The sequence below is a fragment of the Rhodococcus sp. KB6 genome, from assembly GCF_001445685.1.
In the GTDB taxonomy this organism is placed as follows: domain Bacteria; phylum Actinomycetota; class Actinomycetes; order Mycobacteriales; family Mycobacteriaceae; genus Rhodococcus_F; species Rhodococcus_F qingshengii.
Window position 1 is genome coordinate 56,836 of record NZ_LNAK01000023.1, and the last position, 56,775, is coordinate 113,610.

56 protein-coding genes (2 of these 56 cut by a window edge) are annotated in these 56,775 nt (G+C 63.5%); 31 read left to right on the forward strand and 25 right to left on the reverse strand.

Features of this window, described 5'->3' with window-relative positions; genetic code table 11:
• The 10 genes from dapE to ASU23_RS04730 all read left to right on the forward strand — a co-directional run.
• On the forward strand, positions 1-636 hold the 3' portion of the coding sequence (dapE, locus tag ASU23_RS04690; RefSeq protein WP_172827020.1) for a succinyl-diaminopimelate desuccinylase. Its footprint begins 435 nt before the window's first position; only the last 636 of its 1,071 coding nucleotides appear in the window; the start codon falls outside the window, past its left edge; its stop codon occupies positions 634-636.
• Between the two features lie 16 nt (positions 637-652).
• Positions 653-1,456, forward strand: a complete 804-nt coding sequence (locus ASU23_RS04695) for a TIGR00730 family Rossman fold protein (protein WP_003945176.1) — start codon at positions 653-655, stop codon at positions 1,454-1,456.
• Entirely contained in the window at positions 1,450-2,007 is a 558-nt protein-coding gene (locus tag ASU23_RS04700) for a TIGR00730 family Rossman fold protein (RefSeq protein WP_003945191.1), read from the forward strand. The genes ASU23_RS04695 and ASU23_RS04700 overlap by 7 nt, the downstream gene beginning before the upstream one ends.
• Before the next feature lie 112 nt (positions 2,008-2,119).
• The gene (locus ASU23_RS04705; RefSeq protein ID WP_058037423.1) at positions 2,120-3,892 is read left to right on the forward strand and encodes a long-chain-acyl-CoA synthetase; all 1,773 of its coding nucleotides are present in this window, start codon (positions 2,120-2,122) and stop codon (positions 3,890-3,892) included.
• A 30-nt stretch (positions 3,893-3,922) separates the two neighbouring features.
• A complete protein-coding gene (gene folP / locus ASU23_RS04710) occupies positions 3,923-4,822 on the forward strand; it encodes a dihydropteroate synthase (protein WP_058037424.1) in 900 nt (299 codons plus the stop codon).
• Positions 4,819-5,760, forward strand: a complete 942-nt coding sequence (locus ASU23_RS04715; RefSeq protein WP_019749363.1) for a glucosyl-3-phosphoglycerate synthase — start codon at positions 4,819-4,821, stop codon at positions 5,758-5,760. The genes folP and ASU23_RS04715 overlap by 4 nt, the downstream gene beginning before the upstream one ends.
• 32 nt (positions 5,761-5,792) lie before the next feature.
• On the forward strand, positions 5,793-6,170 hold the full coding sequence (locus ASU23_RS04720; protein WP_003945181.1) for a DivIVA domain-containing protein: 378 nt from the start codon (positions 5,793-5,795) through the stop codon (positions 6,168-6,170).
• Positions 6,170-6,739: a DNA-3-methyladenine glycosylase I gene (locus ASU23_RS04725; RefSeq protein WP_030536943.1), complete on the forward strand. Its 570-nt coding sequence runs from the start codon at positions 6,170-6,172 to the stop codon at positions 6,737-6,739. Before ASU23_RS04720 ends, ASU23_RS04725 begins: the two co-directional genes overlap by 1 nt.
• A 151-nt stretch (positions 6,740-6,890) precedes the next feature.
• Entirely contained in the window at positions 6,891-7,058 is a 168-nt protein-coding gene (locus ASU23_RS33210; protein WP_003945169.1) for a DUF3117 domain-containing protein, read from the forward strand.
• Positions 7,059-7,175: 117 nt separating this feature from the next.
• Entirely contained in the window at positions 7,176-8,015 is an 840-nt protein-coding gene (locus ASU23_RS04730) for a putative RNA methyltransferase (protein WP_058037449.1), read from the forward strand.
• Between the two features lie 6 nt (positions 8,016-8,021).
• Here ASU23_RS04730 and glgA read toward each other — a convergent pair whose 3' ends face one another.
• Positions 8,022-9,194 carry a glycogen synthase gene (gene glgA, locus ASU23_RS04735; RefSeq protein WP_058037425.1) on the reverse strand — a complete coding sequence of 391 codons (1,173 nt, stop codon included), beginning with the start codon at positions 9,192-9,194 and terminating at the stop codon, positions 8,022-8,024.
• Between the two features lie 132 nt (positions 9,195-9,326).
• On the opposite strand from glgA, the gene glgC reads away from it, so the two are divergent.
• Positions 9,327-10,541: a glucose-1-phosphate adenylyltransferase gene (gene glgC / locus ASU23_RS04740; RefSeq protein WP_003945185.1), complete on the forward strand. Its 1,215-nt coding sequence runs from the start codon at positions 9,327-9,329 to the stop codon at positions 10,539-10,541.
• Here glgC and ASU23_RS04745 read toward each other — a convergent pair.
• A complete protein-coding gene (locus tag ASU23_RS04745) occupies positions 10,538-11,173 on the reverse strand; it encodes an O-methyltransferase (protein WP_007736091.1) in 636 nt (211 codons plus the stop codon). The two genes, glgC and ASU23_RS04745, sit on opposite strands and share 4 nt — an antisense overlap.
• Positions 11,174-11,503: 330 nt before the next feature.
• Here ASU23_RS04745 and sigE point away from each other — a divergent pair, with 330 nt between their 5' ends.
• From sigE to tatB, 4 genes are all read left to right on the forward strand, one after another.
• The gene (sigE, locus tag ASU23_RS04750; RefSeq protein WP_029255812.1) at positions 11,504-12,100 is read left to right on the forward strand and encodes an RNA polymerase sigma factor SigE; all 597 of its coding nucleotides are present in this window, start codon (positions 11,504-11,506) and stop codon (positions 12,098-12,100) included.
• 52 nt (positions 12,101-12,152) lie between these two features.
• Entirely contained in the window at positions 12,153-12,512 is a 360-nt protein-coding gene (locus ASU23_RS04755) for a hypothetical protein (protein ID WP_003945180.1), read from the forward strand.
• Between the two features lie 75 nt (positions 12,513-12,587).
• Positions 12,588-14,066 (forward strand): S1C family serine protease, encoded by a 1,479-nt coding sequence (locus ASU23_RS04760; RefSeq protein WP_058037426.1) that lies wholly within the window; start codon positions 12,588-12,590, stop codon positions 14,064-14,066.
• 74 nt (positions 14,067-14,140) lie between these two features.
• Positions 14,141-14,533, forward strand: a complete 393-nt coding sequence (gene tatB, locus ASU23_RS04765) for a Sec-independent protein translocase protein TatB (RefSeq protein ID WP_003945177.1) — start codon at positions 14,141-14,143, stop codon at positions 14,531-14,533.
• Positions 14,534-14,597: 64 nt separating this feature from the next.
• Here tatB and ASU23_RS04770 read toward each other — a convergent pair whose 3' ends face one another.
• The 5 genes from ASU23_RS04770 to ASU23_RS04790 form a co-directional block, all read right to left on the reverse strand.
• Entirely contained in the window at positions 14,598-15,734 is a 1,137-nt protein-coding gene (locus tag ASU23_RS04770; RefSeq protein ID WP_003945178.1) for an Mrp/NBP35 family ATP-binding protein, read from the reverse strand.
• A gap of 24 nt (positions 15,735-15,758) precedes the next feature.
• Complete coding sequence (locus ASU23_RS04775; RefSeq protein WP_003945171.1) at positions 15,759-16,622, reverse strand: lytic transglycosylase domain-containing protein; 864 nt, start codon at positions 16,620-16,622, stop codon at positions 15,759-15,761.
• Between the two features lie 145 nt (positions 16,623-16,767).
• On the reverse strand, positions 16,768-18,231 hold the full coding sequence (locus tag ASU23_RS04780) for a lytic transglycosylase domain-containing protein (protein ID WP_225320098.1): 1,464 nt from the start codon (positions 18,229-18,231) through the stop codon (positions 16,768-16,770).
• Positions 18,232-18,306: 75 nt separating this feature from the next.
• Positions 18,307-18,849 (reverse strand): DUF1003 domain-containing protein, encoded by a 543-nt coding sequence (locus ASU23_RS04785; protein WP_003945067.1) that lies wholly within the window; start codon positions 18,847-18,849, stop codon positions 18,307-18,309.
• Entirely contained in the window at positions 18,846-20,132 is a 1,287-nt protein-coding gene (locus tag ASU23_RS04790; protein ID WP_003945077.1) for a CBS domain-containing protein, read from the reverse strand. Before ASU23_RS04790 ends, ASU23_RS04785 begins: the two co-directional genes overlap by 4 nt.
• Before the next feature lie 72 nt (positions 20,133-20,204).
• Between ASU23_RS04790 and ASU23_RS04795 the strand changes: the two genes are divergently transcribed.
• The 6 genes from ASU23_RS04795 to ASU23_RS04820 all read left to right on the forward strand — a co-directional run bounded on the left by ASU23_RS04795 (position 20,205) and on the right by ASU23_RS04820 (position 26,326).
• Positions 20,205-21,167, forward strand: a complete 963-nt coding sequence (locus tag ASU23_RS04795) for a CoA ester lyase (protein WP_058037428.1) — start codon at positions 20,205-20,207, stop codon at positions 21,165-21,167.
• Between the two features lie 107 nt (positions 21,168-21,274).
• Positions 21,275-21,769, forward strand: coding sequence for a general stress protein (locus ASU23_RS04800; RefSeq protein WP_003945065.1), 495 nt, complete (start codon positions 21,275-21,277; stop codon positions 21,767-21,769).
• Positions 21,770-22,020: 251 nt separating this feature from the next.
• Positions 22,021-23,358 (forward strand): ABC transporter substrate-binding protein, encoded by a 1,338-nt coding sequence (locus ASU23_RS04805; protein ID WP_037131899.1) that lies wholly within the window; start codon positions 22,021-22,023, stop codon positions 23,356-23,358.
• Complete coding sequence (locus tag ASU23_RS04810; protein ID WP_058037429.1) at positions 23,355-24,320, forward strand: carbohydrate ABC transporter permease; 966 nt, start codon at positions 23,355-23,357, stop codon at positions 24,318-24,320. The genes ASU23_RS04805 and ASU23_RS04810 overlap by 4 nt, the downstream gene beginning before the upstream one ends.
• 1 nt (position 24,321) lies before the next feature.
• Positions 24,322-25,152 (forward strand): carbohydrate ABC transporter permease, encoded by an 831-nt coding sequence (locus ASU23_RS04815; RefSeq protein ID WP_003945075.1) that lies wholly within the window; start codon positions 24,322-24,324, stop codon positions 25,150-25,152.
• A gap of 4 nt (positions 25,153-25,156) precedes the next feature.
• The gene (locus tag ASU23_RS04820; protein ID WP_058037430.1) at positions 25,157-26,326 is read left to right on the forward strand and encodes an ABC transporter ATP-binding protein; all 1,170 of its coding nucleotides are present in this window, start codon (positions 25,157-25,159) and stop codon (positions 26,324-26,326) included.
• Between the two features lie 3 nt (positions 26,327-26,329).
• Here ASU23_RS04820 and ASU23_RS04825 read toward each other — a convergent pair whose 3' ends face one another.
• Positions 26,330-26,566: a hypothetical protein gene (locus ASU23_RS04825; protein ID WP_207624637.1), complete on the reverse strand. Its 237-nt coding sequence runs from the start codon at positions 26,564-26,566 to the stop codon at positions 26,330-26,332.
• Positions 26,567-26,692: 126 nt separating this feature from the next.
• Between ASU23_RS04825 and ASU23_RS04830 the strand changes: the two genes are divergently transcribed.
• Complete coding sequence (locus ASU23_RS04830) at positions 26,693-27,958, forward strand: sensor histidine kinase (protein WP_058037450.1); 1,266 nt, start codon at positions 26,693-26,695, stop codon at positions 27,956-27,958.
• Between the two features lie 10 nt (positions 27,959-27,968).
• Entirely contained in the window at positions 27,969-29,075 is a 1,107-nt protein-coding gene (locus ASU23_RS04835) for a winged helix DNA-binding domain-containing protein (RefSeq protein WP_054782366.1), read from the forward strand.
• On the opposite strand, the gene ASU23_RS04840 is transcribed toward ASU23_RS04835, so the two are convergent.
• Entirely contained in the window at positions 29,068-29,931 is an 864-nt protein-coding gene (locus ASU23_RS04840) for a hypothetical protein (RefSeq protein WP_003945080.1), read from the reverse strand. The two genes, ASU23_RS04835 and ASU23_RS04840, sit on opposite strands and share 8 nt — an antisense overlap.
• Positions 29,921-30,619 (reverse strand): metallophosphoesterase, encoded by a 699-nt coding sequence (locus tag ASU23_RS04845; RefSeq protein WP_042923373.1) that lies wholly within the window; start codon positions 30,617-30,619, stop codon positions 29,921-29,923. Before ASU23_RS04845 ends, ASU23_RS04840 begins: the two co-directional genes overlap by 11 nt.
• A 71-nt stretch (positions 30,620-30,690) precedes the next feature.
• On the opposite strand from ASU23_RS04845, the gene ASU23_RS04850 reads away from it, so the two are divergent.
• Positions 30,691-31,275, forward strand: a complete 585-nt coding sequence (locus ASU23_RS04850; protein WP_007736116.1) for a suppressor of fused domain protein — start codon at positions 30,691-30,693, stop codon at positions 31,273-31,275.
• Positions 31,276-31,300: 25 nt separating this feature from the next.
• Here the strand turns inward: ASU23_RS04850 and ASU23_RS04855 are convergent, their stop codons facing one another.
• Both ASU23_RS04855 and ASU23_RS04860 read right to left on the reverse strand, forming a co-directional pair.
• Entirely contained in the window at positions 31,301-31,747 is a 447-nt protein-coding gene (locus ASU23_RS04855) for an SRPBCC family protein (protein WP_007736117.1), read from the reverse strand.
• 134 nt (positions 31,748-31,881) lie between these two features.
• A complete protein-coding gene (locus ASU23_RS04860; RefSeq protein ID WP_007736118.1) occupies positions 31,882-32,952 on the reverse strand; it encodes a magnesium and cobalt transport protein CorA in 1,071 nt (356 codons plus the stop codon).
• Positions 32,953-33,121: 169 nt separating this feature from the next.
• Between ASU23_RS04860 and ASU23_RS04865 the strand changes: the two genes are divergently transcribed.
• From ASU23_RS04865 to ASU23_RS04880, 4 genes are all read left to right on the forward strand, one after another.
• Positions 33,122-33,976: a PHP domain-containing protein gene (locus tag ASU23_RS04865; protein WP_007736119.1), complete on the forward strand. Its 855-nt coding sequence runs from the start codon at positions 33,122-33,124 to the stop codon at positions 33,974-33,976.
• A complete protein-coding gene (locus tag ASU23_RS04870; protein ID WP_003945093.1) occupies positions 33,976-34,587 on the forward strand; it encodes a MarC family protein in 612 nt (203 codons plus the stop codon). The genes ASU23_RS04865 and ASU23_RS04870 overlap by 1 nt, the downstream gene beginning before the upstream one ends.
• Positions 34,588-34,590: 3 nt before the next feature.
• Positions 34,591-34,983, forward strand: coding sequence for a hypothetical protein (locus tag ASU23_RS04875; protein WP_054781921.1), 393 nt, complete (start codon positions 34,591-34,593; stop codon positions 34,981-34,983).
• Between the two features lie 392 nt (positions 34,984-35,375).
• Positions 35,376-36,569: an NADP-dependent malic enzyme gene (locus ASU23_RS04880; protein ID WP_003945072.1), complete on the forward strand. Its 1,194-nt coding sequence runs from the start codon at positions 35,376-35,378 to the stop codon at positions 36,567-36,569.
• 73 nt (positions 36,570-36,642) lie between these two features.
• On the opposite strand, the gene ASU23_RS04885 is transcribed toward ASU23_RS04880, so the two are convergent.
• Genes ASU23_RS04885 through ASU23_RS04900 form a run of 4 tightly spaced genes read right to left on the reverse strand, consistent with a single transcriptional unit; the run spans position 36,643 to position 40,105 of the window.
• Positions 36,643-37,332: an ABC transporter permease gene (locus ASU23_RS04885; protein ID WP_003945081.1), complete on the reverse strand. Its 690-nt coding sequence runs from the start codon at positions 37,330-37,332 to the stop codon at positions 36,643-36,645.
• Positions 37,329-38,012, reverse strand: coding sequence for an ABC transporter permease (locus ASU23_RS04890; protein WP_007736121.1), 684 nt, complete (start codon positions 38,010-38,012; stop codon positions 37,329-37,331). Before ASU23_RS04890 ends, ASU23_RS04885 begins: the two co-directional genes overlap by 4 nt.
• Positions 38,013-38,016: 4 nt before the next feature.
• A complete protein-coding gene (locus ASU23_RS04895) occupies positions 38,017-39,162 on the reverse strand; it encodes an ABC transporter ATP-binding protein (RefSeq protein ID WP_058037431.1) in 1,146 nt (381 codons plus the stop codon).
• 4 nt (positions 39,163-39,166) lie between these two features.
• On the reverse strand, positions 39,167-40,105 hold the full coding sequence (locus ASU23_RS04900) for an ABC transporter substrate-binding protein (protein ID WP_054826380.1): 939 nt from the start codon (positions 40,103-40,105) through the stop codon (positions 39,167-39,169).
• Between the two features lie 203 nt (positions 40,106-40,308).
• On the opposite strand from ASU23_RS04900, the gene ASU23_RS04905 reads away from it, so the two are divergent.
• A complete protein-coding gene (locus tag ASU23_RS04905; RefSeq protein WP_030536932.1) occupies positions 40,309-41,193 on the forward strand; it encodes an ABC transporter substrate-binding protein in 885 nt (294 codons plus the stop codon).
• A gap of 80 nt (positions 41,194-41,273) precedes the next feature.
• Here the strand turns inward: ASU23_RS04905 and ASU23_RS04910 are convergent, their stop codons facing one another.
• The 3 genes from ASU23_RS04910 to ASU23_RS04920 form a co-directional block, all read right to left on the reverse strand.
• On the reverse strand, positions 41,274-42,215 hold the full coding sequence (locus ASU23_RS04910) for an alpha/beta hydrolase fold domain-containing protein (protein WP_058037432.1): 942 nt from the start codon (positions 42,213-42,215) through the stop codon (positions 41,274-41,276).
• A 63-nt stretch (positions 42,216-42,278) separates the two neighbouring features.
• Positions 42,279-43,109, reverse strand: a complete 831-nt coding sequence (locus ASU23_RS04915; RefSeq protein WP_007736128.1) for an SDR family oxidoreductase — start codon at positions 43,107-43,109, stop codon at positions 42,279-42,281.
• The gene (locus ASU23_RS04920; protein ID WP_003945071.1) at positions 43,106-44,680 is read right to left on the reverse strand and encodes an NAD(P)/FAD-dependent oxidoreductase; all 1,575 of its coding nucleotides are present in this window, start codon (positions 44,678-44,680) and stop codon (positions 43,106-43,108) included. The genes ASU23_RS04915 and ASU23_RS04920 overlap by 4 nt, the downstream gene beginning before the upstream one ends.
• Positions 44,681-44,751: 71 nt before the next feature.
• Here ASU23_RS04920 and ASU23_RS04925 point away from each other — a divergent pair, with 71 nt between their 5' ends.
• The gene (locus ASU23_RS04925) at positions 44,752-45,381 is read left to right on the forward strand and encodes a TetR/AcrR family transcriptional regulator (protein WP_007736130.1); all 630 of its coding nucleotides are present in this window, start codon (positions 44,752-44,754) and stop codon (positions 45,379-45,381) included.
• A gap of 72 nt (positions 45,382-45,453) precedes the next feature.
• On the opposite strand, the gene ASU23_RS04930 is transcribed toward ASU23_RS04925, so the two are convergent.
• The 5 genes from ASU23_RS04930 to ASU23_RS04950 all read right to left on the reverse strand — a co-directional run bounded on the left by ASU23_RS04930 (position 45,454) and on the right by ASU23_RS04950 (position 55,826).
• Positions 45,454-49,215 carry a multifunctional oxoglutarate decarboxylase/oxoglutarate dehydrogenase thiamine pyrophosphate-binding subunit/dihydrolipoyllysine-residue succinyltransferase subunit gene (locus ASU23_RS04930; RefSeq protein WP_058037433.1) on the reverse strand — a complete coding sequence of 1,254 codons (3,762 nt, stop codon included), beginning with the start codon at positions 49,213-49,215 and terminating at the stop codon, positions 45,454-45,456.
• A gap of 175 nt (positions 49,216-49,390) precedes the next feature.
• Entirely contained in the window at positions 49,391-53,200 is a 3,810-nt protein-coding gene (locus tag ASU23_RS04935; protein ID WP_058037434.1) for an ABC transporter ATP-binding protein, read from the reverse strand.
• Between the two features lie 36 nt (positions 53,201-53,236).
• On the reverse strand, positions 53,237-54,010 hold the full coding sequence (locus tag ASU23_RS04940; RefSeq protein ID WP_058037435.1) for an ABC transporter permease: 774 nt from the start codon (positions 54,008-54,010) through the stop codon (positions 53,237-53,239).
• Positions 54,007-55,008, reverse strand: a complete 1,002-nt coding sequence (locus ASU23_RS04945) for an ABC transporter ATP-binding protein (protein WP_058037436.1) — start codon at positions 55,006-55,008, stop codon at positions 54,007-54,009. Before ASU23_RS04945 ends, ASU23_RS04940 begins: the two co-directional genes overlap by 4 nt.
• Before the next feature lie 68 nt (positions 55,009-55,076).
• Positions 55,077-55,826 (reverse strand): hypothetical protein, encoded by a 750-nt coding sequence (locus ASU23_RS04950; RefSeq protein WP_058037451.1) that lies wholly within the window; start codon positions 55,824-55,826, stop codon positions 55,077-55,079.
• A gap of 154 nt (positions 55,827-55,980) precedes the next feature.
• Between ASU23_RS04950 and ASU23_RS04955 the strand changes: the two genes are divergently transcribed.
• Positions 55,981-56,391 (forward strand): VOC family protein, encoded by a 411-nt coding sequence (locus ASU23_RS04955; RefSeq protein WP_003945129.1) that lies wholly within the window; start codon positions 55,981-55,983, stop codon positions 56,389-56,391.
• An 11-nt stretch (positions 56,392-56,402) separates the two neighbouring features.
• On the opposite strand, the gene ASU23_RS04960 is transcribed toward ASU23_RS04955, so the two are convergent.
• Positions 56,403-56,775: the 3' end of a glutathione S-transferase family protein gene (locus ASU23_RS04960; RefSeq protein WP_042450363.1), read on the reverse strand. The gene runs 662 nt beyond the window's last position; the window shows 373 of its 1,035 coding nt (coding positions 663-1,035); the start codon falls outside the window, past its right edge; it ends in the stop codon at positions 56,403-56,405.

Genomic DNA, 56,775 nt, shown 5'->3' on the forward strand with positions numbered 1-56,775 from the left:
TGGCTCGCGGCGGACGTCGCAATTCTCGGTGAGCCGACGGCCGGTTTCATCGAGGCCGGGTGTCAGGGCACGATGCGGGTGCGGTTGACGGCTTCGGGAACTCGCGCCCATTCGGCCAGGTCTTGGCTGGGGGACAATGCCATTCACAAGTTCGGCGGAGCGTTGGAGCGGTTGTCGGCGTACCAGCCGCGCTCGGTCGACATCGACGGTTGCGGCTACCGCGAGGGCTTGTCGGCGGTGCAGATCTCCGGCGGTGTCGCCGGAAACGTCGTCCCGGACGAAGCCGAGATGGACGTCAATTTCCGATTCGCGCCCGATCGCAGCGAGGTACAAGCCGAGGCGCACGTGCGCGAAGTGTTCGACGGTCTGGGCCTCGGATTCGAGGTCACCGACTCCTCGCCCGGCGCGCTGCCCGGCTTGGCGAACCCGTCCGCTGCCGCCCTGATCGAGGCGGCCGGTGGTCAGTTCCGTGCGAAGTACGGGTGGACCGACGTGTCCAGGTTCTCGGCGCTCGGCATTCCTGCCGTGAACTACGGACCGGGTGATCCGAACCTCGCGCACAAGCGCGACGAGCACGTTCCGGTGCAGCAGATCACCGACGTCGCGGCCGTGCTGAGGAAGTATCTGTCGGCCTGACCGTTAGCCTTGCCGCATGGCACCAGAGAAGAATTCGGCTTCGAAGAAGCAGAGCTCGTCGATCAAGCACCGCGGGCCGGTTCAGCTTCGACGCAAGCGCAAGGACGAGAAGACCACGACGGATCAGCGCTTGCTCGACAAGCGCGGACCCACGGATTGGGTACACACCGATCCGTGGCGTGTGCTGCGTATCCAGAGCGAATTCATCGAAGGTTTCGGCGCACTCGCCGAGGTCCCGCGTGCGGTGACGGTGTTCGGTTCGGCCCGCACCACGGTCGATCATCCCGAGTACCAATCCGGGCGCGAGCTGGGAACGGCGTTGGCCGAGGCCGGGTACGCCGTCATCACCGGTGGTGGGCCAGGAGTGATGGAAGCTGCCAACCGCGGTTGCAGTGAGGCCGGCGGGTACTCGATCGGCCTCGGCATCGAGTTGCCGTTCGAGCAGGGACTCAACGAGTGGGTGGATCTCGGAATCAACTTCCGGTACTTCTTCGCACGCAAGACGATGTTCGTGAAGTACTCCCAGGCATTCATCTGCCTGCCGGGTGGCTTCGGAACACTCGACGAGCTGTTCGAGGCACTCACCCTGGTGCAGACCCACAAGGTCACGCGCTTCCCGATCGTCCTGTTCGGCACCGAGTACTGGTCCGGACTCGTCGACTGGATTCGCGGCACCCTCGAGCGAGACGGCAAGATTTCCGAAGGTGACGTGAATCTGCTGCACGTCACCGACAGCGTGGAAGAAGCAGTACGAATCGTCCTCAACGCAGACAAGGGCGTCGACGAGGCCGCAGATCTGGGGAAAGAAGAAGAATGGTGACCGATTCCGACAAGAAGTACTCGATCTGCGTCTACTGCGCGTCGGGGCCGGTGGACGAATCGTTCCTGGCGTTGGCGGCAGAGGTGGGAACCGCGATCGGTCGACGCGGATGGCAGTTGGTCTCGGGCGGTGGCAACGTCTCGATGATGGGCGCTGTCGCCGAGTCCGCTCGCGCGGCGGGCGCTTGGACCGTCGGCGTCATTCCGAAGGCCCTGGTGCACAAGGAAGTTGCCGACGTCGATGCCGACGAGCTGATCGTCACGGACACCATGCGCGAACGCAAGAAGCTGATGGAAGATCACGCCGACGCGTTCATCACGCTGCCGGGCGGAATCGGGACGCTGGAAGAGTTGTTCGAGACGTGGACAGCCGGCTACCTGGGAATGCACGAGAAACCTGTCGTCATGCTCGATCCCGTCGGCCACTTCACCGGCCTGCTCGAGTGGTTGAACAAGCTCGACGGGACCGGCTTCGTCGGGCGTCAGGCGCTGGACACTCTGCTGGTGAGGACGGACGTCGAGGCCGCGCTCGACGCGTGCGTCAAATCCTGATCAGACGCGTGCGTGAAACCCTGACCTGGGGCATGGCGGGCTTTATTACCGTGAAGTAAGGTGGCCGCAGACTGGGCGGCCGAATGGGCGCCGGATACGTGTTAGGGGAGCCATGAGTTCGGAAGCCCGTTCGACCGTCGGCCTGCTGGATCTGGCGGCAAAACTGCCGTCGATGATCACCGAGGTGCCGATCCTGGCGCGGGGGGCCGCCGGCCTCACCCGCAAGCCTTCGGCCAAGGAATCGATCGGGTTGATCTTCCAGAAGGCTGCACACGCTCACCCGTCGCGCCCGTTCATCCGGTTCGAAGGCCACGCGACCAGTTACGCGGAAGCCAACGAACTGGTGAACCGCTACGCGGACGTTCTCCGCGGCCGAGGAGTCGACCGCGGAGACGTCGTCGGAGTGCTGGCAAAGAACACTCCCGAAGCGCTGCTGATCGCCTTGGCCGCGGTAAAACTCGGCGCGGCAGCGGGCATGCTGAACTACAACCAGCGCGACGACGTTCTGGCACACAGCCTTACTCTCCTCGATGCGCGGGTCCTGGTGGTCGCCGACGAGTGCGAAGAAGCCCTCGAATCGTTGCCCGCCGGATTTAGCGGACCGAACCAACTTCTCGTCAGCGAACTCGCGGATCTGGCGAAGACGGCTGATCCGTCCAACCCCGCGGTCACCGCCGAGGTGCTGGCAAAGGAGAAGGCGTTCTACATCTTCACCTCGGGCACCACCGGAATGCCCAAGGCCAGCTTGATGACTCACTTCCGTTGGTTGAAGTCGATGTCGGGGCTCGGGTTGATGGGCGTGCGCTTGCGCGGCTCGGACACCCTGTACTGCTGCCTGCCGCTCTACCACAACAACGCGTTGACGGTCTCGCTGTCCTCGGTGCTCGCGTCCGGTGCGACAATCGCGATCGGACGTCAGTTCTCGGCCTCGCGGTTCTGGGACGACATCGCACTCAACAAGGCGACCGCGTTCACCTACATCGGCGAACTGTGCCGCTATCTGCTCAACCAGCCGGTCAAGCCGACCGACAGCGACAATGCTGTTCGGCTGATGGTGGGTAACGGTCTGCGCCCTGAGATCTGGGCCGAATTCACCCAGCGGTTCGGCATACCCCGCGTCGCCGAGTTCTACGGTGCGAGCGAATGCAACATCGCGTTCGTCAACGCACTCAACGTCGACAAGACGGCAGGCATCTGCCCGTTGCCGCACGCCGTCGTGGAGTTCGACGAGGACACCGGAAAAGCGTTGCGTGGAGCCGACGGTCGACTCCGCAAGGTTTCCACGGGTCAGGTCGGACTCCTGCTGTCGAAGGTCACCGACCGGGCGCCTTTCGACGGTTACACCGACGAAGCGGCGAGCAACAGCAAACTGGTACGCGGCGGATTCAAGGACGACGACACCTGGTTCGACACCGGAGACCTGGTGCGCAAGCAGGGATGGGGCCACGTCGCCTTCGTCGACCGTCTCGGCGACACCTTCCGTTGGAAGGGAGAGAACGTCGCCACCACGGAGGTCGAGGGCGCGCTGAGTTCGCACCCGGCCGTCGAGGAAGCAGTTGTCTACGGCGTCGAGATTCCGGGCACCGACGGGCGCGCGGGCATGGCGGCGGTGAAGTTACGTGACAGTCAGAGTTTCGAGGGCAGCGAAGTCGCGGCTCATCTCTACGGCAAGCTTCCCAACTACGCGGTCCCGCTGTTCATCCGCATCGTCGACTCACTCGAACACACCAGCACTTTCAAGTCGCGCAAGGTGGAATTGCGCAACGAGGGCTACGACGTCGGCGCCGACACTCTGCACGTTCTCGAAGGCCGTGAGGGTGGTTACGTGGACTCGTACGACGAATACGTCGGAAAGGTCGCGGCGGGCTCGGTACCCAAGGGCTAGACCGAGTTCCGTCATGCCAGTATGAGTGGCATGTCTTCACTCCCCGGTTCTACCGCGCAGCCAGGTCCGGCGCCCACCCTGTGTGGGCGTCCGGTCGCGGTCGACCGTGCACTGGTGATGGCCATCGTCAACCGCACTCCCGATTCCTTCTACGACCAGGGCGCGACGTTCTCGGATTCGGCAGCGATGGCTGCCGTCGATCGGGCTGTCGGAGAAGGCGCCGATCTGGTGGACATCGGGGGAGTGAAAGCTGGGCCCGGTGACCTCGTCGACGCCGACGAAGAGGTCAGGCGAGTCGTTCCGTTCGTCGCCGCGATCAGAGCCAAGTACCCCGAGCTGATCATCAGCGTCGACACCTGGCGGAGCGGCGTCGCGCGGTTGGCACGCGCCGAAGGCGCCGACCTGATCAACGACACGTGGGCGGGTGCGGATCCCGACCTCGTCCTGGTTGCTGCCGAGACTGGTGCCGGGATCGTCTGCTCGCACACGGGTGGCGCGGTTCCGCGCACCCGCCCGCATCGTGTCCGCTACGACGACGTCGTCGCAGATGTGGTCACCGAGGTCGTGTCGGCGGCAGAGCGCGCCCTGGCACTCGGGGTTCCGCGTGACGCGATCCTGATCGATCCCACCCACGATTTCGGTAAGAACACCTTTCACGGGCTCGAGTTGTTGCGGAAAGTGGACGTTCTTGTAAACACCGGGTGGCCAGTGCTGATGGCGCTGAGTAATAAGGACTTCATCGGGGAGACTCTTGGTGTGGAGCTTTCCGAGAGGTTGGAGGGAACATTGGCAGCGACAGCAATGGCCGCGGCGGGCGGCGCCCGGGTGTTCCGTGTTCACGAGGTGGCGTCCACCCGTCGAGTCGTCGACATGGTGGCCGCGATCCAGGGACGCCGTGCCCCGGTACGTACGGTTCGAGGTCTGGCATGAGCATCACCGGTGCGGGCCCGACCCGCGTATGGGCAGAAGCCAACAGTTGGGACCATCCGAGTTGGACGGTCGCAGAACTTGAACGGGCGAAGGGCGGCCGAACCGTCTCGGTGGTGTTGCCCGCGCTCAACGAAGAGGACACCGTTGCTGCGGTGGTCGACACCATTCATCCGTTGCTCGGTGGTTTGGTCGACGAGTTGATCGTTCTCGATTCCGGTTCGACCGACCGTACCGCCGAGCGTGCTCGCGCGGCGGGGGCGACGGTGATCAGTCGTGAGAGCGCAGTCCCGTCCATCCCGCCGACCGCGGGCAAGGGTGAGGTGCTGTGGCGTTCGGTCGCCGCAACGACCGGCGATCTGATCGCATTCGTCGACTCCGATCTCATCAATCCCGATCCGGCGTTCGTGCCCAAACTGCTGGGGCCGCTGCTCACGGTTGACGGCATCCATCTGGTGAAGGGCTACTACCGCCGTCCGCTGCGCGTGAGCGGCACGGAGGATGCCAACGGCGGCGGGCGAGTCACGGAATTGGTTGCGCGGCCCATGTTGGCCGCGCTGCGGCCGGAACTCACGTCGGTACTGCAACCGCTTGGCGGTGAATACGCGGGCACCCGTGAGCTGCTGTCCGCTGTCCCGTTCGCGCCCGGCTACGGCGTCGAGATCGGCCTTCTGCTCGACACGTACGACACGTTGGGGCTGGCGGCGATCGGTCAGGTCAATCTCGGTGTGCGCAAGCATCGCAACCGGCCGCTCGCCGACCTCGGTGTGATGAGCCGGCAGATCATCGGAACGATGCTCCGGCGGTGCGGGATCGAGGATTCGGGTGCCGGGTTGACCCAATTCCTGGTCGACGGCGATTCTTTCGTGCCCGAGACCACCGAGGTTTCGCTACTCGATCGACCCCCGATGAATTCGATAGTGCGCACCGCGGGGGTCTGACCGCTCACACTCGGGTATGGGAGTATCGGTCCATGATGACGATCCTCCTGTACCTGATTGTCATGGCACTGGTCGGCGCGATGATCTTCCTCGCCGCCAGCGCTGTGTTCGGGCGCTCGGAAGAGCTGCCGCCGCTGCCTCCTGGCACGACGGCGACCGTACTCCCGGCAGAGGACGTCACCGGGGCGGATGTCGACGCGCTGCGTTTTCAGCAGGTGCTGCGTGGCTACAAGGCGAGTGAAGTGGATTGGGCCCTGCATCGCCTCGGGTTGGAAATCGATTCTCTGCGTGCACAACTGGGCCGTGACGAGCGGTCTGAGGTCCTGGTGAAAGCGGATGCTCCGGCCAAGGCCGAAGCATCGCAGGAGGAGCCTGAGACCGTATCCGAATCGAAGGATTCCCAGGGCTGATGGCCGACGGACTCGTTCGGTGCGGCTGGGTGGTCGAGACGCCCGGCGACACGCTCTACCGCGACTATCACGACGAGGAGTGGGGGCGTCCGCTGCACGGGCGCGACGAACTGTTCGAACGACTCGCCCTCGAAGCATTCCAATCGGGACTTTCGTGGATCACGATTCTGCGCAAACGCGAGGCGTTCCGCGAAGCCTTCGACGGGTTCGATCCGGACAAGGTCGCAGCGTACGGAGTTGCGGATGTCGAGAGATTGCTCTCCGATGCCGCGATCGTCCGCAATCGCGCGAAGATCGAGGCGACGATTTCCAACGCCCGAGTGCTCGTGAATTCGCCCGATCTGGACCTCGATTCGTTACTCTGGTCGTTCTCGCCGCCTCGACGCACCAGAAGACTGACATCAATTGCAGAGGTTCCCGCGGTCACTCCCGAGTCGACTGCCATGGCTAAGGAACTCAAGCGGCGCGGGTTCAAGTTTGTGGGTCCTACCACGGCTTATGCGCTCATGCAGGCTACCGGAATGGTCGATGATCACGTGGCTGATTGCTGGGTTCCGGTGCAGGTGTGACGGTCGACTGAACACCCCTAAATGTGACTCAGATTCCCGGTTCCCGCATCCATAGGGAACAATGGAGGGTACGAGCCTCGCTGATTGTTGGCGGGGCGCACCGTTAGTCGAGGCGCAGAGCAATGCAGCGCAGATCTGGAGGGAGCAGAGGATGGCGGCCATGAAGCCCCGGACCGGGGACGGTCCCCTCGAAGCAACCAAAGAGGGACGAGGAATCGTCATGCGGGTTCCACTCGAGGGTGGCGGACGCCTCGTCGTCGAGCTGACCCCGGATGAAGCTGCAGCGCTCGGTGTGGAACTCACGAACGTCACCAGCTAGTCGGGTCCAGGTTGTAGCAGTACAAACAACAGCACGTGATTGCACGCAGGCTCCGTATCCGTTTCGGTACGGGGCCTGAAGTGTGTGCGCACCGCCGGTAGCCGAAAGGACGGATCAATGCTTGCCGCCGTGATCGATCTTCTGTCCTGCCCGCAGTGTGCTGCTGATCTGGAATTGGTGGACGGCGCCGCCGAGTGCGACCGCGGACATCGATTCGATATCGCTCGCCAGGGTTACGTGAGCCTGATCAGTGGCGGTGCCACGAAGTTCACCGGCGACAGTGCCGAGATGATTGCCGCGCGTGCACGATTGCTCGGCGCCGGCCACTTCGGCCCGCTGATGGATGCCGTCACCCGAGCCTGCGCGACGACGGCGAGGTCGGATCCCGCGCGGATCGTCGAAATCGGCGCAGGCACAGGACAATACCTCGCACACGTCGTGGATTCGCTGCCTGATTCTCGGGCGATAGCGTTGGACGTGTCCAAGTTCGCGGCCCGGCGTGCCGCGAAGGTCCACGAAAGAATCGGTTCGATCGTCGCAGACGTCTGGCAACCACTGCCCATTCGCGACGGAGCGCTCTCTCATGTGCTCTGTGTGTTCGCTCCTCGTAACGGTCCGCAGTCCCATCGAGTTCTCGCCGAAGACGGCGTTCTGGTGGTCCTGACGCCCACCGACAGGCATCTGCACGAGCTGATCGACATTCTCGCGATGGTCCGGGTCGACGACCGCAAAGTGGAACGTCTCGAATCGTCGATGGCCGGATACTTCGAGCGTGTGAGTAGCGACGAGGTCGAGTTCGCGATGTCACTCTCACACCAGGACGTCCTCGACTTGGTGGGGATGGGACCGTCGGCGAGACACCTGACGCCCGCCGATCTGGCTGCCGCCGTGGCGAAGCTGCCGCAGCCGAGTACCGTCACCGCGTCGGCGACGGTCTCGACCTATCGCAAGATCTGACGCGGATCAGCGTCTCGTGACGGCGTCCGCGTAGACCTCGAGCGTCTGCTTGGCGATTTCGGCCCAGGAGAACTCGTCGATCGCACGGATTCTGCCCGCACGACCCATCGCGTCGGCGCCTTCTCGGTCGGCGACAACGGCATTGACGGTGGCCGCGAGCGATTCCTCGAATGCGCTCGGCTCGTAGGCGTTGTAGTGCACGAGTCGACCGGTGACGCCGTCGGCGACCACCTCGGGGATGCCGCCGACGTCGGAAGCGACCACGGCGGTCTCACACGCCATGGCTTCGAGATTGACGATCCCGAGGGGTTCGTACACCGAAGGGCAGACGAATACCGTTGCTGCCGAAAGTATTTCCCTGATCTGCTCGGTCGGGAGCATCTCGCGCACCCAGTAGACATTGCCCCGGTGCCGGGCGAGTTCGGCCACCGCCTTCTCCGTCTCGGCGGCGATCTCCGGCGTATCGGGAGCGCCGGCGCACAGCACGAGCTGAATCTCCGGGTCGAAGTGGTGGGCTGCCGCGACGAGGTGCCCGACGCCCTTCTGCCTCGTGATGCGTCCGACAAAGGCCACGATGGGTTTTGCCGGGTCGACGCCGATCGACGCGAGTGCGGACTGTGCTCCCGGCGCAGATCCCCCGGGATGCCATACCTCGGTGTCGATTCCGTTGCGGACTACGTGAACGCGACTCGGATCGACAGCGGGGTACGCGTCGAGGACGTCGAGTCGCATACCGGAACTGACGGCGATGATCGCGTCTGCGTGCTCGACGGCGTTGCGTTCGGACCACGACGAGATCCGATAGCCGCCGCCTAGCTGTTCGGCCTTCCACGGGCGTCTGGGCTCGAGTGAGTGCGCGGTGAGGATGTGCGGCACGTCGTAGAGAGCCGACGCGAGATGCCCGGCCAGTCCGGTGTACCAGGTGTGGGAGTGGACGATGTCGACACCGGCCGCGGCGTCCGCCATGCGCAGTTCGGTGGAGAGCGTCGTCAGGGCCGGGTTGGATCCGGCGAGAGCGGGGTCGGGAGAGTGGACGATCGCGCCTTCGCGCGGGGCGCCCATGCAGTGCACGTCGACCTCGCACAGCCGTTTCATCTGAGCGACGAGCTCGGTTACGTGTACTCCTGCGCCGCCGTAGATCTCCGGCGGGTATTCCTTGGTCATCATCGCGACTCGCACGCGCTAAACCTAACCGCCCGTGGTCGATCCGGCTACCGATCACGTTATCCCCGACCGTTCGGAGGGGGACACGATCGGACCTCTCGGACTGCTTCGCTAGCGGGAGTTCACCAGTGCGGATAGGTTAGCGGTGTGAGAAGCCAGCCGCATGTGCTTGGAATCGTGCTCGCCGGGGGCGAGGGCAAACGCTTGTATCCGCTGACCGCGGACAGAGCGAAGCCCGCAGTGCCCTTCGGAGGTGCATATCGACTTATCGACTTCGTGTTGAGCAACCTTGTCAACGCGGGATATCTGCGTATTTGTGTGTTGACGCAATACAAGTCACATTCACTCGACCGCCACATTTCGCAGACGTGGCGATTGTCCGGGTTCGCGGGTGAGTACATCACCCCGGTCCCGGCCCAGCAGCGGCTCGGGCCGCGCTGGTACACCGGCAGTGCCGACGCAATCCTGCAGTCGCTCAATCTCGTTTACGACGAGGACCCCGAGTACATCGTGGTTTTCGGTGCCGACCACGTGTACCGGATGGATCCGGAACAGATGGTTCAGCACCACATCGAATCCGGGGCAGGCGTGACGGTCGCGGGTATTCGTGTACCGCGAAGTGAGGCTTTTGCTTTCGGCTGCATCGACAGTGACGAGTCCGGACGCATCACCCAGTTCCTGGAAAAGCCCGCCCATCCTCCCGGGACACCGGACGACCCCAATTCGACGTTCGCGTCCATGGGTAACTATGTGTTCACCACCAAGGTACTCGTGGACGCCATCCGCGCTGATTCAGAGAATTCCGATTCCGATCACGACATGGGCGGAGACATCATTCCCGCCTTGGTCGCCGCGGGTGAGGCGTCGGTCTACGACTTCAAGGACAACGTCGTTCCCGGTGCCACTGATCGAGACCGCGGCTACTGGCGTGACGTCGGTACCCTCGACGCCTTCTACGACGCTCACATGGACCTGGTGTCGGTGCACCCGATCTTCAATCTCTACAACCGTCGCTGGCCCATCCGCGGCGCCACCGAGAATCTCGCGCCCGCAAAGTTCGTGAAGGGCGGACTCGCGCAGGAATCGGTGGTCGGTGCTGGGTCGATCCTGTCCGCGGCGACCGTGCGCAATTCGGTACTCAGTTCCAACGTGATGATCGAGGACGGTGCGACCGTCGAGGGCAGCGTGCTGATGCCGGGTGTGCGCATCGGCAAGGGTGCCGTCGTACGGCGAGCGATCCTCGACAAGAACGTCGTCGTCGGTGACGGCGAAATCATCGGCGTCGATCTCGAACGTGACCGCGAACGATTTGCCGTCAGTCAGGGTGGCGTCGTCGCCATCGGTAAGGGCGTCTGGATCTAGAGCTTGCTCGCGCAGAGGAGGCCGTCACCGAGGGGGAGGAGGACTCGAATGAGTCGCTCGTCCTCGGTCACGGCCTTTGCCGCTTCTCGGACCGCAACCGTTGTCGCGTCGCGTGCGGAGCTGTCTGCAACGCGGCCGTCGGCCAGGGCGTTGTGCAGAACGATGACACCGCCGGAGCGCAGCAGGCGGACACCTTCGCGGACGTAGTGCGGGTGGTCGATCGCGGCGCAGTCGACGAACACCAGGTCGTAGCCGCCGTCCGCGAGCCGGGGAAGCACGTCGAGAGCCCGTCCGTTGATCAGGCGAGTGCGTGCCGGAGCGATTCCGCTTTCGCGGAAGGTCAGCTTGGCGGCCCGCTGATGTTCGGGTTCGCTGTCGATCGTGGTCAGGACGCCGTCGTCGCGCATTCCGTGCAGAAGCCACAGGCTGCTCACGCCGGCTCCGGTACCCACCTCGACGGCCGTCTTCGCGTCGAGCATCCTCGCGAACATCGCGAGCGTCGCACCGACGGCGGGCGTCACCGGATGGGCTCCGAGATCCAGCGCTCGATCTCGCGCCGCGGTCAAAATCTCGTCCTCGGAAACTACGTCCTCGACGTGGCGGAGTATCTGTTCGGCGTGGGTCACGCTCATGAGGTTATCGGGCGGTTCGGATTGTCGCTGCAAGGCGCGCAGTCACCAGGATTCTCAGGAATCCCTCAGGCTCCTCATATGGCGTGCACACCGCGATGAGAAAAGGTGTATACATCGCCGGATCGAAGATCGCACGGCGGTATCGATTTCTACCAAGTTGATCTTTCGCAGCTCGGTGATCGGGAACAAATCACAGCATCGGCTGGTTCTCCCGAATATCGCGCATCACGTGATTCGGACAACGCGGTGATCGAACTACGCGATCCCGAGCAGGAGGATCAACTTATTTACCAGGTCAACGACGAGCCTCGCCCTCGAGAGTCGGAAGTTTTGACGACGGAATCGGCTGTGGATTCCGAATTGATCGGCACTGCTGTGTTCGATGCAACTGGTGAGAAGTCCTCCATGCCGTCTTGGGACGAACTCGTGCGTCAGCACGGTGACCGGGTGTACCGCCTGGCCTACCGGTTGTCAGGCGATGCCCAGGACGCCGAGGACTTGACGCAGGACACCTTCATCCGGGTGTTCCGCTCGCTCTCCGATTATCAGCCCGGAACTTTCGAGGGCTGGTTGCACCGCATCACCACAAACCTGTTCCTCGACATGGTTCGCCGACGCAATCGCATCCGTATGGAAGCGCTGCCCGAGGACTACGACCGCGTTCCCTCGCCCGGTCCCGACCCCGAGCAGATCTACCACGACGCGCGCCTCGACGCAGGTCTGCAAGCCGCACTGGACTCGCTCGCACCTGAATTTCGTGCCGCTGTCGTGCTCTGTGACATCGAAGGTCTGTCGTACGAGGAAATCGGTGCCACACTGGGAGTGAAGCTCGGAACGGTTCGTAGCCGTATCCATCGTGGGCGACAGGCGATTCGTGATCATCTGGCAGCGCAGCGCGCAGCCGAATCCGAACTCGTCGGTTTCTGACGGTCGGGTTCGAGCTACAGAGCGGGACGTGGTCAATCACCTGGAGGGACGAATGACGGAGGCGCGGGCACATCGCCAGTTCGGTTCGACCGAACATCTGGCCAGCGAGGCAATCGCTGCCTACGTCGACGGAGAACTCCGAATGCAGGCCTACTTGCGGGCCTCGCATCACATCTCGATCTGCGCCGAGTGCGCTGCGGCCGTCGATGCTCAGCAGCAGGCACGTGGTGCGCTGCGTCGAAGCGGCGAGATGACGATGCCGTTGTCCCTGGTGGGACTTCTCAGCCAGATTCCTTCGTGCAACAGTCCGACTACCGGGCCGAATTCGGAAAACGCCGACAGTTCCGTCGGTAATCAACCCGCCGGCTTCTCCACCATCAGCAAGAGGTTGTCCCGTCGCTGGCGCAAATGACGCCGCGCGCCAGCGTCCCGGCGCGGATCAGTGATACTGGACCATGTGACTGACGGAAAAAGGGGGCACTCCGGAGTGAGTTCGGATTCTTCGGCAAACGGTTCGGTGGACAGACCGGCAGATGCGCCGGTTCTCGACCCCCGTCCGGTCTATCGACCCCAGATCGATCCGGCCTCGCGCCAGGTGTTCGGTCGGCCGAGTGGAGTCGAGGGCTCGTTCACTCCGATTGCCACGCGATCGACCCCGTCTTCCGACGTCGTGATCGGGAATCCGGACCCGGTTCTGGCCGAAGCGTTCGGTCGACCGGCAGACGCCACCGAGTCGATCGGTCGCGATCCCGAGGCGTCGGCGAACAACACACCCGACGAAGAAACGCCGCGTGATCCGTGGCGTGATCCTGAATCCGCCGTCTCGCTCGGCAAGCCCGCAGAGTCCGAGGCGCCGGTGCAGTTGCCTCCCGCCCAGAAACTCGACGTGCGTGAGCTGTTGTTCGGTCGCAAGGTCGCCCCCTCGGCACTGGCCGCGCTTGCGGGCATTGCGCTTGTCATCGCTCTCGTCGGTGGGTTGCTTGCCACTGTCATCACTGCCGATCGCAGTTCACTCACCAGCTCACGTGTCACGCTCGTTCAATCCGGCGGTGGGGAACAGCCGGAGTCTCAGGTGGCGAAGGTCGCCGACGCGGTACTGCCATCCGTGGTGTCGATTCAGGTCGCCGTCGGCGACCAGGGCAGCACGGGTTCCGGTGTGGTCATCGACGGCGCCGGATACATCGTCACCAACAACCACGTGATCTCCTCGGCCGTTCCGCCCGCTCAGGACGCGAAGATCCAGGTGATCTTCTCCGACGGAACCAAGACCGACGCCCAGATCGTTGGACGTGACGTCAAGACAGACCTCGCAGTGCTCAAGGTGTCGGCGAATAATCTGACGGTCGCTCAGCTCGGAAAATCCGAGGATGTTCAGGTGGGCGACGACGTCGTCGCCGTCGGCTCACCGCTCGGATTGAGCAAGACTGTCACCCGCGGGATCGTCAGTGCACTGAACCGGCCTCTGCGGTTGTCGGGTGAAGGCACTGACACCAACGCCGTCATCGACGCCGTCCAGACCGACGCGGCGATCAATCACGGCAACTCCGGTGGTGCGCTCGTCGACGACGAAGCCCGCGTCATCGGCATCAACACCGCAATGCTCAGTGAGTCCGGTGGTTCGGTCGGGCTCGGCTTCGCGATTCCGATCGACACGGTCACCGAGGTGGCTCAGACCATCATCCGTGACGGCAAGGTTCATCACCCCGACATCGGCGTGAATGCCCGCACCGCGGTCAATGACGCGACCAGTGGTGCTGCGGTGGCCAACGTGCGCGACGGCAGCCCCGCTCAACGTGCGGGGATCGTCGAGGGTGACGTCATCGTCAAGGTCGGTGACCGACCGGTGACAAGCGCCGACGAATTGGTGGTTGCGGTCAACGCGACGACCGTCGATCAGCCTGTCAACGTTCAGTTGATCCGCGACGGACGGCAGGTCGACATTTCGGTCACGCCGGTGTCGGACTGATCGGCCCCTGCGATCTTCCTGTGAGGTTGATCAGGACATGCGCGCACCGAGCGAGCACACAGTAGGCTGACCCTGTGTTTGGCAACATCGGTTGGGGCGAGTTCATGATCCTCCTCGTAGCGGCTCTGGTCATCTTGGGACCTGAGCGGCTTCCTGGTGCGGTCTCCTGGGTCACGAAATCCCTGAGGCAGGTGCGCGAATATGCTTCGGGCGCTTCCAATCAGCTCAAGGAAGAACTGGGTACCGATTTCGAGGATCTGCGTAAACCGCTCGCAGATCTGAACAAGCTGCGCGGAATGACGCCGCGCGCTGTGATCACCCAGCACCTCCTCGACGGCGACGACTCCATCTTCACGGGCAACTTCGACAAGAAGCCGCAGAGCGGAGTGCAGGAGCCGAAGACGCTGTCGAAGGACAAGCCACTCACCGCCGGCGAACGTCCTCCTGTGGACTTCGACGCAACCTAGATTCGACATACGCAAGGGCGCCTGTCACCGATCGGTGACAGGCGCCCTTCCGTATGAGGGGGTTCTACAGGTTGCGAACCGTGTTGATACCGAGCGACATTCCGGCCAGCCCGCGCTGACGGACGGCCAACTTGTCGGCGATGTCCTTGAGTGCGATGGCTGCGGGTGAATCGGGAGCGCTGAGGACGATCGGCGTCCCGGCGTCGCCTGCCTCGCGGACGGACGGATCCAGCGGGATCTGTCCGAGAAGCGGAACCTTGGCGCCGACGGCCTTCGTGAGGCGATCGGAGACGGTCTGCCCGCCGCCTTCGCCGAAGACGTCCATACGGGTGCCGTCGGGAAGTTCGAGCCAGGACATGTTCTCGACGACGCCGGCGACGCGCTGGCGGGTCTGCAGGGCGATCGCGCCCGCGCGCTCGGCGACCTCTGCAGCAGCCTGCTGCGGTGTGGTGACGACCAGGATCTCGGCGCTCGGGATGAGCTGAGCCACCGAGATGGCGATGTCACCGGTGCCGGGCGGCAGATCGAGCAGCAGCACGTCCAGATCGCCCCAGAACACGTCGGCGAGGAACTGCTGGAGCGCGCGGTGCAGCATCGGTCCGCGCCAGACGACAGGTGTGTTGCCCTGGGTGAACTGCGCGATGGAGATCATCTTCACGTCGTGGGCGACGGGCGGCATGATCATGCGCTCGACCTGAGTCGGCTTGGCGTCGGTGCCGAGCATGCGGGGGATCGAGTGGCCGTAGATATCCGCGTCGAGTACACCCACGGACAGTCCGCGCGCGGCCATTGCTGCCGCGAGATTGACTGTCACGCTGGACTTTCCGACGCCACCCTTGCCGGAGGCCACGGCGTAGACGCGGGTGAGTGAACCGGGCTGGGCGAACGGGATGACGGGCTCGGCGGAATCGCCGCGAAGCGACTTGCGAAGCTCGGTTCGCTGAGCGTCGTCCATGACGTCGAGTTCGACGCGAATCGCACCGACCCCGGCGACATCGGCGACGGCCTTGGTGACGCGTTCGGTGATCTCGGTGCGCATCGGGCAGCCGGCGGTCGTGAGATAGATGCCGATGTCGACGCTGTTGTCACTGGAGAGGGAGATCCCCTTGACCATCCCCAGTTCGGTGATGGGTTTGCGGATCTCTGGGTCCAGAACTCGCGCGAGCGCGGAGCGAACGTCGGACTCGGTCAGTACAGACATGACTCCATGGTAAGTCCAGGTAGGTCAGTGGATGCGCGGCAGGTCCGATGCGGCGGGCACGATGCCGGTGGAGTACCCGAGCGACCAGGCCAGAACGTTGGCGACGTAGGCGGCCGAGTTGTTGTAGCGGTGGATCGCGGAGGCAACCTGCGTGACGTCCTGCATGTTGAGTCCGCCGTCGCACAGGTACTTGCCGGTGGTCAGTGCGGAGTCGAAAAGGTTCTGCGGGTCGGCGATTCCGTCACCGTTGCCGTCACCGGCGTACTGGTTCCACGTGGACGGGATGAACTGCATCGGGCCGACTGCGCGGTCGTAGACGGTGTCGCCGTCGAGGGCGCCGCCGTCGGTGTCCATGATGACGGCCTGGCCGGGGAGGCTGCCGTTGAGTGGCAGGCCGATCACGGGCTTGTAGAGGTTGCCGTTCGCGTCGGCGTCCTTGCCGTCGTTGGCGTGGCCGGATTCGACGCGGCCGATACCGGCGAGGAGCGTCCAGTGCATGTTGCAGTTGGGCTTCTCGACAGCGAGGATTCGCTCGGCGTTCTGGTAGGCGGCGACGCTCACGCTCGGGATTCCGAGTGCGCCCTCGGCCATCGAGGCGGGGAGCGGGGGAGTTGCCTGCACGGGAGCCAGCGGCGCGGGTTCCGGCGCGGGGGCGGGAGCCGGCTCGGCGATTGCTTCGACGGCGGGCAGAATCTGCGCCTGCGGTTCCTGCGTGGCTTGTGCGGCGGTATCCACCGTTTCGGCGGAGCTGGTGTTGAAGAACGGGACCTTGGGAGCGGCGCCGGCCGTGTTGGCTGCGGTGACGAGTCCGATAGGGATGAGTCCGGTGAGCGCGATGACCGAATTTCGACGGATGTGCGAATCTGTCTTCTTGCTGTGCCGACCCACTGTGTATGCCTCCTGAACCTCCGCGAGGAGGTTTTCCGTTCAACTGACGGAGTCGAGGCTACCTGATTTGTTGCGTTTCCGTTATTCAACCGTGATCTAGAAGGGCAGTTTGGGGCATATGCACTGTTCTTTCGTGATTTTTCGGTTACAGAGCGGGCATGCCGGGTAGGCCCGGGAAGAACGGCACGAATGCCGGAGCCGGGGCCGGAGCGGGCTCCGGTGCGGGTGCGGGTGCCGGTGCGGGCTCCGGAGAGGGGGCGGCGGGTGGAGAGGATTCCGCGGGAGCCGCGTCGGTGGTGGCGGGTGCCGTGGCGGCCACTGCCATGCCCGGGATCGTGCACGGCAGAAGGATGCCGTCCTGCAAGGCGTCGAGGGCTGCGGGGTCCGGAAGGATCACACACATGTCGTCGGGCCAGCGCCATCCCTCGGCCGTCAGAATCGGCCACACGAGACCCCGTGAGGTGAGGACGGGGAGCGGGATGATCGGACCGGGAGCCGCATTCCGGGCGGCGTTGGGTCCCGGAGCGGGGCTGGTCGGCATGACGCCCGGCGGGATCAGTGCCTGGATCTCGGGTGAGAGTGCAGGCATGTCCGGCAGACCCGGGAAGAGGGGAGTGGTGGTCGGGGTCGGCGTCGTCGACGCTGATTCCTTGTCGCCGGCCGCCGGATCGGTAGCCGCAGCCGCGGCAAGTACGGCCGAAGCGGCGGAGTCTGCCGAGGCGGCGGCGTTGATCGCGGAGCTGCCGGTGTTGATGCCCGAGGTGTACGGCAGCTGACCGGAAGGAATGACACCGTTCTTGTATGCCGTCGACCACATGATCACGTTTGCTGCGTAAGCGGCCGAGTTGTTGTATCGCAGAACAGCTTTGGTCTCCTGGGCGACATCGCGCAGGTTGAGTCCGCCGCTGCAGAGGTACTTCGCTGCCGAGAGCGCCGCATCGAAGACGTTGTTGGGGTCCTTGATTCCGTCCCCGTTGCCGTCGCTGGCATATCCGGCCCAGGTGGCCGGAATGAACTGCATCGGCCCGACGGCGCGGTCGTGAGTGGGGTCGCCGTCGATCGCGCCCTTGTCGGTGTCCCGAATGACTTCGTTGCCTGCCAGCCGTCCGTCGAGGACGGGGCCGAGGATCGGGGTGACTGTCGTACCCACCGAGGTCGTCTTGCCGCCGTTGGCGTGACCGGATTCGATGCGTCCGATGCCGGCCAGAAGATGCCAGGGGATTCCGCATCCCGGTGCCTCGGTCATCATCACCAGCTCCGCGGAGCGGTACGCGTTCAGGACGATCTCGGGGATGCCCAGAGAGGTGAGGACGACGGCCGCAGCGTTGGGCGCTGCCGGGGCGCCGGCGACTGTATCGCTGGGCGGGGCCGATCTTTGCGTTCGGACCGTGCGGGGCGTCGGGAGGAAGTCGACAGAGTCCGGCTGCGCAATCGAGGCGGAGCCCGCCAGTGCGATCGGAACCTGTGACCCTCCGGTCGGTGCGCTTCCGGCAGTGAGGGCCGCTGGACCTGTGACGACGAGCAGTCCCCCCACCAGTGTGGATGCTGCAATCATTCCGCGTACTCGCACGATTCCCCTTTGCTGGCGCTCCCGCTCCGGAGTACCCACCGTGATATCCATATTGCTGTGACTTACGTTACATATCGGTCACGGTGCGTGCAGCAAAACTCAGCGAACGCTCAGCTAGTTGTGACTTTGTTTCGCAGTATTCGAGTCACGGTGCTTCTTCTTCGGGGTCGGTTCGCCGTCGGCAGCAAGGATCGACTTGATCTCCTCGAGCTCCCGTCGCAGGTAGTCGCGGGTGGCAACCTCGCCGACGGCGATACGCAGAGCTGCGAGTTCTCGGGCGAGGAATTCGGTATCCGCCTTGGTTTGCTCGGCGCGTGAGCGGTCCTCCTCGAGCGAGACCCGGTCGCGGTTCTCCTGACGGTTCTGGGCCAGGAGGATCAGCGGCGCCGCGTAGGCGGCCTGGGTGGAGAAGGCCAGGTTGAGCAGGATGAACGGGTACGGGTCCCACTGCAGGGCCACCGCGAACACGTTGATCAGGATCCAGACGATCACGATGATCGTCTGGATTGCGAGATAACGCCCGGTGCCGAGGAAGCGGGCGATGCGTTCACTGACGCGCCCGACAGCTTCGACGTCGAAATCGAGATTGAACCGGCGGCTTCCGCGGGGCGTTTCCAGTCGTTGCCGCGCGGTCGTGCTCGACGCCCGTTCGCTCATCGGAGTAGTTCCTCGTCGTCGGAGTAATCCTCACGCCAGTCTTCCGGCAGGAGGTGATCGAGCACGTCGTCGACCGTCACGGCCCCGATCAGGTGGTTCTCGTCGTCCACGACCGGCCCGCATACCAAGTTGTACGTCGCGAAATATCGGGTGACCGACGCCAACGAGTCGTCCGGGGCCAACCGGGGCATGTCGGTGTCGAGTAGTCCGCCTACCAGGCTGGCGGGAGGCTCGCGGAGAAGCTTCTGCAAGTGGACGCAGCCGAGATACCGCCCGGTCGGAGTCGCCGTCGGCGGACGTACGACGAAGACCATGCTCGACAGCGCCGGGGTCACGTCGTAGTTGCGGGCGCGGGCAAGGGCCTCCGCGACCGTCGTCGAGGCCGTCAGTACCACCGGTTCGGGCGTCATCAGACCACCGGCAGTGTCCGGGGAATGCTCGAGCAGGCGTCGAACAGGTTCGGAATCCTGCGGGTCCATCAACTGAAGCAGTGACTCGGCCTCGGTTTCGGGCAGCTCGCCCAACAGGTCGGCGGCGTCGTCGGGATCCATCGCTTCGAGTAGATCGGCGGCACGTTCGACTTCCAGGTGCATCAGCAGATCGGTCTGGTCGTCCGCCGGCAGTTCCTGCACGACGTCGGCGAGGCGTTCGTCGTCGAGCGCCACGGCCAGTTCGTGGCGGCGCTTCTCCGGCAGTTCGCGCATGGCGTTGGCCACATCGGCGGGTCGCATGCCTTCGTACTGGAGAAGCAGGTGAGCTACGCCCTGGCCGGGGAGTGAGAGGTCGCTCTGGGTGAGGCCGGCGACGTGCTGCCAGTCGACGATGTGAATCGCCGCGCGTCGACCGAGGCGTCCGCGATGGCCGCGAACCGCGACCTTGGAGACCACCCAGTCTCGCGTCCGCGTCGATTCGATTCCGAGATCGACGACTATCGTGTCGACGCCGTGAAGCTCCTCGAGTTCCGGGTCGTCCACGCGCACATGCGAATCGAGTACCTGCGCCAGAGCGAGCACTTCGCCCGGGCGCTGGTTGAAGCGCCGCAGACTGACGTTGCCGGTGGTGAGGGTGACTGCACTCGGTTCGATTGCTGTCACACGCAACATCGGAACGAAAATACGTTTGCGCGTGAACATTTCGATCACCAGACCGAGAACCCGCGGTTGCTGGCGTCCGATACGGACCGTGATGACGACGTCGCGCACACGACCGATCGATTCGCCGTCCGGGCCGAGTACAACCAGGCCGGCAAGCCTGGCTGCAAATACCTTGCCTGCTGCTGCCATGATTGCAAGGCTAATTCGTCCAGCGTCAAAATCTGCAACGGCGCCACCGAAAATCGAGAAGGGCAGTCCGCAATGACTTCACGCAACCGTTCCCGTCGATCGGTATTGGCAGTTCCCGGCAGCAGTCGGAAGATGATCGACAAGGCGAAGGGATTGCCCGCCGACGAGATCTTTCTCGACCTCGAAGATGCGGTGGCGCCGCTGGCGAAGCAGGCGGCCAGGGAGTCGATCGGCGACGCGTTGGCCGAGGACGGGTGGGGCAAACAGGTCAAGGTCGTCCGGGTCAACGACTGGACCACCGAATGGACGTATGTCGACGTCGTGGAGGTGGTGGGCCGCGCCGGAGCGCATCTGGACGCCATTCTGCTGCCCAAGGTTCCCGATGCGAGTCACGTCCAGGCGCTCGATCTGTTGTTGACGCAGGTCGAGAAGGCCAACGGTCTCGAGGTCGGCAGGATCGGGATCGAACCGCAGATCGAGAACGCGATCGGCTTGACCAACATCGACGCGATCGCCACCGCGAGTCCCCGCGTCGAGGCGCTCGTGTTCGGCCCGGCCGACTTCATGGCGAGCTTGAACATGCGAACTCTGGTCGTCGGTGAGCAACCGGACGGCTACGACCGCGGTGACGCGTATCACCACATCCTGATGACCATCTTGATGGCCGCGCGGGCGCACGGCGTCCAGGCCATCGACGGGCCGTACCTGCAGATCCGCGACGTCGAGGCTTTCACTCGGTCGGCTGCGCGAACGGCAGCGCTCGGTTTCGACGGCAAGTGGGTTCTGCACCCCACGCAGATCGAGGCGGCCAACGAGGTGTTCAGTCCGCGCCAATCCGACTACGACCGTGCGGAACTCATCTTGGACGCGTACGCGTTCCACACCTCGGCTGCCGGGGGAGGGCGGGGCGCCGTCATGCTCGGCGACGAGATGATCGACGAGGCGAGTCGCAAGATGGCACTGGTGATTTCGGCCAAGGGCCGCGCCGCGGGGATGACGCGCACCTCGGAATTCACGCCGCCCGAACACGCCTGACGCTCGCATAGCCGAACGAATCAGGTCTGTAAAGGGCACAATAGGGGGTAGATGTACTTGCGTCATCCGCGTGGATGACGTGCCCGAAAAGAGGAGCGCAGCCAGCCATGTCCAATCCGCTCGGTCAATCGTCGAATGGGTCGCGCCGTGGAGCGTTGCCGACACCGCCTTCGGGATGGCCCATCGGGTCGTACCCCACCTACGCCGAGGCGCAGCGCGCAGTCGATTACCTCTCCGATCAGGAATTCCCGGTTCAGGACGTCACGATCGTCGGCGTGAACCTGATGCAGGTCGAGCGAGTTCTCGGTCGGTTGACGTGGGCCAAGGTGATCGGTGGCGGCATCGTCTCCGGCGCGTGGCTCGGTGTCTTCTTCGGCCTGGTGCTCGGAATCGTCACCGGTGGTTTCCTCGCTCCGCTGATCGCGGGCATCGTGGGCGGCATCATCTTCGGTGTCATCTCCACGACGATTCCGTACGCCGCGACGCGTGGGCAGCGGGACTTCGCCTCGACGATGCAGTTGGTCGCCGGACGTTACGACGTACTGTGTGAGCCCAAGACGGCGGAGTCGGCGCGCGACCTGCTCGCCAAGCTCGCCATCTGACATTCTCGCTCGGGCTGCCAACTTGTGTGATCTCGGTTACTTTATGTACACGGGGGCGAGGTAGTACTCGCTTCCCGTGACCGTTTGCCGGACAAGGAAATAGGTCCCTTCTCCGGCAAAAGTGCCGATGTGTGGTGCGTCGGCCAGCCGTAACGACTGCGCCGTCTCGCCGCCCGAGGAGGACGGCTGTGCAGAACAAGAGATCGCGGGCGGGGCAGAACGAGAGATCGCGGGCGGGACAGAAGAAGAAATTGCGGGCGGGGCTGCTCGGCGCGGCAACATTGTTGTTGGCGCCCTTGCTCAGTGCGTGCGGATCGGACAATGACGACGGCGTGGTGCTGTCCTTCTACACCGCTGCCGACGGAGCCGAGCAGTATGCGGAGGCCGCCGCCAATTGTTCGGCGGCGTCGAACGGCGCGTACCGGGTCGAGCAGAAAACTCTGCCCAAGGGTGCCGACGACCAGCGACTTCAGTTGGCCCGGCGTCTGACCGGCAATGACAAGTCACTCGATCTGATGACGCTCGACGTGGTGTGGACTGCCGAATTCGCCGAAGCGGGATGGGCATTGCCGCTTCCTGACGACGTGGCGGCCGAGGTCAGCAACGGGACGCTCGAGGGTCCGCTGGAGTCGGCGAAGTGGCAGGACCAGCTCTATGCGGCGCCATTGAACACCAACACCCAATTGCTCTGGTATCGAAAGGATTTGATGCCGGACGGGCAACCACCCCAGACCTGGGATCAGATGATCGACATCTCCGAAGGCCTGGCCGCGGAGGGGCGCCCCAGCTGGATCGGTGTGCAGGGCAAGCAGTACGAAGGATTGATGGTCTGGTTCAACACCCTTCTCGCCAGTGCCGGCGGATCGGTGGTGGGGCCGGACGGAACAACCGTGACGGTGGCCGACGGTGATGCTGCCCAACAGGCGCTGACCGTCATGAAGCGCGTCGCTACCGCCAAGGGTGCGGATCCCTCGATCTCGCAGGGGGATGAAGCGTCGTCGCGACTGGGTATGGAGAGCGGCAAATCTGCCTTCCAGGTCAACTGGCCGTTCGTGCTGCCCGGCATCATGGAGAACGCCGAGAAGGGCGATCTGCCGTACATCGACGACAAGGGCAACGTCACCAGTGAGAACACCGGAAACACGGTGCTCACGGTGAACGGAGAACGGAATTTCCTTGCCGCTCCGTATCCCTCGGTGATCGAGGGTAAGCCGGCCGAGGTCACGATCGGCGGCTTCAACGTAGCGGTGGCCAAGACCAGTCAGCATCCGGACCTCGCGTTCGAGGCGCTCACCTGTCTGCGTAACGAGGAGAATCAGCGCAACAACGCGGTAGCCGGTGGCGTTCCGCCGACTCTCGAGAGCCTGTACGACGACCCGGCGTTCCAGGAGGCGTACCCGGCGTGGCGTGAGGTTCGCGACAGCCTGGACACCGCTTCGGTTCGGCCGGTTTCTCCTGCCTATCAGAGTATTTCGACGCTCATCACTGCCACGCTGAACCCTGTGGGAAACATCGATCCGGAATCGACCGTGAACGATCTTGCCGAGCAGGTACGCAAGGCAGTCAATTCCGAGGGGCTGATTCCGTGACGATCGACAGCGAAAATTCGGGAGCTGCACCAACAGTCGCGACGGCGTCGCCGGAGCCGAAGCACTCCGCGAAAACGAAGATATCCGACGGAAAGGCGGCCGAGCGTCGCCTCGGTCTCTGGCTGGTGGCCCCGGCCGCGATTCTCATGATCGCGGTGACCGCATATCCGGTGGTCTACGCCGTCTGGCTGAGTTTGCAGCGCTACGACCTGCGCTTCCCGGATCAACGAAAGTTCGTGTGGTTCGACAACTACGTGTCGGTGCTGACCGACGGTTACTGGTGGCAAGCGTTCGCGGTGACGACGTCGATCACGGTTGTCTCGGTCGTCATCGAGTTCGTTCTCGGACTGACCATCGCACTGGTGATGCACCGAACGATCGTGGGTAAGGGGCTCGTCCGCACCGTTGTGCTCATCCCGTACGGCATCGTCACCGTCGCGGCGGCATACAGCTGGTACTACGCGTGGACGCCGGGGACCGGCTACCTCGCCAATCTCCTGCCCGACGGCAGTGCGCCGCTCACCGACCAGATCCCGTCGCTCGCGATCATCGTCCTTGCCGAGGTCTGGAAGACGACGCCGTTCATGGCGCTGCTCCTGCTCGCCGGCTTGGCGCTCGTGCCCGATGACCTTCTCAAGGCGGCTCAGGTGGACGGCGCCGGCGCGTGGACCCGGTTGGTACGCATCATCCTTCCGCTGATGAAGCCCGCCATCCTCGTCGCTCTGCTGTTCCGCACACTCGACGCATTCCGCATCTTCGACAACATCTATGTGCTCACGAAGGGAGCGAACGACACCGGGTCGGTGTCGATTCTGGGTTACGACAATCTGTTCAAGGCATTCAACTTGGGCATCGGATCCGCGATCAGCGTGTTGATCTTCGTGTGTGTGGCCGTGATCGCGTTCATCTTCATCAAACTTTTCGGTGCTTCGGCTCCCGGATCCGATACGGAAGGACGCTGACATGACCGTGACTCCCAGACTCAAGATCAGCTGGTCCGTCGTCAACCTTCTGGTCTTGCTGTACGCGCTGGTTCCCGTCCTGTGGATTGCGAGCCTGTCATTCAAACCGGCCGGAACGATCAAGGACGGCAAGTTCATTCCGGAGAAGTGGACCCTGGACAACTACCGAGGAATCTTCGACACCAGCGCCTTCACCAGTGCTCTGATCAACTCCATCGGCATCGGACTCATCTCGACGGTCATCGCCGTGGTGATCGGAACCATGGCTGCTTACGCGATTGCGCGCCTGGATTTTCCGGGCAAGAAGCTGCTGGTGGCTGTTGCCCTGCTGATCGCGATGTTCCCGCAGATTTCATTGGTGAGCCCGCTGTTCGACATCGAACGACGGCTCGGACTCTTCGACACCTGGGCCGGACTCATCCTGCCGTACATCACCTTTGCGTTGCCGTTGGCGATCTACACGCTCTCGGCATTCTTCAAAGAGATTCCTTGGGAGCTCGAGAAGGCGGCGCAGATGGACGGCGCGACGCCGGGGCAGGCGTTCCGGAAGGTGGTAGCTCCGCTCGCCGCGCCCGGCATCGTCACGGCGGGCATTCTGGTGTTCATCTTCTGCTGGAACGATCTGTTGTTCGCGATTTCGCTGACGTCGACCGAACGCTCCATCACCGCCCCTGCGGCCATCGCAAACTTCACCGGCGCTTCACAATTCGAGGAGCCCACCGGGTCGATCGCCGCGGCCGCCATGGTCATCACCATTCCGATCATCATCTTTGTTCTGTTCTTCCAACGTCGTATCGTGGCCGGGCTAACTTCCGGCGCAGTGAAGGGATAAGCCTGTGGCCGAGATCGTGCTGGACAAGGTGACCAAGCTGTACCCGGACGGAGCCAAGGCGGTCAGTGATGTCGACATCACCATCGCCGACGGAGAATTCATCATTCTCGTGGGCCCGTCCGGTTGTGGAAAATCCACGACTCTCAACATGATTGCCGGGCTGGAAGACATTTCGACCGGTGAGTTGCGGATCGCGGGTGAACGCGTCAACGAACGCGCCCCCAAGGACCGCGACATCGCGATGGTCTTCCAGTCGTATGCGCTGTATCCGCACATGACGGTGCGTCAGAACATCGCTTTCCCACTGACATTGGCGAAGATGTCCAAGGACGAGATCAACGCCAAGGTCGACGACGCTGCGCGGGTCCTCGACCTCACCCAGCATCTCGATCGCAAACCGGCGAACCTGTCGGGCGGTCAGCGTCAGCGTGTCGCGATGGGACGCGCAATCGTGCGCAGCCCGAAGGCGTTTCTCATGGACGAGCCGCTTTCCAACCTGGACGCCAAACTGCGCGTGCAGATGAGGACGGAGATCGCCCGTCTGCAGCAGCGACTCGGTACGACAACGATTTACGTGACCCACGACCAGACCGAGGCGATGACGCTCGGCGATCGGGTAGTCGTGCTGCGCGGCGGAATCGTGCAACAGATCGGTGCGCCGCAGGAACTCTACGATCGACCGAACAATCTGTTCGTGGCGGGGTTCATCGGGTCCCCGTCCATGAACTTCTTCCCCGGACAGTTGACGGCCGACGGTGTGAGCACGCCGATCGGCGATGCTCGCCTGCCCGCGGCGGCGCAGTCGAAGATCTCGGGCAGCGGCTCGGGCAAGGACGTCGTGGTCGGTATCAGGCCGGAACATTTCGAGGACGTGGCGCTGGTCGATGCAGCGCAGAAGCCGCACGGTGGGACGTTCACCGTCGACGTCGACGTGCTGGAATCGATGGGTTCGGACAAGTACGCGTATTTCCTCGCTGGTGGCCCCGCCGTCAACTCTCGTGAACTCGAGGAACTCGCCGCCGATTCGGGAACGGCCGTCGCTGGTGGCGGTCAACTGGTTGCCAGGCTCTCGTCCGAGTCCACGGTGGCCCAGGGCAGGTCTGTCGATCTGTGGTTCGATCCCGCCAAGATCGCGGTGTTCGACGGCGGTACGGGAGCCAATCTGCTGCTGTGACCTTTACCCGGGCAAGGTGACCGAATACGTCGCGCCCCAGGGGAGCGGTACCTGTTCGGGGCCGGGCGCTGCGTCGGCCGGTTCGGGTAGGGGGACCAGGCGGCCGAATTGTTCGTGATGGGTGGAGGCCGGGGTGGCTTGCGCTGTCCCGGCCACCACGGCGATCGGCGCCGCTGCCAGGGCGCCGGCGACGGCAAATCGAGTGGCGATGCGGCGCTTGCTTGCTCGGGTCGAGATCATGAGCACTCCTGCGTGGTTTCGAGGTTCGGTGAATGCTGTGTCATTCACGGTATTGCGGGTTGATTGTGAAATCTCGTGTGCGAAGCTCATTCACAGGGAACTGGAATGGGCGGCACAGGAGGACAGATGAACGAATCCTCGGTACGAACCGAGCACCTGCCCGGTGGCCCGGACCTCGAGCGGATCATGCGCGAACACGCCTACCGCGGTGCGTACCTCCAACTGACGGTGCGCGGCGCTCTGGTGCTGTTCATCGCCCTGACACTGATTTTCGTCCCGCCGATGAACGACGCGGGATGGTGTTTCGCGATTCTGGGCGCCTATGCACTCTGGTCGGCAGCCGTGGCGCTGTGGATCCGCAAGGGCGGCACCGGCCCGGTGACGATGATCTGGCTCGGCTTGTTCGTCGACCTTGCCGTGCTCGCAACTCTGACATTGCTGACCGGTCTCGCGGCCGAGCAGAGTTGGACCGCCGACATCTTGAGTAACGGGCTCTTCGTCATTCCGGTTCTGGCGTGTACGCAACTGCGGACGGACGTGTGTGTCGGCGTCGTTGCCTGCACGATCGGGGTGTTCTTCGTTTCCAGCTGGGCAACGATGACTTCGAACTCCGAGCCGTGGCCGTCGATCCTGCTGAGCACCATGGCCTTGGCCGGAGTGGGCGCAGGCGCAATCGGACTGACTCGGATTCAAAGATCACGCGTGCTGACCATCGGGCACCTCGTCGGGCATCGCACCAGCCTTCTGGCCGAACTCATGGGGCTCGAGCAGCGTGAGCGCACAGAACTGTCCGAGCAATTGCACGACGGGGCGCTCCAGTACGTTCTCGCCGCGCGGATGGATCTCGACGAATTGGCAGACAGTGCGGAGCCTGTCGCGTTGGCGCGAGCCGGAAAAGCGCTCGGTGAAGCGACCACGCTGTTGAGATCGTCCGTCTCGGAACTGCATCCCACAGTTCTCGTCCACGTGGGCCTTGCCCGCGCGATCGGGGACCTCGCGCGATCGGCGCAGGGACGCGGCGGAGTAGTGGTCGACGTCGACACTTCGGGCTGGAACGACGATCTACGCACGTCTGCCGACGAGGTCTTGTTCGGCGCCACCCGAGAGCTTCTGGGCAACGTCGTCAAACATGCCGGCGCGCAGAACGTCCGGATCGAGCTTGCACGACTGGACCACCGTGCGGTGCTCGTGGTCTCGGACGACGGTCGGGGGATCAGCGCCGATCGGATTGCCGAACGACGGGCTGCCGGGCACATCGGACTGCTCTCGCACGAACTGCGAGTGGTTGCCGCGGGTGGCTCGTTCTCGGTCGGACCGGGTGAAGAGTCCGGAACCCTCGCGCGAGTCGAGATACCGTTCCAGATCGTCACCGCCACTGACCACGATCGTTGAGGAGTTGTCGATGGCTGCACTGATCACCGATCGCGAGCTCAACCTGGCGACTCTGGCGCGGCAGTTCCTGCTGCGGAGGGCCGAGGTCAGTGCGTTGGATGCGATCGAGCACCTGGCAGGTCTGCAGGCCCAGGCGCCGAACCCGCCCTACCTGGCGCTGTGGGCGCGGCTGAAGAACTTTGCGGCAGAAGACCTCTCCACCCTTGTCGAGAAGCGCCAGGTGGTGCGGCTTGTTGCCATGCGGGGCACGGTCTTTGCTCTTTCGGCCGCGGATGCGGGCCCATTCCGGGCCACGGTTCAGACGATCATGGAACGCGATCTCCACACCAACAGCACACAGCGTGCGGCGCTCACCGGGTTGGATCTCGACGCTCTGGCGCGGGCGGGACGGGACCTCGTAGCGGACGGGCCGCTCACCCAAATGCAGATGAGACCGATACTGGCAGAGCGCTTTCCCGGCCACGCGGCCGAGGGGCTGGCGCACGGCGTTCGAGGACTTCTGCCGATGGTGCAGGTCCCACCGCGAGGCCTGTGGGGACGATCCGGAGTACCGGCACTGACGACCTTGGAGAATTGGCTTGGCACGGAAGTGAGTTCATCGCCGGATCCGGATGCGATGGTGCTTCGTTATCTGGCGGCCTTCGGGCCCGCGAGCGTGAAGGACGCTCAGGCGTGGTCGGGTCTGACCAGACTCGCCGAAGTATTCGAGCGGCTACGACCCGGCTTGGTCACCTTTGTCAACGAGAATGGGGCCGAGGTGTTCGACCTGCCGGACGCGCCACGACCGACCTCCGGAACACCCCCGGTTCGCATACTTGCACCGTTCGACAACATCTTGCTCTCGCACGCCGACCGATCTCGAATCATGGACGAGCAGTACCGAACTCGCGTCTTCACCGTGAACGGCATCATCAAGCCCGCCATCCTGGTGCGCGGGAAGGTGGTGGGATATGCGACGGTGACGCCGGCAAAGGAGACGGTCGAGTTGGGTGCGACTCTGTTTGCGCAGCAACCGAAGACCGCCCTCGCGTCCATCGAGAAAGAAGCGCGTTCGTTGCTGAAGTTCATGCACCCGAAGATCCCGAACCGCGAGGTTCGCTTCACTGCATCTACGTAGCGGGCTTGTGCTTTCGCGGTGCTCGATCGCGTAGTTCGGCCACGATCTCGTCGTTCCACATGTGCCGCCGCACCAGTCGGTACCGCTCCCGGGCGATCCACAAGTAGGCCTCGGCGTCGGTGTGCTCGGGCAACATGTCGGCACCCCGCAGCATTCGCACGACGGGCAGAAACTCCTCGCCGAACCAGCGGCGGGCGACGGTGTCTCGGCCGAGGAACTCACCCTTCTCCTGCATGAGCCGAAAACCCCACGCCTCCACACACTCACTGAGTTCGGCGTACTCCCACGGGTCGGTGACCTGGACGGCTTCGCGTTGTGAACCCTGCAGCGGAACGCGGGTGAGGAAGAGTCGACGATGATCCTTGATGAGCAGATCGGCGCGCTGAGTGATGCCTTCCGGCGAGATACGCGTGATGATCTCGGTGACGTACGCGTCGATTGTCTTCTGGTGCATCGCACACGCAATGGACACTCGGTGGTGCCCGTCGATCACGAAATGCATGGAGCCGACGCGATACAACTGAACAGGTGGTACCGATTCGCCGCGTCGTTGCGCCACCGCAAGTCGCTCCCAACGAGCGCGCGAGTGAGTGGACGTCGGACGGAAGTACCTGTCGAAATCACCTGTGCGGTCGACACTTCCGACTATTGATTCGATGGTGACGACCTGCAGCCCCAGAGACTTCTCGCCGACCTTGCCCAGAGCTGCGACAACCTCGTCGAACGGCAGGATCGCGTTGACGTCGTCCGGTTCGCGTCGTAGCCAACTGACCAGACGTGCCACGTCGGCGCGTCGACGCTGACGAGCGAAGTCGTTTTCCGCGTCGGCTGTGGGAAATCCGGTGTCACGAGCCATGTCGGCGCCTCACGATCGTCGGCGGAGTACCTGGGGAAATCTCCATCAGCGTGAAGCCGACGGTATTGAGCACGATAGTCCGGCCTACCGCCAGATCGAGAGGGGTTCGCCCGTGCGGGTGGATGTGTCCGTGGACCATCACCGTCGGATCGAGGTTGTGAATCAAAGGCGTGAAGCATTCGAACCCTCGATGTGGCCGATCCTCGGCGTCGCCGACACCGCGGGCGGGGCTGTGGGTGAGCAGCACATCCACGCCCGCCCGGCCGCCGGGAAGTCGCGATTGCCAGGCGTTTCGCCAAGCGAGCGAGCGAGCGCGTCGGCTCTGCTGGCGCTCGGACCATTGATTGGGACCCGTGTTGTATCGGATGGAACCACCGAGGCCCGCGATCCGCAGACCGGCGACGGTCACGATGCGTCCGTCGGCGTTGACTGCGCCGGTAGGCCCCGGCCACTGCGCAGGCATCCCGGCCCGCGTCCAACCCGATCTCTTGTTCGAATATCCGGACAGATCGGCGTCGTGGTTTCCGGGAACGAACACGCAAGGCGCATTCAGTTGGTCAGACAGGTACTCCAGATACGCAAACGGCAGATCGCCCGCGCCCAGGATCACGTCGACTCCGAGTGAACGAACTTGACTGCTCCACAGGAATTCGACGGTCTCGTCGCTGACAGCGAGAACGGAGACCATTTCGACGACGCTACCGCCACCGCGAGGTATCTGCGCTGCGAACCTCGCGGGCACGGTGTTTAGATGGACGAGTGTCAGACAGCGTCGTATCTTCCGTCCGGGCCCATCTCGTCAGCAGCATCGAGGGGCCGGACCCCACCGCGGCCTCGGTGACGTTCCTCGGTGTCGAACCGCTGGACGTGCTGCGTTTCGAATCACCCGACGGCCTGGTCCGCTACGTCACACTGGGGTGCTCGCGTCATCCGATGGGCGACCCCAACGAACTGGTCGCAGACCCCACACGCGGACCCCGCGCCGAGTTGGTACTCACGCTGCGCGGTGGCACCGGTGTGGCGTCAGGTGTGGCCAGGACGCTCGCGGTGCTGGCCGCGGCGCCGTCCGTCGAAGGCGTCGTGCTGCTCGAGGACGCACTGTTGGACCTGGGCGAGCCGCTGTGGAAGGACACTGCGTTCACGGCGGTGCTTCTCGGTGACAGCGGGATCGAAGACCTGACGCTGCCGGAGCCGTTCGACCCGGTGCGCTTCCTTGGTGTGGTCCCCCTGACCGGTACCGAAGCCGCCTGGGTGCGTCTGCGCGGCGCGGAGGCACTGAGGGAAGCGTGGACCGAGGCGGGGATCGACATCCGCGATCCGCACCGTTCCGCTGCCTCGCTCTAGCTGCGCTGGCGCTTTGTCCGTCAGATCATTCGGCGTGCACGAGGATGTCCGCCAAGTTCTCGAGACTTACCCGAACCGTCCGTGAAAATGCTTTCGTGACGATCGGGTCGGCCATCTTGCCGAATACTCCTCCCAGGCCGCTTTCGCTGTCGAGTCGGTAGGTGACCCGAGTGCCGTCACCGACTTCTTCGCAGGTCGTGGTCTGCGAGAAGCTGACCGGACTTTCGACGGACGTCGATTTCGACGATCTCGGTGGGTCGTACTCGGTGAATTCGGATGTCCACTCGAGACGCTTGCCCAGGATTCGCGAGACACCGTGCCAGCGGCTTCCCACGCCCATCGGGCCGTCGGTGATCTGTTTGCACTCGACCATCGAATTCTCCCAGTTGGGCCAGTTCTCGGCGACGGCGATGTACTCCCAGACGTCCTTGGGTGGCAACGCGATCTCCACGGATTGCTCGACTGTAGGCATGGTTGCTCCTCCACTTCTCTTTGGATCTGAATTTGCTTGTCGCAAAATGGATTTCGGGAACGGAATGAAAATGCGTGCCCATATCCATTGTCCGCCTGCGACGGTGGCAAGTACAGGGAGTCAGCGTGCGAGGTTCACAGCCAGTTGTTGCGACGGAAGAGAAAGAACAAGCCGACACACACCGACGCGATGAGGAACAGGATGGACTGATAGCCGTACTTGTAACCGAGTTCCGGCATGTTCTCGAAGTTCATCCCGTAGATACCGGCAACGCCGGTCGGCACGGCGGCGATAGCGACCCACGCGGAGATCTTGCGCATGTCGGTGTTTTGCTGCACCGCGATCTTCGCGAGTGCGGCGTCGACCAGCGAACTCAACACCTCGTCGTATTCCGAGATACGTTCGGCCACGATCGTGTGGTGATCTCGTACGTCACGGAAGTATCGCCGGATCTCCTTCGGGACGAGGCCGCCCGCGGGCTGGGTCAGCTGGAGCAGTGGCAATCCGAGTGGAGTGACCGAGCGTCGTAGTTCGACGATTTCACGTTTGAGCAGGTAGATGTGCTCGACGGCAACGGTGTTCCGCGGGTTGAACACCAACTCTTCCATGCTGTCGACGTCCTGTTCGACGAGTTGGATGACGGAGAGATAGCTGTCGACGACGTGGTCGGTGATCGCGTGCAACACCGCGAACGGGCCCATGGTGAGGCGCTCGGGGTTCTGCTCGAGTGACTTGCGCACGCTTGCCAGTTCGGAGTGATCCCCGTGCCGGACGGTCACCACGAAGTCGGGGCCGACGAACACCATGATCTCGCCGGTTTCGACGATCTCGCTCGCCGTCGCGACGGACTCGTGCGGTACGTAGACGACCGTGCGCAGCACCAGGAACATGACGTCGTCGTAGCGTTCGAGTTTCGGGCGCTCGTGTGCATGGACGGCATCCTCGACCATCAGCTCGTGGAGTCCGAAAGTTGCTGCGACATCTTGCATCTGACCTTCGTCGGGAGCGTGCATGCCCACCCAGACGAACGCGTTGTCGCGACTACGAACCTCGGCCAACGCGGCGCGGTGCGTGTACTTGCCCGGCAACCGCACGCCATCCACGTAGACCGCGCAGTCGACGATCGCGCGGGCAGCCGGAACGGGGATCTTGGGCGCATCGGCTTGCGTCGATTTGCCGTTCGACCAATTCGGCAGTGACGGCATGGTTGGCACGCTCGCTCCTTCTCGGTCTGTAATGCAGTGGAACGGCAGGGGAACGGCACTACAGCGACACCTGATCGAATTGCGCTGCCGCTGCGGCGTAATCGTACGTCAGCTTCCGGCTCGCCCACCGGAGCGCGATGAAGTTGCCGATTGCTGACACACTGGAACAGTGCGAATAGATCTTCACACCCACTCCAACGCATCGGACGGCACCGACACCCCGGCTGCCCTCATGCGCGCCGCAGCCGACGCCGGACTCGACGTCGTCGCCATCACCGATCACGACACGACTTCGGGCTGGGCCGAGGCGGCGCAGGCCTTGCCGGCCGGCGTCAGCCTGGTTCGTGGGATGGAGATGTCGTGCGAAGGTCGAGGTGAGCGTGGTTGGCCGGTCGCTGTACATCTGCTTGCGTACCTGTTCGATCCGACGCACCCCGAATTCGCAAAAGAACGTGAGCGACTGCGCGCCGAACGCGTCGAACGTATCCGGGTGATGACGACCATGATGGCGCGTGACGGTCTGCCCGTCGATCCCGATCAGATCCTCGCCGACGCCGGTCCGTCCGTCGGACGCCCGCACGTCGCAGCGGCCTTGATGCGAGCGGGAGTGGTGTCGAGCATCAGTGAGGCTTTCTCCGACCTGTTGTCCAGTCGAGGGCGATACGACGTTCCCAAGTACGACACTCCGCTCGAGTACGCCGTCGAACTGGTGGCAGCGGCCGGGGGAGTAACTGTCCTTGCGCATGGACGGGCCCGTTCGCGCGGCGGATTGCTTGCGCTCGACCACATCCGTGATCTGGCCGAGCTGGGTCTCGGGGGTCTCGAAGTCGATCACCCAGACCATCGCAGCGACGATCGTGACGTCCTGCGCCGCCTGGCTGTGGACCTGGGTTTGGCAGTCACCGGATCCTCGGACTACCACGGCGAGAACAAGACGATCGGACTCGGCGACGAGCTCACGGACGAGGCCGAGTTCGACAAACTCGTCTCGGCTGCCACCGGCGTGGAGGTACTTGGGCGCTGATGCTCGACACCACGCTCTACCTCACCGTGTTCATCACGCTGTTCGTGATCATGGACCCGCCCGGAGTCATCCCGGTGTTCTTGTCACTGGTCGGCCGCAAAAGCCGTGAAGATCGCAACCGAGCGGCATGGCAGGCCCCCGCCGTCTCCCTTGCGGTCATCTCGGTCTTTGCCATCGGCGGTCAGGCGATCCTCAACTACCTCCACATCGGCATTCCGGCGTTGCAGGGCGCCGGCGGATTGCTGCTGCTTCTCATCGCACTCGAACTGCTGACCGGCAAGGCCTCCAACCGTCCGCAGGGAGCCGACGACGTAAACGTCGCACTCGTTCCTCTGGGAACGCCGATGATGGCCGGTCCCGGTGCGATTGCAGCCGTCATCGTCTTTGTCGCCCAGGCCGACGGTGAAGCGGCGTCGTATCTGGCGATCGCGTTGGCGATTCTGTCCATCCACCTCGTGCTGTTCGTGGTCCTGCGCTTCTCGACCGCACTGATCCGGATACTGGGCGAGGGTGGCATCAGTCTGCTGGCACGCATCGCCGGTCTTCTGCTCGCCGCCATCGCGGTTCAACTCATTGCGGAATCAGTCCGCGGATTCGTCGCGGGAGCGTAAGAGATGACATACGACGACAGGTACGACCGGAACGACAGGTACGAGGACGACTACCAGTACCAGGAATATCAGGACTATCAGTACGAAGACGATTACGGCTATCCCGCCGACAAACGACAATGGCTGCTGGTCCGCGCTCTACGCGCCCTGAGTGGCACCGTGGCGGCCGGAATCGTGGTCTTGACACTCGTGATCATCGGTTCGGCATATCTGGGCGGCAACCGCGGATTCCCGGGTCCGGGAACAACGTCGATCACCGCGCACATTGCGGCCTCGGTGGTTGCTCTCGCCGCGCAGATCTGGTGCGACCGCAGGCGGGGTATCGCGGCGGTTGCCGGATCGGTGGTCGTGCTCGTGGTGGCGGGGCTGTTGTTGGTGACGCAGTGGTGGGGATGACTGGGTGGGGATGACACGGTGGGGATGACGGCTCGGGTTCGAGTGTGGTGAGGAATCCGACCGCTTGGAGGATTTGATTGTGATCCGACTCTGGTGGCAAACTGGAGTTACTTCGAGGCGGCGCCACAGCCCGGCCCCGAAGTGCAGGTTTCGTCAGAATTTCTCCCGAAACCTAGATTGCATGGATACGCCAGGGCTCACCCGCCCCACACCATGACGCTTCGGATGTATTGCGGCCCACTTTCTCGCGCACGCCGAATGCTCTTCTTCTCAGTAGTCGTTCGCGGAAGAAATGATCTCTGACCGTTGTGAACGTAGTTTCGCAGCGGTCTGAAGGATTACTTCCCAGTAACCCAGCCCCGCTTGAGGCTGGACTAATCAGGAGTGTCATCGTGTCCCTCGTGACTGAAGCCATCAACGTACCCAAGGTCGAGTTGACCGACGAAGAAATCTTTGCCGCTCACGTCGGTGGCAAGCTCTCGGTCGAGACCACAGCACCGCTCGATACGCAGCGGGCACTCTCGATCGCCTACACGCCGGGTGTTGCTCAGGTGAGCCGCGCCATCGCTGCAGACGAAACCCTTGCCGATCGATACACGTGGACCAACCGACTCGTCGTCGTGGTCAGCGACGGCACCGCGGTTCTCGGACTCGGCGACATCGGCCCTCGCGCGTCGCTGCCCGTCATGGAGGGCAAGTCGGCGCTGTTCAAGAACTTTGCCGGACTGAACTCCATTCCGCTGGTTCTCGACACCAAGGATCCCGACGAGATCGTCGAGACACTCATCCGACTGCGTCCGAGCTTCGGCGCGGTCAACCTCGAGGACATCTCGGCGCCGCGTTGCTTCGAGATCGAGAAGCGCGTCATCGAAGCTCTCGACTGCCCCGTCATGCACGACGATCAGCACGGAACCGCCATCGTGGTCCTCGCGGCACTCAAGGGCGCCGTGAAGGTCCAGAGCCGCGACATCACCACACTCAAGGTCGTCATCTCCGGCGCCGGCGCTGCGGGTGTTGCCTGCGCGAACATCCTGCTCGCCGCCGGAATCAGCGACGTCATCGTGCTGGACTCGAAGGGCATCATCTCGGGTGAGCGCAGCGACCTCAACGACGTGAAGGCAGAACTCGCGGCCCGCACCAATCCCCGTGACCTGCATGGTGGTGCCATCGAGGCTCTCGAAGGTGCTGACGTGTTCCTCGGTGTCTCGGCGGGCAAGATCCCCGAGGAGCTCATCGCTTCGATGGCTCCCGAGTCGATCGTGTTCGCACTCTCCAACCCGGACCCGGAGATTCACCCCGAAACCGCGTCGAAGTACGCGGCGATCGTGGCGACGGGCCGTAGTGATTTCCCGAACCAGATCAACAACGTTCTTGCCTTCCCCGGTGTCTTCAAGGGCGCGCTCGACGCCGGCGCCCGTCGCATCACCGAAGGTATGAAGCTCGCTGCCGCCGAGGCAATCCTGTCGGTGGTCGGCGACGAGTTGGCGGCGGACAAAATCGTCCCCAGCCCACTCGACCCTCGCGTGGCACCCGCAGTAGCGGAAGCCGTCGCGGCCGCAGCGCATGCTGAGGGCGTGACCAGCTAAGAGGGACTACGAAAGCCCCGATCGGAACCCGCACACAAGGTTCCGATCGGGGCTTTTTCGTGTGTACCGAGAGCTACAGACGAGTGAGGTCGGGTGTTCGGCGTAGCCTGCCGGTGCCGGGAACCGATGCCCAGACCACCAGCGCCAGTAAGCCGTCCACGACGAGAGCCACAACCGCGACCAGGATTGCGCCGACGACCACTCGGTCGTACTTGTAGAGCGCGAGACCGTCGAAGATGTACCGGCCGAGGCCGCCGAGGTTGACGTAGGCGGCGACCGTTGCCGTGGCAATCACCTGCAGTGTCGCGTTACGCAGTCCGCCGAGAATCAATGGCAGCGCATTGGGTATCTCGACGCGGAAGAGCACTTGGAGTTCGGTCATACCCATCGCCCGTGCGGCCTCGACGACGCCACGGTCGACGCTGGCGATTCCGGCGTACGTGCCGGCGAGTAGTGGGGGAATACCAAGAATGACGAGGGCGAGAATCGGCGGCATCACTCCCAGACCCATGAGAAGAACGAGGAAGGTCAGCAGGCCGAGAGTGGGCAGTGACCGCAGTGCGTTGACCAGACTGACGACCACGATCTCACCGCGACGCAGATGGCCGATGAGTAATCCGATGGGCACCGCGATCACAGCCGAAAGTGCCACGGCCAGAACGCTGTACCAGAGGTGCTGGAGGATGCGGGTGCCGATTCCGGTGTCGCCGCTCCAATTTCCGGGATCGACGATGAAGTCCCAGGCCCCGGTGAAGATGCTCATACGGGTTCCCCCTCGGCTGACAGGACGGCGGGAACCTTCGACGAGGTCGACGTTCTGGTCCACGGGGTCAGGAATCGGCCGATCAGATAGAGGATCAGATCGAGCGCCAGTGCCAGCACGACGATCGCGATGATGCCCGCAACGATCTGGTCGGGATAGTCGCGGTCGTAGCCTTGTTTGAACAGGACTCCAAGCCCGCCGATTCCGATCAGAGATCCGACTGACACCAGCGAAATATTGGTAACGGCAATAACTCTGATGTTCGCGATCATCACCGGCAGCGCCAATGGCAACTCGACCGTCAGAGCGCGTCGTAGTGGTGTGAAACCGACGGCGGTGGAGGCGTCGATGACGTTGTCCGGCACCGAGTCGAGTGCTTCGGGTACTGCCCGGATGAGCAGTGCCGTCGCATACACGCTGAGTGCGATCACGACGTTGAGAGGATCAAGGGTCTTGAGTCCGAACAACTGGGGGATGGTGACGAACAGCGCGAGCGACGGAATCGTGAACGCAATGCTCGCCAGGGTCAACGTGATTCGGCGCAGCCATCTGACGTTGCGGATCGCTGTTCCGACCGGAACGGCAATCAGGAGACCGATCAGCAAAGGAAGCAGTGCCAGATACAGATGGGTCTTCGAGTAATCCACGACCGTCGAGAAATTGTCGATGAGCCAGCGCATGCCGCTACGACCCGAATCCCTCGGTGAAGGCGACGCGGTTGCGTTCCTCGTCCTCGCGTCGACGCTGATCTGCCAATTTCGCAACGACTTCGGAACCGAGGATCCCGCCGATGACCGCGCCCTCGCCGTCGACGGCAACACCGATACCGGAAGGCGACGAGATTGCCGCATCGAGTGCTTGGCGGAGATCGCCGCCGGGGGAGAACAGCGAACCACCGGCAGACGTCGACTGAGCAAGGGTTCGTCCCGAGCGCAGGCCTTCGACGCCGGTCACGTCGATCCATCCCTGCGGGGTTCCGTTGTCCGTGACCACGAGAACCCATTCGCCCAATTCGAGACGTAGAGCCTTCAATTCGTTCTCGACGGCCGTGCGTATGGGGTGCAACGGAACCTCGTCGGCAGCGCGGAACGACAATCCCCGATAGCCGCGATCGCGTCCGACGAATCCGGCGACAAAATCCGTTGCCGGAGCGGCCAACACGTCGCGAGGTGCCGCCACCTGCTGAAGCCGCCCGCCGGGACCGAAGACGGCAATGTGATCACCGAGTTTGACTGCCTCGTCGATGTCGTGGGTGACAAAGACGATCGTCTTCTTCAGTTCGCTTTGAAGACGGAGCATTTCGGTCTGCAGATCCTCACGCACCACCGGGTCGACGGCGCTGAAGGGCTCGTCCATCAACAGGATCGGCGGATCGGCAGCCAATGCTCGCGCAACTCCCACACGTTGTTGCTGCCCACCCGAGAGTTGCCCGGGATAGCGGGTGGCAAGGGAGATGTCCAGACCGACTCGTTCGAGTACCCCCAACGCGGCTTTGCGCGCGGCGCGGCGGGACTCACCGCGCAGTACCGGAACTGTTGCGACGTTGTCGATCACGGTGCGATGCGGAAGCAAGCCGGCGTTCTGGATGACGTACCCGATGCCGAGACGCAGCTTCACCGCGTCGGTCTGGGCGATGTCACGACCGTCGACGAAGATCTTGCCCGACGTCGGTGTGATCATCCGGTTGATCATGCGCATCGACGTCGTCTTGCCGCACCCGGACGGCCCCACGAACACCGTGAACGACTCGGCCTCGATGGTGAGATCGAGACGGTCGACGGCGGTGGGGCCGTCCGGATACTGCTTGGTGACGCCCTCGAAGGTGATCACGTGACTACGAGACCGGCTTGTCGAGGCCCTGCGCCGTCACCCACGCCTTGGCCGCCGCTGCCGGCTCCGTCTTGGTGTCGCCGGACACCTGGACGTTGAGTGCCAACAACTCTTCGGTGGTGAGCTTGGCGGACACCGCATCGAGGACTGTCTTCAACTTGTCGGAAGACTTCGACGCGCGCAGCACCGGCACCACGTTCTGAGCCGGGAAATTGTTCTTCGGGTCTTCGAGAACCACGAAGTTGTTCTCCGGGATGGAGGCCGACGTCGTGAAGATGTTTGCCGCGGTGATGTCACCGGAGGAGAGAGCCTTCACGGTTGCCGGTCCACCGCCGTCGGCGATCGGAACGAAGTTGGCTGCCGAGATGTCGAGGCCGTAATTGGACTTCAAACCGGGCAATCCGGCTGGACGTTCCTGGAACTCGGCCGGAGCACCGAACTTGACCTCGGCGGAATGCGGAGCCAGATCGGCGATCGTCTTCAGGTTCCACTTGTCAGCGGTTTCCCTCGTGACAACGACGGCGTCCTTGTCCTCGGCGGATGCAGGCGTCGCAATTGCCAATTCCGACCCGAGAGCTGCGGGAAGAGCAGCGAGGACGTCAGCGGAGCTGGTGGCCGTGCTGTCGGGATCCAAGTACTGCAGGAGATTTCCCGTGTAATCCGGAATGACACTGATGGACCCGTCCTTGAGTGCCGGAATGTACGCCTCGCGGCTGCCGACGTTGAACGACGTGGACACATCGAACCCGTTGACACGCAGTGCTTCGGCGTAGATGTTGGCGATCGTCTCGGATTCGGTGAAGTTGGCGGAGCCGACGACGATCGCGTTGGGATCGCTGTTGGAGTCACCGTCGCTGCTACCGCACGCTGTCAGTGCAGTCAGAGAGACAACGGTTGCCGCGGCTACGAGCCAACGGTTGGAACGAAATCGTGAGGTGCGCATGAGCGTCCTTCCGGTTTTTCGGGCGTCCCGTGTTTCGGGCGTCGGAAACCATTCCCTTGTGGCGAAGCCACCCGAGTGACTTCGACGGCGCCGCCACCGAGTGGCTGCGTCAGGACTGGTTACCGCGCATCGCCCGACAAGTGTAACGATAGGTACCGACATGGCACGGTTTTCGATCCATGGGATTGGATGTGAGGATTTCGGTGAAGAGCACACGCACGAAGTATTCGACTGTTGTTGCAGCACTGATGGTCCTGCCGATTCTCAGCGGATGCGCAAACGGTGATTCGGTGGTAGAGGGTGCCGAAGCGGAGTCTCGTGACCAGATCGTGGTGGCTGCTGACGCATCGGTGGAGAGTTCGGTGTTGGCCGAGGTGTATTCGACGGTGCTCTCCTCCTCCGGCCTGTCGGCTCGCGTCGAATCGGTGGGTGGTGGCCGAAACCAATCACTCGAGGCTCTGGACGCAGCGCGAGTCACTTTGGTGCCCGAGTTCACCGGCGCGCTGCTCGATCACTACGACCCGTCATCCCCGGCCCGCAAGGCCGACGACGTCTTCGAAGCCTTGAGTCGCTCTCTGCCGGAAGGTCTTTCGGTCTCCGACTATGCGATGGCCGAAGATCGTGCGGTCCTCGCACTCGACACCGGATACGCACAGTCGTTGGGAGCGAAGACGATAGAAGCCTTTGCTCCTTCGTGTGCCGCGGCGAGGCCGCTCGTCTCCGCGAGATTCGTCGAGGACGGGGCAGTGGAACAGTTGGCCGAGGGCGCCGAGTGTGTCTTCGCCGGTGTCGATCAGGCAACGCCGGCAGACGTACCCGGTGCACAAGTATTCGGAACCACGACGCTGTCGGCGTTGGCACAATCCGATGCCGTCACAGTGCTCGCTGATTCGAATCACGTTCTGGCTGCGCAGAATGTCGTTCCGCTCTTTCGAGCGGGCGCACTGGGAGATTCGGCTGTCAAGGCGCTCAGCGTCGTTGCCGGTGAACTGTCCACCACCGATCTCGCCGCAATGATCGAGCAGGTGCGGACCGGCAAGGCGTCAGCCTCGGAAGTCGCCCGCACCTGGTGGGACACCCGTCAGTGACATGGACGAAGTGGGGCACCCGTCAGTGACATGGACGAAGTGGGGCACCCGTCAGTGACATGGACGGAGTGGGCCACCCGTCAGTGACTGTTCGAGCCCACTGCTGAACTCGAATCATCCTTGGCGCGAATCAGTTTCGATGCGATGAACTGGCCGAGGTCGGAAACGGCGTCTGCTGCTTCCTTCACCAGTGACGCCTGTGCGTGAGCCACGTGCCACAGTCTTGCGTACTCGACCAGGGACACGTCGACGCCGGCAGCGGAGAGCTTGTCGGTGAACGTCATGATCTGCGGGTAAAGGACTTCCTCGGAACCGACGTGAATCCTGGTGGGTGGCAACCCGTCGAGCTTGCCGTGCATCGGTGCGTAGCCGGGATCAGTACGGTCGACTCCGGCAAGGTAGGCGTCGGCGGCGTCGAAGGACCACGCTGTGTTGACCACCAGGTCGGCCTTTTTGGTGGCACCCCGATCGCCGGGATCGACCCACGGTGAGATCAGGGCAAGCGCGCCGGGGGTCACGCCGTGACGCTCGATCAGACGAATAGCGGTCGCCGCGGCCAGGCCGCCACCGGCCGAATCGCCGGCGATGGCAACGCGGTCTTCCGAATAGTCGAACTCGGTGACCAACTGCATGAAGGCCGAGACCGCGTCGTCGAGAGCGGCGGGATACGGATTCTCCGGCGCGAGACGGTAGTCCAAGGTGAAGACCGCACTGGACGACTCACGGGCGAGATGAGCTGCGAGAGAACGGTGTGTGGACAGCGAACCGAGCGTGTACGCCCCGCCATGCAGGTAGAGAACTGCGGTGGGGCGCTCGGTTGCGCCGACGGTGATCTTCTCTGCCGGTCGGCAAGCCAGCTCCAGCGGGCGCACGACGGCGCCCGCTGGAACCTGCTGTAGCGGTGCCCCGGCCTCGAGCAACAGACGTTGAATCCGATACGGCAGCCGCGAGTTGAAAGCCAGACGGAAGTACGGCTTCAACAAGAATGCGACCACGGGCAGCGGAAGGGTGAACGTGCTCACCGGCAGGGCTCCTGACTCTTTGTGCGAACTGCGCTGTGAAACGAACTGCGCTGTGAAACGAACTCAGCTGGACTTGGGCATCATTCGGCCGGCGACGATCGCGACGATGCGCTGGTAGCCCGATCCTACGAGGCGAACCCAGGCGTCGAGTGCGATTGCGTCCATCCCGATGAGAACTCGCGGCTTGCTCTTGCGAACGCCGTTGACGATCGTCTTGGCGGCATCTTCCGGAGTGGTGCGCGCGAGCTTGCGGTCGAAGAACTCGGAGAAGACCGCAAGATCTTCACCCGGGCCTGCGGTGGCGTTGCGTGCGATGGCGGTCTTGATTCCGCCCGGGTGCACACAGGTCACCTTCACCGGGTGCTTGGCGATCAGCATTTCCTGGCGAAGCGACTCGGTGAAACCGCGAACGGCGAACTTGGCCGAGTTGTATGCGCTCTGACCCGGCATCGACAGCAGACCGAAGAGGCTCGACACGTTCACGATGTGCCCGTCACCGGAGGCGATGACGTGGGGAAGGAATGCCTTGGTGCCGTTGACAACTCCCCAGAAGTCTACGTCCATGACACGTTCGAAGTCCTTGAACTCGGACTTCTCGAAGGTGCCGTGGTAGGCGATTCCGGCGTTGTTGTAGATCTGGTTGACCTTGCCGAAATGGGCGACAACCGCGTCGGCGTACTCGAGAACCGCTTCGCGCTGGGTGACGTCGAGATGGTCCGACTTCACCTCGGCGCCGATGGCTTCCACCAGACGCGTTGTCTCGGCGAGCCCGATGGTGTCCACGTCGGAGATTGCCAACTTGGCGCCCTGGCCGGCCAGGTTCAGTGCTAGTGCGCGACCGATGCCCGATCCCGCTCCGGTGATGACTACGACCTTGCCTGCAAAATCACTCATTGTGCTACTGCCTTCTCGTCGTCGAGGTCGATCTGTGAAGTGGTCGCGGTGCCGACGGCGCCAAGATCCGAGGTGGCGACGCTGCGGTATGCCGCGAGGTCGAAATGCTTGGTGGCATTGCGGAACTGGAAGGTGAAGCCAGGCCACAGGGTGGTGTTGTTTCCGTGCTTGTCCATGTACCAGCTGGCGCAACCGCCGTTGTTCCACACGCTCTTGGACATAGCTGCCTGCAGGTCCTTGTTGTACTTGTCCTGCTTGTCCTTGCGCACCTCGATGGTGCCGATGTCGTACTTGTCGATGGTGGCGATCGCGTCGACCAGGTAGTTGATCTGCGACTCGATCATGAAGACCATCGACGAATGTCCGAGGCCGGTGTTGGGTCCGACGAGGAAGAACATGTTGGGGAAGTTGGCAACTGCCGCGCCCTTGTATCCCTGCATGCCGGTCTCTTCGAAGACCTCGGCGAGCGAGCGTCCGTCCTTGCCGAAGATTCCCGCGAAGGTGGGGGAGTCGGTGACGTGGAATCCGGTCGCCACGACGATGGCATCGATCTCACGCGTGGTGCCGGTCTTCGAGACGATCCCGTTGGCGGTGACCTCCTCGATGCCTTCGGTCACCAGGTCGACATTGTCCTGGGCGAGGGTGGGGAAGTAGTTGTTCGAGATCAGCATGCGCTTGCAGCCGATCTGGAAGTTGGGCATGACCTTCTTGCGAAGATCCTTGTCCTTGATCTGGGCCTTCAGGTGACGCTCGGCGGCGAACTGCAGCGGCTTCATGAAGACCGGCGCCTTGGCCAGGCCGACGACCTGCGTCTCTCGCATCCAGTAGATACCGGTGCGGCACAACTTCTGGAAGCCGGGGAGGTACTTGAACGCGAGGTGCTCGATCTTGGTGTACTCGCGGTCTGCGCGGGGCAGGATCCACGGCGCCGTGCGCTGGTACACGTCGAGATGCGAGACCTTCTTGCCGATGGCCGGCACGATCTGGATGGCCGAGGCGCCGGTTCCGATGACGGCCACACGCTTGCCGGTCAGATCGGCGTCGTGGTTCCAACGCGAGGAGTGGAAGATCTCGCCCTTGAAGCCGTCGATGCCCTTGATGTCCGGAAGTGAAGGCTCACACAATGCGCCGACGGCCGAGACGACGATCTTTGCGACGAATTCGCCCTTGTTGGTGCTGACGTGCCACCGAGCAGACGCCTCGTCCCAGCGTGCGGAGAGAACGTCGCAGTCGAAGATGTGCTTGTCGAGCACCTTGTGGCGGTTGGCCACCGACTGGATGTACTTGTAGATCTCGGGCTGAGTGGAGAAGGAGCGCGTCCACTCCGGATTGAGTGCAAAAGAGTACGAGTACAAATGCGACGGCACGTCACACGCGGCGCCCGGATAGCTGTTGTCACGCCAGGTCCCGCCGACGTCGTTGCCGCGCTCGAGAACGACGTAGTCGGTGATGCCGGCCTGTGCCAGTTTGATCGCCGCACCGAGACCGGCGAAACCACTGCCGATGATCAGTGTGCCGACGTGGCGAGTATCCGCGGCAGGTGCTGAGGTATCTGTAACTGGAAGACTCATGTAGGGAACGATATGCCTTTATTGAGTCACGGTCAATAGCTTATTGACGAATATTCAGTAGTCTATTGGGCATGGACGCAGTAAAGCGAACGCGGCTCGACCCTGCGCAACGCCGAGCGCAACTCATCGACCTCGGGGCGCGGATGCTGGCCGAACGGCCGCTCGAACAGATTTCCGTCGAGGACATCGCCGATCAGGCTGGTGTCTCGCGGGGGCTTCTGTTCCACTACTTCGCGTCGAAAAGCGAGTTCCATCTGGCGATCGTCCGACACAGCAGTGAACAGATGCTCCAGCGCACCGAGCCGAGCGAGTCGGACGATCCGATGCTCACCCTCCGCTCGGTGCTGGCGTCGTACGTCGACTACGTGACCGAGAACCGCAATACCTACGTCTCGCTGCTCCGGGGGACCGCCAGCGGGGATCCGCAGATGCGTGAGGTGTTCGAGCAGACTCGCGACATCATGGCCAAGAGAACCCTCGATCAGCTCCCGAAGATCGGCCTGACTCGAACACCTCAGGTGGAGTTGGCCGTTCGCGGTTGGATCGCGTTTGTCGAGGAAGCCACCATCAGTTGGCTCCGAGCGCCCGCCATCACCCGCGAGGAACTGATCGACCTGACGGTTCAGTCGTTGCCCGCGTTGGCACTGGCCGCCGTCGGCTTCGATGCCGGGCCGGATCTGGGTCTGCTGCAATCGAATTGACGTGAACGCAGAAAGGCCGGGCCCCACACTCCTTGCGGAATGTGGGGCCCGGCCCTTGTCAAATTACTGAGATCAGTTGGTCGGCAGGAACGCCTCGTCCAAGATCTCCTGCTGCTCCACCGCGTGGACCTTGCTCGATCCCGAAGAGGGAGCGGACATCGGACGACGCGAGATGCGCTTGATACCGGTCAAGGTCTCCGGCAGAAGGTCCGGCAGAGCCAGCCCGAGGAACGGCCACGCACCCTGGTTTGCGGGCTCTTCCTGGACCCAACGGAACTGATCCGCATTCGGGTAACGGTCCAGGGTCTCCTTGAGGCGACGCTTCGGCACGGGGTAGAGCTGCTCCATGCGCACGATGGCGATGTCGTCACGCTCGTCCTTGTGCTTCTTCGCCAGGAGTTCCCAGTACAGCTTGCCGCTGACCAGCAGAACCCGCTTGACCGATTCGCGTGCGCTTTCGCCGCTCTCGTATGCCGGCTCCTCGAAGACCGAACGGAACTTGCCCGTCGTGAAGTCCTCGACGTTGCTGACGGCAGCCTTGTTACGCAGCATCGACTTGGGCGTGAAAACCACCAGCGGACGGCGGATGCCGTCGAGGTGATGGCGACGCAGCAGGTGGAAGTAGCTGGCCGGAGTCGACGGAACCGCAACGGTCATCGAGCCTTCTGCACACAGCTGAAGGAAACGCTCGATGCGACCGGAGGTGTGGTCCGGACCCTGACCCTCGTGACCGTGCGGCAGGAGCAGCACGACGTCGGAGAGCTGACCCCACTTGGCCTCACCCGAAGAGATGAACTCGTCGATGATGGTCTGCGCGCCGTTGACGAAGTCACCGAACTGCGCTTCCCACAGGACCAGAGCGTCGGGGTTACCGACCGAGTAGCCGTACTCGAAGCCCAGACCTGCGTACTCGGTGAGTGCGGAGTCGTAGACCATGAACTTGCCGCCGTTTTCGGCGTCGGCAGCGATCTTGGCGATCGGGCTGTACTCGTTGCCGGTCTTGCGGTCGATGAGGACCGAGTGACGCTGCGTGAACGTTCCTCGCTTGGAGTCCTGACCCGCGAGGCGGATCAAGGCACCCTGCTCGGCCAACGAGCCGAACGCAAGCAATTCTGCGAACGCCCAGTCGACATGTCCCTCACGGGCCATCTCGCGGCGCTTCTCGGCAACCGGCTTGACGCGCGGGTGAACGGTGAAGCCGTCGGGGACGTTGACGAACGCATCACCGATGCGCTCGAGGACCTCGGGAGCGACAGCCGTGGTCAGGCGAGCCGGGGGAGTCTGGTCGAGTTCGACGGACTCGGACGGTTCGGGCTGGAACTTCTCGAGTTCACGGACCTCGTTGAAGACCCGTTCGAGCTGGCCCTGGTAGTCGCGAAGTGCGTCTTCGGCTTCCTTGAGCGAGATGTCACCGCGGCCGATGAGGGACTCGGTGTAGCTCTTACGAACGCTGCGCTTGGTGTCGATGACGTCGTACATGGCCGGCTGGGTCATCGACGGGTCGTCGCCCTCGTTGTGACCGCGACGGCGGTAGCAGATGAGGTCGATGACAACGTCCTTGCCGAACTTCTCACGGAAGTCGACGGCCAGCTGAGCAACCCAGACGCAAGCCTCGGGGTCGTCGCCGTTGACGTGGAAGACCGGTGCGGCGATCATCTTCGCGACGTCGGTGCAGTACTCGGACGAGCGTGAATGTTCCGGAGCGGTGGTGAAGCCGACCTGGTTGTTCACGACGATGTGCACGGTGCCACCGGTGCGGTAACCGCGAAGCAGCGAGAGGTTGAGCGTCTCGGCGACAACGCCCTGACCGGCGAATGCAGCGTCACCGTGCAGCATGAGCGGCAGGACGGTGAAGCCTTCTTCACCCTTGTCGAGGATGTCCTGCTTGGCGCGGACCAGGCCTTCGAGAACCGGGTCGACGGCCTCGAGGTGCGATGGGTTTGCGGTCAAGGAGACAGCGATGTCGTTGTCACCGAACATCTGGATGTACGTTCCGCTGGCACCCAAGTGGTACTTCACGTCGCCGGAGCCGTGAGCGGCTGCCGGGTTCATGTTGCCCTCGAACTCCGTGAAGATCTTGGAGTACGGCTTGCCGACGATGTTGGCAAGCACGTTGAGACGGCCACGGTGCGGCATGCCGATGACGACCTCGTCGAGCTGGTGCTCGGCGGCCTGGTCGATCACGGCGTCCATCATCGGGATGACGGCTTCGGCGCCTTCGAGCGAGAAGCGCTTCTGGCCGACGTACTTGGTCTGCAGGAACGTCTCGAAGGCCTCGGCGGCGTTGAGCTTGCTCAGGATGTACTTCTGCTGAGCGACCGAAGGCTTGGCGTGATGGCCCTCGACGCGGTCCTGGATCCACTGACGCTGATCCGTCTCGAGGATGTGCGTGTACTCGACGCCGACGTGGCGGCAGTACGCGTCGCGCAGCACGCTCAACACGTCGCGCAGCTTCATCTTCTCTTGACCGTGGAAGCCGCCGACCTTGAACTCACGGTCCAGATCCCACAGCGTCAGGCCGTGGCTGATGACGTCGAGGTCGGGGTGGCTGTGGAACTTGTCCTTGACGAACTGCAACGGGTCCGTGTCGGCCATGAGGTGGCCGCGGTCACGGTATGCAGCGATCAGTTCGAGAACGCGGGTGTTCTTGTCGACAGCGCCTTCCGGCACGTCCTTGCGCCACCGCACCGGCTCGTACGGGTTGCCGAGCGCGTGGAAGATCTCGTCGTAGAACTCGTCGCTGATCAGCAGGTTGTGGATCGTGCGCAGGAAATCGCCCGACTCGGCACCCTGGATGATGCGGTGATCGTAGGTCGAGGTGAGAGTCATCAACTTGCCGACGCCCATCTCGGCCAGCTTCTCGTCGCTGGCGCCCTGGAACTCGGCGGGGTATTCCATCGCGCCGGCACCGATGATGGCGCCCTGGCCCTTCATCAGGCGAGGAACGGAGTGAACCGTGCCGATACCGCCCGGGTTGGTCAGCGAAATGGTGACGCCGGTGAAGTCTTCGCCGGTGAGCTTGCCTTCACGGGCGCGTCGGACGATGTCCTCGTATGCCGCGTGGAACTGGACGAAGTTCATCGACTCGGTGTTCCGGATGGCGGCAACTACCAGTGAGCGGTTGCCGTCCTTTCCGGGAAGGTCGATCGCGAGTCCGAGATTGGTGTGCTCGGGCGTGACCGCGTTCGGCTTGCCGTCGATTTCGGCGAAGTGCCGGTTCATGTTGGGGAACGCGTTGACTGCCTGGACGATCGCGTAACCCAAGAGGTGGGTGAACGAGATCTTGCCGCCGCGGGTACGCGCGAGGTGGTTGTTGATGACGATGCGGTTGTCGAACATCAGCTTCGCGGGGATGGCACGCACGCTGGTTGCAGTCGGGATCTCGAGCGAGAGCGACATGTTCTTGACGACTGCGGCTGCGGCGCCGCGGAGAACCTTGGTTTCCTCGGCTCCGCCGGCAGGGGCGGGCTTGGCAGTAGCGGCCGCGGGCTTGGCTGCTGCGGGCTGGGCCGGGGCGGCCTTGGCGGCGGGCGCTGCCGTCTTCGCGGGGGCCGGAGCGCCAGCCTTGGCAGCCGGCGCAGGAGGTGCGGTCTTGGGGGCGGGAGGCGTGGCCTTGGGAGCAGCAGGCGGAGCTACAACAGCGGCGGGTGCAGCCGCGTTGCCGTTCGAGGCAGTCCCGTTTCCACCTCCCGTGTTCGCCGAGTCCGGCGAGTAATCGGTCAAGAATTCGTGCCAACTGGGATCCACGGACGACGGATCGTCCTGGAAGCGTTGGTACATCTCGTCAACCAGCCACTGGTTCTGTCCGAATTGGGATGTAGAACTGCTGCTCACGGCAGGTGTTCGCCTCGTTTCTATTTCGGTACCCGATCAGAGCGCCTATATACATGAGATTAGCCCGAGCGTGTGACGAGCAATTGTGCGGCACACAATTTGTGAGCTGTCTCACGGAAGTCCGTGATCTTGCGATCGCGCACTACCTCTCGGCGGTACAAATCCGTGCCGACTGTCACGCGACGGGGTTGCCTTCGATGACAGTTCTCGACGTCAGATTATTCCCCTCACGCGCCTGCGATGCATCCCAGAGTCCCGAGTAGTGACCACCGGCATACCGCAGAACATCGTGCGGGCCGTATTCAACGATACGTCCCCGGTCAACTACGACAACGAGGTCCGCTCGGGCAGCTGTCGCGAGGCGGTGAGCTACGACGACGGAAGTCCGTTTCCGGGTGACCGACCGACTTGCTTCGAGCACCATTCGTTCGGTCGCGGGATCGAGCGTCGCGGTCGCCTCGTCGAGGAGCAGAAGGTCCGGGTCGACGAGTTCGGCACGGGCCAATGCGATCAGTTGGCGTTGGCCCGCCGAGAGCCCCTGGCCGCGCTCGCCGACGGGATGATTCATGCCTCCACGCATGTCGGCTATCGAATTCAGTGCGCCGACGGAACGTGCCGCTTCCTCGATCTCCGCGTGCGACGCCGACGGCCTGCCGTACGCGATGTTGTCGGCGACCGTGCCGGTGAACAGATGGGCTTCTTGTGGGACCACGCCGAGGCGACGTCGGTACTGCGAGAGGTGGAAGTTCCGGATGTCGGTTCCGTCCACGTCGACCGATCCGGACGTCGGGTCGTAGAAGCGGGCGAGCAACTTCACGACCGTCGACTTCCCGGCACCGGTTCGGCCGACCAGAGCGACGGTCGTGCCCGGCGGGATTTGCAGATCGAAATCGGAGAGGGCGTCGACGTCCGCACCCGAGTACCGGAACCCGACCCCGTCGAGATGGACGGCGCCGTCGAGTCGTCCGGAGATCGCGATCAAATCCTCGCTGTCGGCAGTCTCGATCGAACTGCGAGTGCGCAGCAGGTCGCCGATTCGTTGCAATCCGACGTTTGCCTGTTGGTAACCATCGAACACTTGTGAGAGTTGCTGAATCGGTCCGAACAGCAGACCGAGGTAGAGCACGAAAGCGATCAGTACGCCGGGCGAAGTCGATCCGTTGGCGATCTGGTGCGCACCGACGAACACGACCGCGGCCAACGCGAGGTCGGACAGGAACGAAATGAAAGGGAAGTAGATCGAAATGGCTCGCTGCGAGCGCATCCGCGATCGGCGGTAGCTCTCGGAGCGTTCTGCGAACCTACGCGCAGCACCTTCTTCGCGGCGGTAGGCCTGAGCCGCTCGCAGACCGGCGATGTTCTCCTGGAAGTCGGCATTGACGAGCGAGATCCGTTCGCGGGACTGGCTGTAGGCAACCGAGGAGATCTTGCGGAAGATCACGGTCGCGACCACGAGCGGTGGGATGACGGCCAGCGCCACCAGGCCGAGCGTCACGTCGGTCGCCAGGAGGGCGATCGAAATTCCGCCGACGGTCAGGACGCTCACGATCGCCGTCGACATACCGGTTTGGATGAACGACGAGAGCGCGTCGACGTCGGTGGTCATACGCGTCATGATGCGGCCGGACAATTCCCGTTCGTAGTAGTCCAGACCCAGGCGCTGCAAGTGTGCATAGCTGCGGACGCGGAGCCCGAACAGCACGCGTTCACCGGCTCGGGCCGTGAGCACCGTCATGACCGCCACGATGACCCAGTCTGCGGCGACCAGGAGCGCGCCGAACGCCGTCGCGATCCAGAGTGTGGTGCTGTCTGCGGTCACGACTCCGTGGTCGATCGCATATCTGACGAGAGAGGGAAATGCGATCGCCGCGGCGGAGTCCAGGGCAAGGCACACGACAACCGCCAGTAGAACCCAGCGGACCGGCCTCAAGATCTGTCGGAGTGAGAACTGTGGATTCGATTCGCGCAGGCTCTCAGGAGCAATTCCGGGGTCTTCGCGTGCGGGTGGGAGAGCGTCGACTGCTGCCCGCAGAGACGGAGTCACCGCGATTCCGCTGAGCGCTCCGGCCATCGGTCCGCCGGCACTCTGCGCCGAAGCGGTAGTGCTGTCGGCTTCGGATTCCGGAGCCTGCGGCCACAGCTGCTCGGCTGTGGGCTCGCGGCGTTGATGTCCGAAAGCATCAGGGCCGGCCTCGTCGATTTCGGCGGATAGTTCCGGCGGCGAGGAGAACAGGGCGCGAAAGAGCGGACATCGCGCTTCCAGCTCGTCCACGGTTCCGGAGTCGATGATCCGTCCGCCGTCGAGAACCGCGACGCGATCTGCCAGCGTCAAGGTGGATCGGCGGTGCGCGAGGATCAGCGTGGTTTGCCGTCGTCTGGCCCGGAACGCGTCGAAGATCGCAGCCTCGGTTGCCGCATCGACCGCGGAGGTGGCGTCGTCGAGGACCAAAATCCGCGGGTCGACGAGGAGGGCTCGGGCAAGCGCGATGCGCTGACGCTGGCCGCCCGACAGCGTCAGACCTCGTTCACCGACAACGGTGTCGTATCCGTCCGGGAGTGCCTCGATGAAGGTGTCTGCCTGTGCCAATGCAGCTGCGACGCGGATGTCCTCGTCGGAGGCGTCCTCGCGCCCCAGTGCGATGTTGGCGGCGATGGTGTCCGAGAACAGGAAAGGTTCGTCGAAGACCAGGCTGACGGCGGCACGAAGCTGCTCACTGCGCAGTTCGCCGATGGGGAACGTCTCGCCCGCGGTATCGACGGTCACTACACCCGAAGTCGGGGCGTAGAACCGGGGGAGAAGCAAGGACAACGCGGTCTTGCCCGACGCGGCCGGCCCCACGACGGCGACGGTCTCGCCCGGTTCTATGCGGAGGTTCAGCCCGGTCAGGACGTCGCGTTCGGTGTCGAACCCGAATGCGACGTCTTCGAAAGTGACGCCGAGCGGACCGTCGGGCAGGTCCACCGGATGGTCAGGATCGGCGATGTCCGGCTGAGCGTTGATGACGTCGTAGACACGCTCGACAGCGGCGCGCGCAAGCTGCGCCATGACGATGACCGACGACAGAGTTCGGGTGACGCCGGTCATCGTCACGATGTAGGTGGCGAACGCGAGAAACGTTCCCACGGTGATCTTGTCGTGCAGTGCGAGATACCCGCCGAGGGCGATCACTCCCACCTGCCCCAGCTGGGGCAAGGCGGCCATGGTCGGCGCGAATTTCGCGTTCAACCACGCGGCGCGAAGACGCTCCGAATACAGCGTGCGGCTGTGCTTTTCGAGTTGGTCGACGGCTCGTTGTTCCTGCCCGAATCCCTTGACGACGCGCACGCCCGTGACGGTTTCCTCGACATGTTGGGCGAGGTCGGCGGCCCGCTGCTGCGCGGACCATGTTGCGGCGAAGAGCATCGGTCGCATCAGGAACACCACCAGCCCTACTGCGGGGATGACGGCGACAGCGACGAGAGTCAACAGCGGCGAGAGCCACGCCATGATGCCGATCGCGAGCACGAATTGCAGGAGCGCACCCGCGGACATCGGCACCATCGCGAGCAAACCCTGGACGAGTTGTAAATCGGTGATGGACCGGGATACCACCTGGCCTGTGCGGATCTGATCCTGCCCGCGTCCGTCGAGGCGTTGCAGCGAGCCGAGCAAGGCGAGCCGCAAGTCGTGTTGAACATCGAGCGAGAGTCGGCCGGCAAGCATCCGTCGGCCGTACTGGCACGCGAAGCGGACGACCGCGAGCAGCGCGATCGCCAGCGCGACGAACCCGATCACCTTGCCTGGGTTCTCCTGGCTTGCGGCGTCGAGCGCATAGCGGGTCAGAAGAGGAAACGAGATGTCGATCGCCGAAGCGATGACGGTCACCAGAAGCGCGCCGATGGCAACTCTTCGGTGCAACCAGCATGCGTGCGCCAAGCGGCGGATCCAGCCCGGAGCTCGATCGACCTCTCCAGCTACCGGACTGTCCGTGTTGATCGTGTTCATCGAGATCCACGGTAGACCCGGCCCCAGACAGCCTTTTCAGGTGATGTCGCGGGTCCTGGTCCGCAGCCAACCGAGCCCGCAGAACAGAACCACCCAAGCTGCCAGCATCATCGGGCCGCTCGGCCAGGACGCAAACGCGTCGACGTCGATCGACGGGGCCGCATTGACTATCGTGCCGATCGTGGCCGACACCGGAAGCGCGGCCCCGATCCCACCGAGATCCATCGCGAGCAGCACTGCGCGGACGATCCATTCACCGAAGACGAACCACAGGATGATCGAGAGGGCACCGGCCATCGACGAACCGGTGAGCAGTGCCACCCCGGCGCCGAGCAGTGCCCACAGAGCGCACGCCAGAATGCCTGCGGCGCAGATGGCGAAGAGATCGGTGGTGAAGCTGAAGTCCCGGCCGAAGAGCAACATCGCGCCGATGCTGACTACTTCGACCGCCAACGCGTAGCCGACGGCGAATACCGCGACGACGGCAAGTTTTGCGCCGAGAACTCCGTCACGGCCGCGAGCTGTGAGGAACGTCGTGGTGAGAGTTTTGTAGCCGAATTCGGATCCGGCGGTGAGTGCACCGAAGACAGCCGCGAACACCAGGACAAGCGTGTTGGAGACACCGAGGCTGACGCCGGTGGACACGACATCGACGTCGAAGGTGGTGTCAGCCGAATCGGCCACGACTTCGACGAATGTCCGAGTCGAGGCAGCAATCAGCACGGCCACGACGACCGGTGCGATGGCCAGTGCCCACCAGTAGCGCAGGGTGAGAACTTTGAGTGTCTCCGCGCGCACGAGCGTGGTCATCGGTGTCCTCCGGTAGGTCCGTATGCGGCAGGGCCGTAATAGCCCGGTCCGGAACCGGGACCGGGTGGGCGGTGGTATCCGACCTGGGGAACCGCGTACTGCGGTGTTGTCATCGCGAGGAACAGTTGCTCGAGATCTGCGCCTTCGGTTGCGACGCCGAAGATCGTGACACCGGCGGCGGATGCCACCGGTGGGAGCACCGACGTGTCGGTGCCGCCCACGGCGAGCCGTCCGTCCTGCGTGATCTGGGCGTCGATGATTCCGCGAGCGGCCAATGCCGTGGCGAGGAGCGCTGGGTTGGAACACGAGACGAGCAGTCGACTGCGCTGCGAGCGGCGAAGTTCGTCCACGGTCCCTTGGTAGACGAGTGAGCCGGCGCTGACGATGACCACGCTGTCGACGGTCGCTTCCACTTCACGAAGCGCGTGACTCGAGATCAGAACCGTTCGGCCGGAACCGGCGAAGGTCTGCAGGAACTGACGAAGCCACGCCATGCCCTCGGGGTCGAGTCCGTTCGCGGGTTCGTCGAGCACGAGGATCTCGGGATCACCGAGCATCGCGGTGGCAAGGATCAGGCGTTGGCGCATCCCGAGCGAGAAGGTGCCGGTCTTGTGGGCTCCGACCGATCTCAGACCGACCATGTCCAGCACCTGCGCCGCGCGCTGAGTCGGCATGCCGATAGCGGCCGCGTAGATCTCGAGGTGTCCGAGGGCCGTTCGTTTCGGATGGAGACTGCCGACGTCGAGTACTGCGCCGACGGTCCGAGCCGGGTTGGGCAGCAAACGCATCGGGGTGCCGTTGATCGTGGCCGATCCCGACGTCGGTGACACCAGTCCGAGGAGCATCCGCAACGTGGTCGTCTTGCCCGAACCGTTCGGACCGAGAAACCCGGTGATCGAGCCCGCCTGAACGTCGAAGCTCAGGTCGTTGACCGCGCGCGCCGCCTTGAACGTCTTCGTCAACCCACGAATCTCGATGGGGGCAGAGAAGGATCCCATTGCGGTGTTCGTCAATGCTGCTCCCGGGTCGGCGGCGAATACGTGATGCGAGCCTACGGCCCGGACAGCTATCTGCGGATGGCCCGGCGTGTCTCCGTCTGGGGACGCACTGCGGCATCGTCGGCAGGCATCACGATCAGGTGGTCGGTCCACCTGGCCGGTGCCGGTCCGAAGGCTTCGCGCGCATTCTTGACGACGCCCTTGCCGATTGCACGGTTGCCCGCACCGCCGATGACCGCACCGATTCCGGCCGGAACGAGCTTGCCGAGGATCAGTGCGCTGCGCTTCGCGGCGTACTTGGTCACGAATTTCCGCACGAGGGTGCTGTTCATTCCCCTCATCGTGGGTCCGGGAATCTTGCTCGTGATTGCCGTTCCCCAATTCTTGGCTGTGATTCCGGTGGCCTTCTGCACGATCTCCATACCGGATTCGCCGAGGGCGACTGCCAGGACCAGGGCACGTCGTTGCTGGTGATCCTGTACGGAGATTCCATGCACTGACGCAATTGCCAACGTCAGCAGCGCTGACGCCTCGAGGAAGAAAGCCGATTCCGCACCGACGGCAGCGATGGACGCGACCGTTCCGACGCCCGGCACGGCGGCGGTGGCGCCGACGGCACTGCCGCTTCCGGTCACGGCGAGAATGAACATCTTCTCCATCCGCTCGACGATCTGAGCAGGTGACTCGTCGGGGTGGGCCTTACGGACATGGTTGACGTATTTGGCCACTGCGGGCGCTTGCAGGCGGCTTCCGTTGTCGAGAACGGAAACGAGGACCTTCTCGATACGCCCGCTGTCGTTGTTCGTCGACTTGCTCATTGCTGCCCCTCCACAGTTGTCCTCCTCTGAAGCGAGGTGGACCGTATCTCGAGAATAGGTGAAGTTTTCGCTGGCGGCGGTGATCACCGGGGCCATAGGCTCGTACGAGACTCGGTTTTCTTCGTGAGTTTTCCCAGGCAGGAGTTCGAGTGTTATGACCGCCACTTCGGAATCTCGTTCGACGACCATCTGGCCGACGCTGCGCTACCTCGACGCCCGTGCGGCAATCCACTTTCTGGTGAGCACCTTCGGTTTCGTGGAGAAGGCCGTCTACGGAGAGGGAGACGTGGTGGACCACGCCCAACTCGACTGGCCGGGCGGTGGCGGCATCATGTTGGGTTCGCCGCGCACCGATTCGGCGATCGCCGGCCTGCCGCCTGGAATCGGTTCGGTGTACATCGTCGTGGACGACGCGGACGCCGCCGATGCACTCCACGAACGCGCTGTCGCGGCGGGCGCCACGATCACGCAGGGATTGCGCGACGAGGACTACGGTTCGCGGGGGTTCACCTGCCGTGATCCCGAAGGTGTGTACTGGAGTTTCGGCACGTACGCAGGGGAGTAGCCCCCCGCGACCTACCTGGTGGCCCAGTGCTCTGCCGGAACCACTTCCGACGGGATGGGCGGATGAGGTGGTGTGCCGTCCCCGAACGGTCGGCCACCCAACTGTTCGCGTCCGTGCGGTTCGAGCCAGTGTGTCAATTCCGGTCCCTTGGGCACGATTCCGGAGGGATTGATCTCGGAATGCACGATGTAGTAGTGCGCTTTGATCTGTGTGAAGTCGATGGTGTCACCGAATCCGGGGGTTTGGAACAGATCGCGCGCGTAGTCCCACAGCACCGGCATCTCGCTGAGTTTGCTTCTGTTGCACTTGAAGTGGCCGTGATAGACGGGATCGAACCGCGCCAGCGTGGTGAACAGGCGCACATCGGCTTCGGTGATGGTGTCG

Bases quoted from the DNA above. Each gene is read 5' to 3' on its own strand.
- ASU23_RS04695 (WP_003945176.1), top strand. From the start codon at position 653: ATGGCACCAGAGAAGAATTCGGCTTCGAAGAAGCAGAGCTCGTCGATC.
- ASU23_RS04700 (WP_003945191.1), top strand. From the start codon at position 1,450: ATGGTGACCGATTCCGACAAGAAGTACTCGATCTGCGTCTACTGCGCG.
- ASU23_RS04705 (WP_058037423.1), top strand. From the start codon at position 2,120: ATGAGTTCGGAAGCCCGTTCGACCGTCGGCCTGCTGGATCTGGCGGCA.
- folP (WP_058037424.1), top strand. From the start codon at position 3,923: ATGTCTTCACTCCCCGGTTCTACCGCGCAGCCAGGTCCGGCGCCCACC.
- ASU23_RS04715 (WP_019749363.1), top strand. From the start codon at position 4,819: ATGAGCATCACCGGTGCGGGCCCGACCCGCGTATGGGCAGAAGCCAAC.
- ASU23_RS04720 (WP_003945181.1), top strand. From the start codon at position 5,793: ATGATGACGATCCTCCTGTACCTGATTGTCATGGCACTGGTCGGCGCG.
- ASU23_RS04725 (WP_030536943.1), top strand. From the start codon at position 6,170: ATGGCCGACGGACTCGTTCGGTGCGGCTGGGTGGTCGAGACGCCCGGC.
- ASU23_RS33210 (WP_003945169.1), top strand. From the start codon at position 6,891: ATGGCGGCCATGAAGCCCCGGACCGGGGACGGTCCCCTCGAAGCAACC.
- ASU23_RS04730 (WP_058037449.1), top strand. From the start codon at position 7,176: ATGCTTGCCGCCGTGATCGATCTTCTGTCCTGCCCGCAGTGTGCTGCT.
- ASU23_RS04745 (WP_007736091.1), bottom strand. From the start codon at position 11,173: ATGAGCGTGACCCACGCCGAACAGATACTCCGCCACGTCGAGGACGTA.
- ASU23_RS04755 (WP_003945180.1), top strand. From the start codon at position 12,153: ATGACGGAGGCGCGGGCACATCGCCAGTTCGGTTCGACCGAACATCTG.
- ASU23_RS04770 (WP_003945178.1), bottom strand. From the start codon at position 15,734: ATGTCTGTACTGACCGAGTCCGACGTTCGCTCCGCGCTCGCGCGAGTT.
- ASU23_RS04785 (WP_003945067.1), bottom strand. From the start codon at position 18,849: ATGAGCGAACGGGCGTCGAGCACGACCGCGCGGCAACGACTGGAAACG.
- ASU23_RS04790 (WP_003945077.1), bottom strand. From the start codon at position 20,132: ATGGCAGCAGCAGGCAAGGTATTTGCAGCCAGGCTTGCCGGCCTGGTT.
- ASU23_RS04795 (WP_058037428.1), top strand. From the start codon at position 20,205: ATGACTTCACGCAACCGTTCCCGTCGATCGGTATTGGCAGTTCCCGGC.
- ASU23_RS04800 (WP_003945065.1), top strand. From the start codon at position 21,275: ATGTCCAATCCGCTCGGTCAATCGTCGAATGGGTCGCGCCGTGGAGCG.
- ASU23_RS04815 (WP_003945075.1), top strand. From the start codon at position 24,322: ATGACCGTGACTCCCAGACTCAAGATCAGCTGGTCCGTCGTCAACCTT.
- ASU23_RS04825 (WP_207624637.1), bottom strand. From the start codon at position 26,566: ATGATCTCGACCCGAGCAAGCAAGCGCCGCATCGCCACTCGATTTGCC.
- ASU23_RS04830 (WP_058037450.1), top strand. From the start codon at position 26,693: ATGAACGAATCCTCGGTACGAACCGAGCACCTGCCCGGTGGCCCGGAC.
- ASU23_RS04835 (WP_054782366.1), top strand. From the start codon at position 27,969: ATGGCTGCACTGATCACCGATCGCGAGCTCAACCTGGCGACTCTGGCG.
- ASU23_RS04840 (WP_003945080.1), bottom strand. From the start codon at position 29,931: ATGGCTCGTGACACCGGATTTCCCACAGCCGACGCGGAAAACGACTTC.
- ASU23_RS04845 (WP_042923373.1), bottom strand. From the start codon at position 30,619: ATGGTCTCCGTTCTCGCTGTCAGCGACGAGACCGTCGAATTCCTGTGG.
- ASU23_RS04855 (WP_007736117.1), bottom strand. From the start codon at position 31,747: ATGCCTACAGTCGAGCAATCCGTGGAGATCGCGTTGCCACCCAAGGAC.
- ASU23_RS04860 (WP_007736118.1), bottom strand. From the start codon at position 32,952: ATGCCGTCACTGCCGAATTGGTCGAACGGCAAATCGACGCAAGCCGAT.
- ASU23_RS04870 (WP_003945093.1), top strand. From the start codon at position 33,976: ATGCTCGACACCACGCTCTACCTCACCGTGTTCATCACGCTGTTCGTG.
- ASU23_RS04875 (WP_054781921.1), top strand. From the start codon at position 34,591: ATGACATACGACGACAGGTACGACCGGAACGACAGGTACGAGGACGAC.
- ASU23_RS04885 (WP_003945081.1), bottom strand. From the start codon at position 37,332: ATGAGCATCTTCACCGGGGCCTGGGACTTCATCGTCGATCCCGGAAAT.
- ASU23_RS04890 (WP_007736121.1), bottom strand. From the start codon at position 38,012: ATGCGCTGGCTCATCGACAATTTCTCGACGGTCGTGGATTACTCGAAG.
- ASU23_RS04900 (WP_054826380.1), bottom strand. From the start codon at position 40,105: ATGCGCACCTCACGATTTCGTTCCAACCGTTGGCTCGTAGCCGCGGCA.
- ASU23_RS04915 (WP_007736128.1), bottom strand. From the start codon at position 43,109: ATGAGTGATTTTGCAGGCAAGGTCGTAGTCATCACCGGAGCGGGATCG.
- ASU23_RS04920 (WP_003945071.1), bottom strand. From the start codon at position 44,680: ATGAGTCTTCCAGTTACAGATACCTCAGCACCTGCCGCGGATACTCGC.
- ASU23_RS04925 (WP_007736130.1), top strand. From the start codon at position 44,752: ATGGACGCAGTAAAGCGAACGCGGCTCGACCCTGCGCAACGCCGAGCG.
- ASU23_RS04935 (WP_058037434.1), bottom strand. From the start codon at position 53,200: ATGAACACGATCAACACGGACAGTCCGGTAGCTGGAGAGGTCGATCGA.
- ASU23_RS04940 (WP_058037435.1), bottom strand. From the start codon at position 54,010: ATGACCACGCTCGTGCGCGCGGAGACACTCAAAGTTCTCACCCTGCGC.
- ASU23_RS04945 (WP_058037436.1), bottom strand. From the start codon at position 55,008: ATGGGATCCTTCTCTGCCCCCATCGAGATTCGTGGGTTGACGAAGACG.
- ASU23_RS04950 (WP_058037451.1), bottom strand. From the start codon at position 55,826: ATGAGCAAGTCGACGAACAACGACAGCGGGCGTATCGAGAAGGTCCTC.
- ASU23_RS04955 (WP_003945129.1), top strand. From the start codon at position 55,981: ATGACCGCCACTTCGGAATCTCGTTCGACGACCATCTGGCCGACGCTG.